Annotated in this window: 50 protein-coding genes, 3 tRNA genes and 2 pseudogenes (1 of these 55 cut by a window edge); 34 read left to right on the forward strand and 21 right to left on the reverse strand. The window is 71.3% G+C overall.

Going from position 1 to position 56497, the window contains the following annotated elements; translation table 11 throughout:
• The 7 genes and pseudogenes from ACFV6E_RS04930 to ACFV6E_RS04960 all read left to right on the forward strand — a co-directional run.
• Window positions 1-104 (forward strand): annotated as a pseudogene (locus ACFV6E_RS04930) (6-phosphogluconate dehydrogenase); the annotation flags it as partial.
• Between the two features lie 144 nt (window positions 105-248).
• Window positions 249-1373 (forward strand): DNA replication/repair protein RecF, encoded by a 1125-nt coding sequence (recF, locus tag ACFV6E_RS04935; protein ID WP_385163418.1) that lies wholly within the window; start codon window positions 249-251, stop codon window positions 1371-1373.
• Window positions 1370-1927, forward strand: coding sequence for a DUF721 domain-containing protein (locus ACFV6E_RS04940; RefSeq protein WP_385459437.1), 558 nt, complete (start codon window positions 1370-1372; stop codon window positions 1925-1927). The genes recF and ACFV6E_RS04940 overlap by 4 nt, the downstream gene beginning before the upstream one ends.
• Window positions 1928-2201: 274 nt before the next feature.
• Complete coding sequence (gene gyrB, locus ACFV6E_RS04945; RefSeq protein ID WP_385163412.1) at window positions 2202-4265, forward strand: DNA topoisomerase (ATP-hydrolyzing) subunit B; 2064 nt, start codon at window positions 2202-2204, stop codon at window positions 4263-4265.
• 46 nt (window positions 4266-4311) lie between these two features.
• A complete protein-coding gene (gene gyrA / locus ACFV6E_RS04950) occupies window positions 4312-6903 on the forward strand; it encodes a DNA gyrase subunit A (RefSeq protein ID WP_385163409.1) in 2592 nt (863 codons plus the stop codon).
• A gap of 18 nt (window positions 6904-6921) precedes the next feature.
• Window positions 6922-7635: a DUF3566 domain-containing protein gene (locus ACFV6E_RS04955; protein ID WP_385163406.1), complete on the forward strand. Its 714-nt coding sequence runs from the start codon at window positions 6922-6924 to the stop codon at window positions 7633-7635.
• A gap of 145 nt (window positions 7636-7780) precedes the next feature.
• Window positions 7781-7854, forward strand: a tRNA-Ile gene (locus tag ACFV6E_RS04960).
• 207 nt (window positions 7855-8061) lie between these two features.
• On the opposite strand, the gene ACFV6E_RS04965 is transcribed toward ACFV6E_RS04960, so the two are convergent.
• Window positions 8062-8451, reverse strand: coding sequence for a DUF6344 domain-containing protein (locus tag ACFV6E_RS04965; RefSeq protein ID WP_385163403.1), 390 nt, complete (start codon window positions 8449-8451; stop codon window positions 8062-8064).
• A 327-nt stretch (window positions 8452-8778) separates the two neighbouring features.
• Between ACFV6E_RS04965 and ACFV6E_RS04970 the strand changes: the two genes are divergently transcribed.
• Complete coding sequence (locus tag ACFV6E_RS04970; RefSeq protein ID WP_003999697.1) at window positions 8779-8907, forward strand: DLW-39 family protein; 129 nt, start codon at window positions 8779-8781, stop codon at window positions 8905-8907.
• Between the two features lie 327 nt (window positions 8908-9234).
• A complete protein-coding gene (locus ACFV6E_RS04975; protein ID WP_385459439.1) occupies window positions 9235-10632 on the forward strand; it encodes a hypothetical protein in 1398 nt (465 codons plus the stop codon).
• 18 nt (window positions 10633-10650) lie between these two features.
• Here the strand turns inward: ACFV6E_RS04975 and ACFV6E_RS04980 are convergent, their stop codons facing one another.
• Window positions 10651-12843, reverse strand: coding sequence for a protein kinase (locus tag ACFV6E_RS04980; protein ID WP_385163398.1), 2193 nt, complete (start codon window positions 12841-12843; stop codon window positions 10651-10653).
• A 251-nt stretch (window positions 12844-13094) separates the two neighbouring features.
• On the reverse strand, window positions 13095-13643 hold the full coding sequence (locus ACFV6E_RS04985; protein WP_385163396.1) for a helix-turn-helix domain-containing protein: 549 nt from the start codon (window positions 13641-13643) through the stop codon (window positions 13095-13097).
• Between the two features lie 182 nt (window positions 13644-13825).
• Here ACFV6E_RS04985 and ACFV6E_RS04990 point away from each other — a divergent pair.
• Window positions 13826-13898, forward strand: a tRNA-Ala gene (locus ACFV6E_RS04990).
• 594 nt (window positions 13899-14492) lie between these two features.
• On the opposite strand, the gene ACFV6E_RS04995 is transcribed toward ACFV6E_RS04990, so the two are convergent.
• Window positions 14493-15194, reverse strand: a complete 702-nt coding sequence (locus ACFV6E_RS04995; protein WP_385163393.1) for a DUF5324 family protein — start codon at window positions 15192-15194, stop codon at window positions 14493-14495.
• A 430-nt stretch (window positions 15195-15624) separates the two neighbouring features.
• On the opposite strand from ACFV6E_RS04995, the gene ACFV6E_RS05000 reads away from it, so the two are divergent.
• Both ACFV6E_RS05000 and ACFV6E_RS05005 read left to right on the forward strand, forming a co-directional pair.
• Window positions 15625-16158, forward strand: coding sequence for a peptidylprolyl isomerase (locus ACFV6E_RS05000; protein ID WP_385459441.1), 534 nt, complete (start codon window positions 15625-15627; stop codon window positions 16156-16158).
• A gap of 181 nt (window positions 16159-16339) precedes the next feature.
• Window positions 16340-17260 carry a rhomboid family intramembrane serine protease gene (locus tag ACFV6E_RS05005; RefSeq protein ID WP_385163387.1) on the forward strand — a complete coding sequence of 307 codons (921 nt, stop codon included), beginning with the start codon at window positions 16340-16342 and terminating at the stop codon, window positions 17258-17260.
• A gap of 237 nt (window positions 17261-17497) precedes the next feature.
• Here the strand turns inward: ACFV6E_RS05005 and crgA are convergent, their stop codons facing one another.
• Complete coding sequence (gene crgA, locus ACFV6E_RS05010) at window positions 17498-17752, reverse strand: cell division protein CrgA (RefSeq protein ID WP_385163385.1); 255 nt, start codon at window positions 17750-17752, stop codon at window positions 17498-17500.
• A 147-nt stretch (window positions 17753-17899) separates the two neighbouring features.
• On the opposite strand from crgA, the gene ACFV6E_RS05015 reads away from it, so the two are divergent.
• The 6 genes from ACFV6E_RS05015 (at window position 17900) to ACFV6E_RS05040 (ending at window position 22630) form a co-directional block, all read left to right on the forward strand.
• Window positions 17900-18679 carry a DUF881 domain-containing protein gene (locus tag ACFV6E_RS05015; protein WP_385459443.1) on the forward strand — a complete coding sequence of 260 codons (780 nt, stop codon included), beginning with the start codon at window positions 17900-17902 and terminating at the stop codon, window positions 18677-18679.
• A gap of 63 nt (window positions 18680-18742) precedes the next feature.
• Window positions 18743-19483, forward strand: coding sequence for a class E sortase (locus ACFV6E_RS05020; RefSeq protein WP_385163433.1), 741 nt, complete (start codon window positions 18743-18745; stop codon window positions 19481-19483).
• A 38-nt stretch (window positions 19484-19521) separates the two neighbouring features.
• Entirely contained in the window at window positions 19522-19719 is a 198-nt protein-coding gene (locus tag ACFV6E_RS05025) for a hypothetical protein (protein WP_385163436.1), read from the forward strand.
• Window positions 19716-20354 (forward strand): aminodeoxychorismate/anthranilate synthase component II, encoded by a 639-nt coding sequence (locus tag ACFV6E_RS05030; RefSeq protein ID WP_385163378.1) that lies wholly within the window; start codon window positions 19716-19718, stop codon window positions 20352-20354. Before ACFV6E_RS05025 ends, ACFV6E_RS05030 begins: the two co-directional genes overlap by 4 nt.
• The gene (locus tag ACFV6E_RS05035) at window positions 20351-21781 is read left to right on the forward strand and encodes a class E sortase (RefSeq protein ID WP_385163375.1); all 1431 of its coding nucleotides are present in this window, start codon (window positions 20351-20353) and stop codon (window positions 21779-21781) included. Before ACFV6E_RS05030 ends, ACFV6E_RS05035 begins: the two co-directional genes overlap by 4 nt.
• Before the next feature lie 99 nt (window positions 21782-21880).
• Window positions 21881-22630, forward strand: coding sequence for a class E sortase (locus ACFV6E_RS05040; protein WP_385459445.1), 750 nt, complete (start codon window positions 21881-21883; stop codon window positions 22628-22630).
• A 128-nt stretch (window positions 22631-22758) separates the two neighbouring features.
• Here the strand turns inward: ACFV6E_RS05040 and pknB are convergent, their stop codons facing one another.
• From pknB to ACFV6E_RS05075, 7 genes are all read right to left on the reverse strand, one after another.
• The gene (pknB, locus tag ACFV6E_RS05045; RefSeq protein WP_385163369.1) at window positions 22759-24765 is read right to left on the reverse strand and encodes a Stk1 family PASTA domain-containing Ser/Thr kinase; all 2007 of its coding nucleotides are present in this window, start codon (window positions 24763-24765) and stop codon (window positions 22759-22761) included.
• A 169-nt stretch (window positions 24766-24934) separates the two neighbouring features.
• Window positions 24935-26410 carry a peptidoglycan D,D-transpeptidase FtsI family protein gene (locus ACFV6E_RS05050; protein WP_385459447.1) on the reverse strand — a complete coding sequence of 492 codons (1476 nt, stop codon included), beginning with the start codon at window positions 26408-26410 and terminating at the stop codon, window positions 24935-24937.
• Window positions 26407-27846 (reverse strand): FtsW/RodA/SpoVE family cell cycle protein, encoded by a 1440-nt coding sequence (locus tag ACFV6E_RS05055; protein WP_385163363.1) that lies wholly within the window; start codon window positions 27844-27846, stop codon window positions 26407-26409. Before ACFV6E_RS05055 ends, ACFV6E_RS05050 begins: the two co-directional genes overlap by 4 nt.
• Before the next feature lie 26 nt (window positions 27847-27872).
• The gene (locus ACFV6E_RS05060; RefSeq protein WP_385163360.1) at window positions 27873-29399 is read right to left on the reverse strand and encodes a Stp1/IreP family PP2C-type Ser/Thr phosphatase; all 1527 of its coding nucleotides are present in this window, start codon (window positions 29397-29399) and stop codon (window positions 27873-27875) included.
• A gap of 128 nt (window positions 29400-29527) precedes the next feature.
• A complete protein-coding gene (locus tag ACFV6E_RS05065; RefSeq protein ID WP_385163358.1) occupies window positions 29528-30049 on the reverse strand; it encodes an FHA domain-containing protein in 522 nt (173 codons plus the stop codon).
• A 10-nt stretch (window positions 30050-30059) separates the two neighbouring features.
• The gene (locus ACFV6E_RS05070; RefSeq protein ID WP_385459449.1) at window positions 30060-30914 is read right to left on the reverse strand and encodes an FhaA domain-containing protein; all 855 of its coding nucleotides are present in this window, start codon (window positions 30912-30914) and stop codon (window positions 30060-30062) included.
• Window positions 30915-30928: 14 nt separating this feature from the next.
• Window positions 30929-31156 carry a hypothetical protein gene (locus tag ACFV6E_RS05075; protein ID WP_385163353.1) on the reverse strand — a complete coding sequence of 76 codons (228 nt, stop codon included), beginning with the start codon at window positions 31154-31156 and terminating at the stop codon, window positions 30929-30931.
• 453 nt (window positions 31157-31609) lie between these two features.
• Between ACFV6E_RS05075 and ACFV6E_RS05080 the strand changes: the two genes are divergently transcribed.
• From ACFV6E_RS05080 to ACFV6E_RS05095, 4 genes are all read left to right on the forward strand, one after another.
• A tRNA-Leu gene (locus ACFV6E_RS05080) sits at window positions 31610-31693 on the forward strand.
• Between the two features lie 249 nt (window positions 31694-31942).
• Window positions 31943-33376 (forward strand): DUF2252 domain-containing protein, encoded by a 1434-nt coding sequence (locus tag ACFV6E_RS05085; protein ID WP_385459451.1) that lies wholly within the window; start codon window positions 31943-31945, stop codon window positions 33374-33376.
• Window positions 33377-33492: 116 nt separating this feature from the next.
• The gene (locus tag ACFV6E_RS05090; protein ID WP_385459453.1) at window positions 33493-34557 is read left to right on the forward strand and encodes a J domain-containing protein; all 1065 of its coding nucleotides are present in this window, start codon (window positions 33493-33495) and stop codon (window positions 34555-34557) included.
• A 91-nt stretch (window positions 34558-34648) separates the two neighbouring features.
• Window positions 34649-34978: a rhodanese-like domain-containing protein gene (locus ACFV6E_RS05095; protein ID WP_385163430.1), complete on the forward strand. Its 330-nt coding sequence runs from the start codon at window positions 34649-34651 to the stop codon at window positions 34976-34978.
• 134 nt (window positions 34979-35112) lie between these two features.
• On the opposite strand, the gene ACFV6E_RS05100 is transcribed toward ACFV6E_RS05095, so the two are convergent.
• From ACFV6E_RS05100 to paaA, 6 genes are all read right to left on the reverse strand, one after another.
• Window positions 35113-36246 (reverse strand): acyl-CoA dehydrogenase family protein, encoded by a 1134-nt coding sequence (locus ACFV6E_RS05100; protein WP_385163345.1) that lies wholly within the window; start codon window positions 36244-36246, stop codon window positions 35113-35115.
• A 107-nt stretch (window positions 36247-36353) separates the two neighbouring features.
• Window positions 36354-37469, reverse strand: a complete 1116-nt coding sequence (locus tag ACFV6E_RS05105) for a 2Fe-2S iron-sulfur cluster-binding protein (protein WP_385459455.1) — start codon at window positions 37467-37469, stop codon at window positions 36354-36356.
• Window positions 37469-38074 carry a 1,2-phenylacetyl-CoA epoxidase subunit PaaD gene (paaD, locus tag ACFV6E_RS05110; RefSeq protein WP_385459457.1) on the reverse strand — a complete coding sequence of 202 codons (606 nt, stop codon included), beginning with the start codon at window positions 38072-38074 and terminating at the stop codon, window positions 37469-37471. The genes ACFV6E_RS05105 and paaD overlap by 1 nt, the downstream gene beginning before the upstream one ends.
• A complete protein-coding gene (gene paaC, locus ACFV6E_RS05115) occupies window positions 38068-38823 on the reverse strand; it encodes a 1,2-phenylacetyl-CoA epoxidase subunit PaaC (protein WP_385459459.1) in 756 nt (251 codons plus the stop codon). Before paaC ends, paaD begins: the two co-directional genes overlap by 7 nt.
• Complete coding sequence (paaB, locus tag ACFV6E_RS05120; RefSeq protein WP_385163335.1) at window positions 38820-39107, reverse strand: 1,2-phenylacetyl-CoA epoxidase subunit PaaB; 288 nt, start codon at window positions 39105-39107, stop codon at window positions 38820-38822. Before paaB ends, paaC begins: the two co-directional genes overlap by 4 nt.
• Complete coding sequence (gene paaA, locus ACFV6E_RS05125; protein ID WP_385163333.1) at window positions 39104-40183, reverse strand: 1,2-phenylacetyl-CoA epoxidase subunit PaaA; 1080 nt, start codon at window positions 40181-40183, stop codon at window positions 39104-39106. Before paaA ends, paaB begins: the two co-directional genes overlap by 4 nt.
• A 289-nt stretch (window positions 40184-40472) precedes the next feature.
• Here paaA and ACFV6E_RS05130 point away from each other — a divergent pair, with 289 nt between their 5' ends.
• From ACFV6E_RS05130 to ACFV6E_RS05140, 3 genes are read left to right on the forward strand one after another with little or no spacing between them, the layout of a single operon-like run.
• Window positions 40473-41417, forward strand: coding sequence for a DUF5819 family protein (locus tag ACFV6E_RS05130; RefSeq protein WP_385459461.1), 945 nt, complete (start codon window positions 40473-40475; stop codon window positions 41415-41417).
• Window positions 41414-42694 carry an HTTM domain-containing protein gene (locus ACFV6E_RS05135; RefSeq protein WP_385163329.1) on the forward strand — a complete coding sequence of 427 codons (1281 nt, stop codon included), beginning with the start codon at window positions 41414-41416 and terminating at the stop codon, window positions 42692-42694. The genes ACFV6E_RS05130 and ACFV6E_RS05135 overlap by 4 nt, the downstream gene beginning before the upstream one ends.
• 10 nt (window positions 42695-42704) lie before the next feature.
• The gene (locus ACFV6E_RS05140) at window positions 42705-43475 is read left to right on the forward strand and encodes a TrmH family RNA methyltransferase (protein WP_385459463.1); all 771 of its coding nucleotides are present in this window, start codon (window positions 42705-42707) and stop codon (window positions 43473-43475) included.
• 28 nt (window positions 43476-43503) lie between these two features.
• On the opposite strand, the gene paaN is transcribed toward ACFV6E_RS05140, so the two are convergent.
• Complete coding sequence (paaN, locus tag ACFV6E_RS05145; protein WP_385459465.1) at window positions 43504-45195, reverse strand: phenylacetic acid degradation protein PaaN; 1692 nt, start codon at window positions 45193-45195, stop codon at window positions 43504-43506.
• Between the two features lie 148 nt (window positions 45196-45343).
• Here paaN and ACFV6E_RS05150 point away from each other — a divergent pair, with 148 nt between their 5' ends.
• Window positions 45344-46858 carry a 3-hydroxyacyl-CoA dehydrogenase gene (locus ACFV6E_RS05150; protein WP_385163321.1) on the forward strand — a complete coding sequence of 505 codons (1515 nt, stop codon included), beginning with the start codon at window positions 45344-45346 and terminating at the stop codon, window positions 46856-46858.
• Window positions 46855-47445 carry a TetR/AcrR family transcriptional regulator gene (locus ACFV6E_RS05155; RefSeq protein ID WP_385163319.1) on the forward strand — a complete coding sequence of 197 codons (591 nt, stop codon included), beginning with the start codon at window positions 46855-46857 and terminating at the stop codon, window positions 47443-47445. The genes ACFV6E_RS05150 and ACFV6E_RS05155 overlap by 4 nt, the downstream gene beginning before the upstream one ends.
• 30 nt (window positions 47446-47475) lie before the next feature.
• Here ACFV6E_RS05155 and ACFV6E_RS05160 read toward each other — a convergent pair whose 3' ends face one another.
• On the reverse strand, window positions 47476-47976 hold the full coding sequence (locus ACFV6E_RS05160) for an Lrp/AsnC family transcriptional regulator (protein ID WP_385163316.1): 501 nt from the start codon (window positions 47974-47976) through the stop codon (window positions 47476-47478).
• Between the two features lie 174 nt (window positions 47977-48150).
• On the opposite strand from ACFV6E_RS05160, the gene pdhA reads away from it, so the two are divergent.
• The 6 genes from pdhA (at window position 48151) to ACFV6E_RS05190 (ending at window position 54835) form a co-directional block, all read left to right on the forward strand.
• Window positions 48151-49320: a pyruvate dehydrogenase (acetyl-transferring) E1 component subunit alpha gene (pdhA, locus tag ACFV6E_RS05165; RefSeq protein WP_385163312.1), complete on the forward strand. Its 1170-nt coding sequence runs from the start codon at window positions 48151-48153 to the stop codon at window positions 49318-49320.
• Window positions 49317-50321: an alpha-ketoacid dehydrogenase subunit beta gene (locus ACFV6E_RS05170; protein WP_385163309.1), complete on the forward strand. Its 1005-nt coding sequence runs from the start codon at window positions 49317-49319 to the stop codon at window positions 50319-50321. The genes pdhA and ACFV6E_RS05170 overlap by 4 nt, the downstream gene beginning before the upstream one ends.
• Window positions 50321-51907 carry a 2-oxo acid dehydrogenase subunit E2 gene (locus ACFV6E_RS05175; RefSeq protein ID WP_385459467.1) on the forward strand — a complete coding sequence of 529 codons (1587 nt, stop codon included), beginning with the start codon at window positions 50321-50323 and terminating at the stop codon, window positions 51905-51907. Before ACFV6E_RS05170 ends, ACFV6E_RS05175 begins: the two co-directional genes overlap by 1 nt.
• 143 nt (window positions 51908-52050) lie before the next feature.
• On the forward strand, window positions 52051-53058 hold the full coding sequence (locus ACFV6E_RS05180; protein WP_385163304.1) for an NTP transferase domain-containing protein: 1008 nt from the start codon (window positions 52051-52053) through the stop codon (window positions 53056-53058).
• Window positions 53055-54662, forward strand: a complete 1608-nt coding sequence (locus ACFV6E_RS05185; protein ID WP_385459469.1) for a molybdopterin molybdotransferase MoeA — start codon at window positions 53055-53057, stop codon at window positions 54660-54662. Before ACFV6E_RS05180 ends, ACFV6E_RS05185 begins: the two co-directional genes overlap by 4 nt.
• Window positions 54635-54835, forward strand: coding sequence for a hypothetical protein (locus tag ACFV6E_RS05190; RefSeq protein ID WP_385459471.1), 201 nt, complete (start codon window positions 54635-54637; stop codon window positions 54833-54835). The genes ACFV6E_RS05185 and ACFV6E_RS05190 overlap by 28 nt, the downstream gene beginning before the upstream one ends.
• Here the strand turns inward: ACFV6E_RS05190 and ACFV6E_RS05195 are convergent.
• Complete coding sequence (locus ACFV6E_RS05195) at window positions 54811-55881, reverse strand: potassium channel family protein (RefSeq protein WP_385163427.1); 1071 nt, start codon at window positions 55879-55881, stop codon at window positions 54811-54813. The genes ACFV6E_RS05190 and ACFV6E_RS05195 overlap by 25 nt on opposite strands.
• Window positions 55882-56244: 363 nt before the next feature.
• Between ACFV6E_RS05195 and ACFV6E_RS05200 the strand changes: the two are divergent.
• Window positions 56245-56497, forward strand: a pseudogene (locus ACFV6E_RS05200) (potassium channel family protein); its annotated part runs 392 nt beyond the window's last position; the annotation flags it as partial.

The following is a 56497-nucleotide window of genomic DNA, read 5'->3' on the forward strand; positions in this document are numbered from 1 at the left end:
CCCTGTTCGCCCGCTTCTCCTCCCGCCAGGAGGACTCGCCGCAGATGAAGATGATCGCCGCGCTGCGCAACCAGTTCGGCGGCCACGCCGTCGAGAAGAGTTGATCCACACCCCGGGTGTTCCGCACACCGGGTGACCCGGAGCTCTCAGCAGTCCGGGTGACCCGGTTGTCCACAGCCCGGGGAAAACCCGGGACGACCGGGGGAAAACCGAAGCACCACCACGTTGGGGGAGGTCGGCGAACGACCATGCACGTCACGCATCTGTCGCTGGCCGACTTCCGCTCGTACGCCCGGGTCGAGGTGCCGCTCGACCCGGGCGTCACCGCGTTCGTCGGCCCGAACGGCCAGGGGAAGACGAATCTGGTCGAGGCGGTCGGCTATCTCGCGACCCTCGGCAGCCACCGCGTCTCCTCGGACGCGCCCCTGGTTCGCATGGGCGCCGACCGCGCGATCATCAGGGCCAACGTCCGCCAGGGCGACCGGCAGCAGCTCGTCGAGCTGGAGCTGAACCCCGGGAAGGCCAACCGCGCCCGCATCAACAGGTCCTCGCAGGTCAGACCGCGTGACGTGCTGGGCATCGTACGTACGGTGCTCTTCGCGCCCGAGGATCTCGCGCTGGTCAAGGGCGACCCCGGGGAGCGGCGCCGCTTCCTGGACGAGCTGATCACCGCCCGCTCCCCGCGTATCGCCGGCGTCCGCTCCGACTACGACCGGGTGCTCAAGCAGCGCAACACCCTGCTGAAGTCGGCCGCGCTGGCCCGCCGGCACGGCGGCCGCACCATGGACCTCTCCACGCTCGACGTCTGGGACCAGCACCTCGCGCGCGTGGGCGCGGAACTGCTCGCCCAGCGCCTCGACCTGGTCGCCGCGCTCCAGCCGCTGGCCGACAAGGCGTACGAGCAGCTGGCCCCCGGCGGCGGCCCGATCATGCTCGAATACCGGCCCTCGTCGCCGGAGATCACCGGCCACGCGCGCGAGGAGCTGTACGAACAGCTGATGGCGGCCCTGGCCGAGGCCCGCAAGCAGGAGATCGAGCGCGGCGTCACGCTGGTGGGCCCGCACCGGGACGAGCTCCTCCTGAAGCTGGGGCAGCTGCCCGCCAAGGGGTACGCGTCGCACGGCGAGTCCTGGTCGTACGCGCTCGCGCTGCGGCTGGCCTCGTACGACCTGCTGCGGGCCGAGGGGAACGAGCCGGTGCTCGTCCTGGACGACGTCTTCGCCGAGCTGGACACCCGGCGCCGGGAGCGGCTGGCCGAGCTGGTCGCGCCGGGCGAGCAGGTGCTGGTGACGGCCGCGGTGGACGACGACGTACCGCACGTACTGACGGGGACGCGGTTCGCCGTGTCCGAGGGCTCCGTGGAGCGCGTATGACGGAAAACACATCCGGGGACGCCGGGCGGGGCGACGGGCCGAAGAAGGGCGCCGAGCCGTCCGGCGTCGACCTCGCGCGCGTGGCGCTGCGCGCCGCGAGGGAGCAGGCCCGCGCGCGTGGGGACGCCGCCCGGCAGAAGAAGCAGGCCCGGCGCGGCGGGGGCCTGCGCTCCGGGGCCCGCGCCGACGGGCGGGACCCGATGGCGCTCGGCGCCGCGATCAACCGGCTGCTGACCGAGCGCGGCTGGGAGGCACCGGCGGCGGTGGGCGGCGTGATGGGCCGCTGGCCGGAGATCGTCGGAGAGGACCTGGCCAAGCACTGTGTGCCGCAGAAGTACGACGAGGACGAGCGTGTACTGACCGTGAGCTGCGACTCGACGGCGTGGGCGACGCAGCTCCGGCTGCTGGCCCCGCAGCTCGTCGCCCGGCTGAACCAGGACCTCGGGCACGGCACGGTCCGGCTGATCAAGGTCCTCGGTCCCGGGGGCCCCGCCCGTCGTTTCGGCCCCTTGCGCGCCCCTGGGAGCACCGGTCCCGGGGACACCTACGGATGACCTGACTCGGCGGTAGCTAGGGGTTGACACCCGGAAGCGCTGAGTGCCGCTGTGAGCCTCTTGGAGCCCCGTTCCGCATATGGGGAGTCGGACGAGACCGATTGAGGGCGGCACATGCGGACTCAGGTACCGGCAAACCCCCATCACTGTCGGCGCTACCGGTAGACTGGAAGCTAATCCCGCCCCACTTGTGGGACACACCGAGCAACGCTGACTAAGGCTTACCAACGCAACACGCCGCAGCCGCTCCGGCCACCAGCCGGGAGCTTGGCTTGTGCTGTGCCAGAAAGGGCGCTTCGTGGCCGATTCCGGCAACCCCAACGAGAACATCCCGTCCACCGACGCCGGCGACAACGGCGAGGCCAAGACCTCGTACGACGCCAGCGCCATCACCGTCCTCGAGGGTCTGGACGCGGTCCGCAAGCGACCGGGCATGTACATCGGCTCGACCGGTGAGCGCGGCCTGCACCACCTCGTGTACGAGGTCGTCGACAACTCGGTCGACGAGGCGCTGGCCGGCCACGCGGACACGATCGAGGTCACGATCCTCGCCGACGGCGGCGTCCGCGTCGTCGACAACGGCCGTGGCATCCCGGTGGGCATCGTGCCCTCCGAGGGCAAGCCCGCCGTGGAGGTCGTGCTGACCGTGCTGCACGCGGGCGGCAAGTTCGGCGGCGGCGGGTATGCCGTCTCCGGCGGTCTGCACGGCGTAGGCGTCTCCGTCGTGAACGCGCTCTCCACGAAGGTCGCCGTCGAGGTCAGGACCGACGGCCACCGCTGGACGCAGGACTACAAGCTGGGTGTCCCGACGGCCCCGCTCGCCAAGCACGAGGCCATCGAGCAGACCGGTACGTCGGTCACCTTCTGGGCCGACGGCGACATCTTCGAGACCACGGACTACTCCTTCGAGACGCTCTCGCGGCGCTTCCAGGAGATGGCGTTCCTCAACAAGGGCTTGACGATCAAGCTCACCGACGAGCGTGAGTCGGCGAAGGCCGTCACCGGGGCGGACGAGGCGGGCGCCGACGAGAAGGACGAAGTCAAGACCGTCACGTACCACTACGAAGGCGGCATCGTCGACTTCGTGAAGTACCTGAACTCCCGCAAGGGAGAGGTCGTCCACCCCACCGTGATCGACATCGAGGCCGAGGACAAGGAGCGGCTGCTCTCCGTCGAGGTCGCGATGCAGTGGAACAACGGCTACAGCGAGGGCGTGTACTCCTTCGCCAACACCATCCACACCCACGAGGGCGGTACGCACGAGGAGGGCTTCCGCGCGGCGCTCACCGGTCTCATCAACCGGTACGCGCGCGACAAGAAGCTGCTGCGCGAGAAGGACGACAACCTCACGGGCGACGACATCCGCGAGGGTCTGACGGCGATCATCTCGGTCAAGCTCGGCGAGCCCCAGTTCGAGGGCCAGACCAAGACGAAGCTGGGCAACACGGAGGCCAAGACCTTCGTGCAGAAGGTGGTGCACGAGCACCTCACGGACTGGCTGGACCGCAATCCGAACGAAGCCTCGGACATCATCCGCAAGTCCATCCAGGCGGCCACCGCGCGCGTGGCGGCCCGCAAGGCCCGTGACCTGACACGGCGCAAGGGCCTTCTGGAGACGGCGTCCCTGCCGGGCAAGCTGTCCGACTGCCAGTCGAACGACCCCGACAAGTGCGAGATCTTCATCGTCGAGGGCGACTCCGCCGGCGGCTCGGCCAAGTCCGGCCGGAACCCGCAGTACCAGGCGATCCTCCCGATCCGGGGCAAGATCCTCAACGTCGAGAAGGCGCGGATCGACAAGATCCTTCAGAACCAGGAGATCCAGGCGCTGATCTCGGCCTTCGGCACCGGGGTCCACGAGGACTTCGACATCGAGAAGCTCCGCTACCACAAGATCATCCTGATGGCGGACGCCGACGTCGACGGCCAGCACATCAACACCCTGCTGCTGACCTTCCTGTTCCGCTTCATGCGGCCGCTGGTCGAGGCCGGGCACGTGTTCCTGTCGCGCCCCCCGCTCTACAAGATCAAGTGGGGCCGTGACGACTTCGAGTACGCGTACTCGGACCGCGAGCGCGACGCCCTGATCGAGCTCGGCCGGCAGAACGGCAAGCGGATCCGCGACGACTCCGTCCAGCGCTTCAAGGGTCTGGGCGAGATGAACGCCGAGGAGCTGCGCATCACGACGATGGACCAGGAGCACCGCGTCCTCGGCCAGGTCACGCTCGACGACGCCGCGCAGGCCGACGACCTCTTCTCCGTCCTCATGGGCGAGGACGTCGAGGCGCGCCGCGCGTTCATCCAGCGCAATGCCAAGGACGTCCGTTTCCTCGACATCTGAGTCGGTCTCAGCCACCTGACCGCGTCAGAAAGGATCTTCACCAGCAATGGCCGACGAGAACACCCCAGCCGTCCCCGAGGAAGAGGGCCTGACCCTGCGCGTCGAGCCCGTCGGGCTCGAGACGGAGATGCAGCGCTCCTACCTCGACTACGCGATGTCCGTCATCGTCTCGCGTGCGCTGCCGGACGTGCGGGACGGCCTCAAGCCCGTCCACCGCCGCGTCCTGTACGCCATGTACGACGGCGGCTACCGGCCCGAGAAGGGCTTCTACAAGTGCGCCCGCGTCGTCGGCGACGTCATGGGCAACTACCACCCGCACGGCGACTCCTCGATCTACGACGCGCTGGTCCGCCTGGCGCAGCCGTGGTCGATGCGGATGCCGCTGGTGGACTCCAACGGCAACTTCGGTTCCCCGGGCAACGACCCGGCGGCCGCCATGCGGTACACCGAGTGCAAGATGGCGCCGCTGTCCATGGAGATGGTCCGCGACATCGACGAGGAGACCGTCGACTTCACGGACAACTACGACGGCCGCTCCCAGGAGCCGACCGTCCTGCCGTCCCGCTTCCCGAACCTGCTGATCAACGGCTCGGCGGGCATCGCGGTCGGCATGGCGACCAACATCCCGCCGCACAACCTGCGCGAGGTCGCCGAGGGCGCGCAGTGGTACCTGGAGAACCCGGAGGCCTCCCACGAGGAGCTCCTGGACGCGCTGGTCGAGCGCATCAAGGGCCCCGACTTCCCGACCGGCGCCCTGGTGGTGGGCCGCAAGGGCATCGAGGAGGCGTACCGCACGGGGCGCGGCTCCATCACGATGCGCGCGGTCGTCGAGGTCGAGGAGATCCAGAACCGCCAGTGCCTGGTGGTCACCGAGCTGCCCTACCAGGTCAACCCGGACAACCTGGCGCAGAAGATCGCCGACCTGGTGAAGGACGGCAAGGTCGGCGGTATCGCGGACGTCCGCGACGAGACGTCGTCCCGTACGGGTCAGCGCCTGGTCATCGTGCTCAAGCGGGACGCGGTCGCCAAGGTCGTCCTGAACAACCTGTACAAGCACACCGACCTCCAGACCAACTTCGGCGCCAACATGCTGGCGCTGGTCGACGGCGTGCCGCGCACCCTCTCCCTGGACGCGTTCATCCGGCACTGGGTGGCGCACCAGATCGAGGTCATCGTCCGCCGTACGCGCTTCCGGCTGCGCAAGGCCGAGGAGCGGGCGCACATCCTGCGCGGCCTGCTGAAGGCCCTGGACGCCATCGACGAGGTCATCGCGCTGATCCGGCGCAGCGACACCGTCGAGATCGCGCGCGAGGGCCTGATGGGCCTGCTGGAGATCGACGAGATCCAGGCCAACGCCATCCTCGAGATGCAGCTGCGCCGGCTGGCCGCCCTGGAGCGTCAGAAGATCGTCTCGGAGCACGACGAGCTCCAGGCGAGGATTCGCGAGTACAACGCGATCCTCGCCTCGCCCGAGCGCCAGCGCGGCATCATCAGCGAGGAACTGGCCGCGATCGTCGACAAGTTCGGCGAGGACCGCCGCTCCGCGCTGGTGCCCTTCGACGGTGACATGTCCATCGAGGACCTGATCGCCGAAGAGGACATCGTCGTCACGATCACCCGCGGCGGCTACATCAAGCGCACCAAGACCGAGGACTACCGCTCGCAGAAGCGCGGCGGCAAGGGCGTACGCGGTACGAAGCTGAAGCAGGACGACATCGTCGACCACTTCTTCGTCTCCACCACGCACCACTGGCTGCTCTTCTTCACCAACAAGGGCCGCGTCTACCGGGCGAAGGCGTACGAACTCCCGGACGCCGGCCGGGACGCGCGCGGGCAGCACGTGGCGAACCTGCTGGCCTTCCAGCCGGACGAGGCCATCGCGGAGATCCTGGCGATCCGCGACTACGAGGCCGCGCCCTACCTGGTGCTCGCCACCAAGGGCGGTCTGGTCAAGAAGACGTCCCTGAAGGACTACGACTCCCCGCGCTCCGGCGGTGTCATCGCCATCAACCTCCGTGAGACGGAGGACGGTTCCGATGACGAACTGATCGGAGCCGAGCTGGTGTCGGCCGAGGACGATCTGCTGCTGATCAGCAAGAAGGCCCAGTCGATCAGGTTCACGGCCACGGATGAGGCCCTGCGACCGATGGGCCGTGCCACCTCGGGCGTCAAGGGCATGAGTTTCCGTGAAGGCGACCAGCTGCTCTCGATGAATGTTGTTCGACCCGGTACGTTCGTGTTCACTGCCACGGACGGCGGGTACGCCAAGCGGACCGCCGTCGACGAGTACCGAGTCCAGGGTCGCGGTGGCCTGGGAATCAAGGCCGCCAAGATCGTCGAGGACCGCGGTTCGCTCGTCGGCGCGCTGGTGGTCGAGGAGACCGACGAGATCCTCGCCATCACGCTGTCGGGTGGTGTGATTCGTACGCGAGTCAACGAGGTCAGGGAGACGGGCCGTGACACCATGGGCGTCCAACTGATCAACCTGGGCAAGCGCGATGCCGTGGTCGGTATCGCTCGTAACGCCGAGGCCGGTCGCGAAGCGGAGGAAGTCGACGGCGCGGGCGCCGACGACGAGACTTCCGACGGCGTCGCGGCCGCCGGAACGGACGAGGGCGGGCAGTCCTCGGCCGAGTAGCGCGAGGAGTGAGTCATCGTGAGCGGAGCCACGGGCGCCGGGGCCGCTGGTACGGAAACGGCCGGTGAGGATACGGACGGCGGCCGTGGCTCCGCCACGGATGCGACCGACTCCCATGACTCTCATGGATCCCAGGGGGGAACTGTGACGGACACCCGAGGTCCGCAGGCCCAGAGTTACGCGGCCGGAGCGGGCCCGGCGGCCCAGGCACCACCGGCACCGGCCGCGCAGGCCGGTTCGGCGCTGCCGGGCGAACGGCAGCCGCAGCAGCCGGCCGGGCCTTACCACCCGCCGCAGGCGTACCAGCCCGCACCGGCGGGCGTGACGCGCCGGCCGCGGACCGGCGCCCGCACCACGCCGCGCACCCGCAAGGCGCGCCTGCGCGTCGCCAAGGCCGACCCGTGGTCGGTGATGAAGGTCAGCTTCCTGCTCTCCATCGCGCTCGGCATCTGCACGATCGTGGCCTCCGCGGTGCTGTGGATGGTCATGGACGCGATGGGCGTCTTCTCGACCGTCGGCGGCACGATCTCCGAGGCCACGGGCTCGAACGAGTCCAACGGCTTTGACCTGCAGTCCTTCCTGTCGCTGCCGCACGTGCTGATGTTCACGGCGATCATCGCGGTCATCGACGTCGTCCTCGCCACGGCGCTGGCGACGCTCGGCGCCTTCATCTACAACCTCTCCGCGGGCTTCGTCGGCGGTGTCGAGCTGACCCTCGCCGAGGACGAGTAGCGGCCACCGGCCGCCGTCGTACGCGCTGAGCCCGGACGCCTGTCCGGGCTCGCCCCGCATACCGCGGATACCGATTTTGGGACTGACCGCGTCGTGCGCTAATCTTCAGAGGTCAGCGCGCGGGACACACACCGCAGAGCGCGGCGGGGCTATAGCTCAGTTGGTTAGAGCGCATCCCTGATAAGGATGAGGCCACAGGTTCAAATCCTGTTAGCCCCACAGTGCAGTACGAAGACCCCCGGTCCATATCGACCGGGGGTCTTCGGCATTCCGGGGGCCTCGCCTGTGGATGTGCCGTCCTTGCCTGTGGACGTGCGAAAGGCCCGGCGACTCGGGGAGTCGCCGGGCCTTTTCGCTGCCCTGTGTGGCTTTGTACGCAAGTTCGCCGCTACGTCAGGGTGGGAGGGTTGAGGCAAAGCCCCGGGATCAGCGCTGGAGGGGCGTGAGGACTTCCGGGTCGGCCTCGTCAGTGGTGCGGGAGTCGTCGCAAGGGGCGGCCGCCTCGGCCGACGTGTCGTCGGAGGGCGGACGGTGCCGGCAGCTCGGTGAGGAACCGTGGGCCTCGGCGCGGATGCGCTGCTTCATCGTCGGGGGGAGGGACCGGCTGTAGGACCAGGACCAGTAGGGCGTCGTCTGCGCCGGGAGACTCGCGCCGCTGTCGCGGCTGCTGTCGCTGTCGCTGCTGCTGTTGCGCGGGGTCTCGGTCTGCGGTACCGGCGAGGCCGAGGCGGTCGTGATGAGTCCCAGCGCCGTGCACAGCGCGAGGAAGGCGGTGACGATGGTGGTCCACAGCGTCATGACCTTGTTCTGGGCCATGGTCCCTCACTTTCGGGTCGGGCGATTTGCGTACTTTCCTCATGATGTGTATGTGGGCCGGGAAGTGGTGGACCGACGCCCCTCGCGCGTCGATGTTCAGATCAACACCACCCGGATGGGTGCAGGAAGCCCGAAAAGTAGGGAAGCGGACCGGAAAGTCACAGTGTGTGATGAGTGATAACCGTCCGAAAAGGAGACCGGGACCTGTCCGTACTGGGCCGAACCGGCCGGGAGTTGAGGGCCGACGCAGGTCACCGATCGGTATCGGTCGGTGTGTATAGTCGGGCGCCAGAAGTCCCCTACGTCAAGGAAAGACGAGGTCGCGCGGTGAAGAAGCTTCTCCTGGTCGCACTGGCCGCCATCGGCGGGCTCCTCGTGTACCGCCAGATCCAGGCGGATCGCGCCGAGCAGGATCTGTGGACGGAGGCGACCGACTCCGTGCCCACGGGTTCGTGAGGATCGACACCAGTCTCAGAACAGGCCCCGACCGCCTCAGCGGTCGGGGTTTTGTGTTGCCGCGGCTCTGTCGGCGGCGCGGCGGGACGTCTCCGGGACGTCTCCGGGGCGGCGCGGCAGGCCGGGTGCCGGGACGGGTGCCGGGATCTTCTAGGTAGCCATTTCGGCCGCTCGTGCGCAGAGGGCGGGCGCCGCGGGGGCGGGCGGGGCAGGATGGGCCACGACCCGGGGCTACGACGAGGGGTGGCGCGTGTGGGGCGGCGCACGGTCCTGAAGGAGCGGCAGCGGCACGGCGGGGGACGGCGGCCGGCGCCGACGGTACTGGCGGTGCTGACAGTGCTGACAACGCTGTGCGCGGCGGCGGCAGCGGGCGAGGCGGCGGCCGTGCCGGTACGGGGTCCCGGGGCCGTGCCGGTACGGGTCCCGGAGGCCGACACTCCGCGGCCGTACGCCTTCTCCGAGGACGCCGGGACGGTCGCCGGAGCCGACGGGACCACGGAGGCCGTACGGCTGGAGGCGGGCAGCGAGTACCGCAGCGCCATCAAGAAGGACGGGAAGCTCTACTACCGGCTCGATCTGGACGGCACCTCCAACGCGTACGTCTCCGCCACGGCCGTCCCCAGGGCGGGTACGGAGGTCACCTCCGCGGACGGCATCAAGGTGTCCGTGCAGAACGCCGACGGTTCCACCTGCTCGTCCGAGGCCGCGCACATCGGCCCGACCCAGAGCCCGCACCCCGTCGCGGCCTGGGCGTCCCGGGAGATCGGCCACAACACGTACGCGTGCCAGGAGGCCGGCACGTACTACCTCGTCGTCGAGCGCAGCTCCACGCCCAGCTCCCCGTCCGGCACCTGGGACCTGGAGCTGGACTACGTGTCGGAGCCGCCGCTGCGCACCGGCGGGTCGACCACCGCGCCCGAGACCTGGGACTCCGCCTCGCCCGAGGTCCTTCAGGGGGACGCCACGAGCCGCGCGGGCGGTGCGGGCTTCGGCGAGGCCGCCGCGCTCGGGCAGGGGGTCTGGAAGGCCGGGATCGAACCCGGGCAGACGCTTTTCTACAAGGTGCCCGTCGACTGGGGCCAGCAGCTCTACACGACCGCCGAGCTGGGCGGCTCCGGCAGCGGCAACGGCTACGTCGGCACGGCCCTGGCAATGGCGCTCTACAACCCCGTACGCGGTCACGTCGACGACGTGGGTTCCGGCTACGACGGCAGTCAGCGGGCCGCGTCGCTGCCCGCGCTGCCGCCCGTCGACTACGGCAACCGGTTCTCGATCAACGGCCGGACCAGCGGGATGCGATTCGCCGGCGCGTACTACCTGGTGGTGCACCTCAGTGAGCGGGTCGCCGAGAAGTTCGGCGAAGGGCCGTTCGGACTGACCCTGCGGGTCCGGGTGAGCGGCGACGCGGAGGACGGGCCCGCGTACGCGGGGGGCACGGAGCCGCGCGGGGCGTTCGAGGTGACGGCCGAGGAGCGCGCCGAGGCGGAGCAGGGGGCGACGGGTGACACGGCGCGGGCTCCGGCGGGCGGTGCGGCGGGGAGCGCGGGGGACGGTGGCGGCGGTACCGGTGGCAGTGACGAAGCCACAGGTCAGGGGGATCCCGCCATGAAGGTGGTCGCCGTGGCCGGGATCGGCTCGGGGACGGTGCTGGTGCTCACGCTGTGGGTGTGGCGGGCCGTCGCGCGACGGCGGGTGCGGTCCGTGCGGACGACGGCGGGGCACTGACGGGCAGGTTCCCGGGGGTCAGATCCGGGTCAGGGCCCAGAAGCCGACCGCGAAGCAGAGGAGCGCCAGGAGCAGGACGGGGACGGCCACTTTCGCGGGTGGTCCGGGGCGCCTGGTGCGGTGCCGCGCGCTGGCCTGCCGCGGCGGCGGCGCGATCTGCGGAGCCGGTGCGGTGTACGCGCCGGTCAGGGTGGACGCTTGCTGCGGCAGCGGGGTGGCGGGCGCTGTCGGCGTGGGCTGATGGGGGGAGGCGACGTGCGTCAGGACGAAGGCCGGCGCCTGTACGTGCGTCGGCCTGGCCGGGGGAGTCGACGGCTGGGGCTGCGGCGGGGGCAGGTGGAAACTTCCGGTGTCCGACATGGTGGGCGGCCGCGGTGCCGTGGTGTCGGGGGCTGCCTCGGTGTCCTCAGGGGCCGTGGGGTGGGGTACGTGGCTGATCTGGGACTGCGTGGAGAAGGCGTCCCTGGTGGGGCGCGGGGGGATGCCGCCGTGGAGGCCTTGCGCGGGTGGTGCCCCGGTGTGCGGGTGTCCCGTCCCGTTCTGGGCGCCGGGCGGGGCGGGAGCGGTGTCAGGACGGGGCGGGAAGGCGCCGTCGGCGGGGTACGGGGGGACGGCGCCAGTGCTGGTGCCGACGGAAGGCGGCAGCGCATCGGAACCGGGGCGTGGCGGAACGGTTCCGCTCCCGGTCGGAGGCGGTGGCGTGCCGTGGGTCCCGGGAGGCAGGTGCGCGGCGTCGGTCCCGGGCGGTGCGGACACCGGCCCCGCGTCAGGCGGTGCGGACAGCGGGCCCGCCGCGGGGAGGGGCGGTACGGGGCCCATCCCGGGCGGCGCGGACACCGGACCGGCGGGTACGGGACCGGCGGGTGCAGGTCCGGTGGGTACGGGACCGGCGGGTACGGGACCGGCGGGTGCAGGTCCGGTGGGTACGGGACCGGCGGGTGCAGGTCCGATGGATACAGGACCGGCGGGTACGGGACCGGTCGTCGGCGGGTCTGTGGGCGCGGGACCAGCAGCCGTCGGTCCTCCAGGCGCCGACCCGGTGACCGCTGAACCGGCAGCTCCTGAACCGGCAGCCTCCGAACTGGCAGCCGTCGCCCCGTCGGGCGTTCGCCCAGCGGGCGTCGGAGCGCCGACTGCACCGCCCTGGAGCGGCCCCGTCCCAAGGGCCGTTCCAAGAGCCGTACCAGGGGCCGTCCCGGGGACCGGAGGAGTCCGCCCGCTGCCGGACGGATGCGGAGCGGTCCCCGCCCCGTGCGGACCGGTCCCCGCCCCCTGCGGCGGCAACGCGCCGTCCGCACGGGGGCCGGACTGTTCGAGGCCCGGGGCGTCCTTGAGCGGCCCCCGCGGCCCGTACCCGTCCGGCAGGGGGCCGACCTGGTCGAAGACCTCGACCGGCTCGACGTCGGGTCCGGGCTCGGGCAGGAGCTCGGCGGCGGCCGCGAGCGCCTTGCGCGCCCCCGTGGCGGTGCGGAACCTGGCGTCCGGGTCCGGCTGGAGCAGCGTGGCCACGACCTGCCACAGCGGCTCGGGGATGCTCTGGGGCGCCCCCGGCGTGCCGTGGGCCGCGAAGTACTCGATGAGGGCCTTGGCGTCCGGTTTGGCGCCCTCGAGGAGGTACAGGGCGACGAGGCCGACGGCGAAAAGGTCGGAGGGGAAGTCCGGTTCGGCGCCCAGCATTTGTTCGGGTGCCAGGTAACCCGGCGTCCCCACCACGTAGTTCGTCTCCGTCAGCCGGGGCTCGCCGAGCCGCATCGCGATGCCGAAGTCGGACAGGCGCAGCCGCGGACGGGCCGCGCCGGTGGCCTCCAGCAGGACGTTGGCGGGTTTGATGTCGCGGTGCACGACGCCTTCCGCGTGCACCGCGGCGAGCCCCGAGAGGAGCTGGTCGAGCAGCGTGCAGACGAACGGGACGGGCAGCGGGCCGTAGTCGTTGACGAGATGGACCAGCGATCCGCCGGCCACCAGGTCCATGGTGAACAGGACCTTGTCGTCGTCGGCGGCCCAGCTGGCGGGCGCCAGCACATGGGGATGGTCGATGCGCAGCGCCTGCTCGCGCACGAAACGCAGCAGGGAGTGCGCGTCGCTCTGCTGGAGGACCTTGGCGGCCACGTACCGGCGCCGCCGGTGGTCCCAGGCGCGCCAGACCGCGCCGACTCCCCCACGTCCGACCGGGTCGACCAGTTCGTACCGGCCGGCGAAGACCTCACCCATGCTCGTGCCTCGCTCCCCCTTCGGCGGTCGGCCGGGCGGCCTCGTACGTGGCGCCCGGCGCGCTGGAACGCGGAGAGCGCCTGCGTACCGGGGCGCTCTCCGGTGCCCTGCTGCCCCGGCTGCCGGGCGGCTTCGTGCTGCGCCTGCCTGCTGTGTCCGCCTCTTCGAGGTGCCCGGCTGCCTGCCTCCCGGTGGCCGGAAGACCCGACAGGACGTCGTCGGCGGGGTGCCCGGCGGGGCCGGGCCGCTGCTCAGTTCTGGTGGGCCTGGTAGTGCGCCACCGCGTCGGAGGTGCGGCCCGCGCCGTACACCCGGAGGAACTCTGCCAGTTCCGGGTGGGTCGGGGCGAGGGTGTCCGCCGCTTCTATGATGTCGCCGGCGGCGGCCACCGAGCGCAGCAGCGACTGGATCTCACGGACCACGCGCTTGACCGTCGGGGCGCCCGAACTGGTCGTCGACTGCGTGGTGTTGCTGAGCACCGAGCCTCCCTGGGACTTCTTGATCTCTTCCATCCGCTCGGTCGCCTCGGCCGCGCTGACGCTGCCGTCCGCGACCTGCCCCGCCAGGTCCTGGAGGAGCTGGACGCGCTGAACCACCGCCGGATTACCGATCTTGGCGCGCTGGCCGCTCATGAGCTGCGACAGCATCGGCGCCGACAGACCCAGCACTCCGGCGAGACGTGCCTGGTTGAGACCCAGATCGTCGATGAGCCTGCGGAAGAGTGCCCCCAGTGGCTCCCCGTACCAGTTCCGCTGTAGCTCCCTGGCTCTGGCAGTTGCTTCCTGCTGTGCGGCGTCCATTGCGTCTCCCCATCGCTTCCCCAAGTACGGCGGTTCGCTGTCGCGAACCACGTCGAGCATCTTACGGAGAGTGGTCGTCCTCGGGGACCCCCAATCTTTTTGCGGAATCCCGGGGGTGACCCGGTACTCTGGTCTGCGGCGCCCGCCGGTACGAGATCCCGCCGGCCGGACGTCCCTCTTGAGGGGCCTTAGCTCAGTTGGTAGAGCGCTGTCTTTGCATGGCAGATGTCAGGGGTTCGACTCCCCTAGGCTCCACACACCGGACCGGCCGGACGCCCACCGCGGCGACTGGCCGGTTTTTGTATGCCCTCTCTTCTCCGGCGTCGGGGCGCCGTGCAGAGGTACTCGGACGCGTCGCCGGTGACCTGCGTCACGAGTGAGGCTTTGCTTTGGTTGCATTCCTTTGTGCAAACAGTTGCGGTCCGGCGCACTCCCGTGATCTCCGTGCGGATCGTCCGTGTGATGTGCGGATTCTCATGTCCGTGAAGGAGTCCATGTGGGAGGGGATGCGTACAGGGGCCGGTAACCGGGGCAATGCGCTCCGTTAAGGGGGTTGTGGTGGAGGTTGTGCGTACGGGGCATTGCAAACGTCATCGCGGGTGACTGCTGTAAACCCGGGGCGCGGGGCGGTGTTCCACGTGAAACAACGCCGTCGAATGGACGGCGTTGAGGGAAGAGACGGAAACGCCGTGGGGCAGAAGACCCGTCAAGTCTTCTGCCCCACGGCGCCGTTGAGGCCGGCCCGATGGCCGGATCAGCGATGTCCGATCAGCAGGATCCGCTCAGCGGAGATCCGATGAGCGGGATCCGCCCGGTGTCCGGATCGGCGGTATTCGCCCGCCGGCCGGATCAGCGGCGTTCGTCCTGCTCCGCTGACTCCTCCTCGGCCTGCTTGGCCTGGACCTCGGGGTCGAGTACGGACTGGCCGCCACCGTCGACCGACGTGAGACGGCTGGTCTCCGGGACCTCGGTGGCGGCGGGCGGCTCGACCAGCCAGTCCGGGTTGGCCTGCTTGTCCCACCACTTCCAGGCGGCGAAGGCGCCGCCCGCCAGGAGGCCGATGACGGCCAGTCCCTTGACCGCACGGCCGACCCTGGCCCGCCGCTCCCGCTTGCGGACCAGCTTCTGGATCTGCTGGGGTGACACCTGGCCGCGCAGCGCCGCCAGCGCGGCGACTCCTCGCGCCGCCGCCTCCTCGCGGACGGGCCCTGCCGCGGCCACGGCCTGGTCGATCCTCGGCTTCGAGTACTCGGCCGCCTGCCGGGCCGCCTTGCGCGTACGGGCGGCGGCGTCGTGGGCGGCCTGGTCGACCTTCGGCGGGACATGGGAACGGGCCTGGTCCACACGCGGTGCGAGATGGGCCGCGTACTGGACGCGCGCCTGCTCGGTCGCCTGGGACACCTTCGGCGCGAGCCGTACGCGTGCCTCGTGTGCGTAGTGCGCAGCCTTGTCCTTGGCCGTGTCGGCGTAGGGCGCCACCACTTCCGCGGCGTGCAGCACGCTGTCCTTTGCCGAGCCGGTCGCGGCGCGCACGCTGTCGATGCGGGTCACGGGTCTCCTCCTCCTCGGTGGCGTACGGTATTTCACCTTTCCGCCCTTATCGGGATCATGCCTGTCAGTGGTGCTCGGGGCATGCGTGGGCGGGCATCCGGGTCATGGCGGCCGGCCCCGGACGGGGTCCGAAGCGGAAGCCGGTCAGGGGGCGTGCAAGCGGCTGACAGGCGACGATCGGGTCCAATAGGGCATGAACAGGGGGGAACGGGAGCTTGTCGACGACAATGCCACGGATCCCCGCGGCGCGCCCCTGTCCGCGAGTACTCGACCGGTTTTCTCCAGACGTCACCTCGCACGTGTGCCCGGGAACCGTGGCGGAATGCCACGCGGCGGAGGGACCGGAACCACCGGAACGGTGGCGGCGGCAGACGCGCGTGCCGGTCCGTGCGAGGATCGGGGGGTCAGAGTAGGCAACGGAAGGCAGATCGTGGCTGAGCAGCTTTACGCCACCCTGAAGACCAACCAAGGCGACATCGAAGTCCGGCTTCTGCCGAACCACGCGCCCAAGACGGTCCGGAACTTCGTCGAGCTCGCCAAGGGCGAGCGTGAGTGGGTCAACCCGGCAACCGGTGAGAAGTCCACGGACAAGCTCTACGACGGCACGGTCTTCCACCGGGTGATCAGCGGGTTCATGATCCAGGGCGGTGACCCGCTGGGCAACGGCACCGGCGGCCCGGGCTACCAGTTCGAGGACGAGTTCCACCCGGACCTCGCCTTCGACAAGCCGTACTTGCTGGCCATGGCGAACGCCGGGCCGGGCACCAACGGCTCGCAGTTCTTCGTCACCGTCGCGCCGACGGCCTGGCTGACCCGCAAGCACACCATCTTCGGTGAGGTCACCGACGGGGCGAGCCAGAAGGTCGTGGACGCCATCGCGTCGGCCCAGACGAACCCGCGCACGGACCGTCCGGTCAGCGACGTCGTCATCGAGTCGGTCGTCATCGAGACCCGCGAGGGCTGAGCCCACCGGGTCTCCGTGACCCGCGAGGGCCGAGCCCCGACGGGTCCCGCAGGGAACCAAACGCCCCGCTCATCCGTAAGGACGGGCGGGGCGGTGCGTTGCGCACAGGGTCCGCGGAGTCCGCGCGGACCGCTGCCTGCCCGGCGCGCGGCCGTCGTACGTCAACGCTGAGGGGACCCGGATGGACCAGGCGCCAGGCAGCCCGCAGGGACCGCACGACCAGGGACCGCAGGGCGCGCAGACCCCGCCCACCTGCTACCGGCACCCCGACCGGGAGACCGGCATCCGCTGCACCCGCTGCGAGCGTCCGATCTGCCCCGACTGCATGGTCAGCGCCTCGGTGGGGTTCCAGTGCCCGGAGTGCGTGCGCGAGGGCTCCGGTACGGGGCACGCGCCGGCGGCGAGCCGGCCCCGCACCCTCGCGGGCGGCACCCTCACCGCCGACCCGCGGCTGGTCACGAAGATCCTGATCGGCGTCAATCTCGCCGTCTTCCTGGTCCAGCTGGCCGTCGGCGACCGCTTCACCGACCGCTTCGAACTCGTCGGCCGGGCGATCGTGACGCCGATGGGCCCGCTGGAGGGCGTCGCGGAGGGCCAGTGGTACCGGCTGGTGACGTCGATGTTCCTGCACCTGCCCAGCAGTTTCTTCCACATCCTGTTCAACATGCTGAGCCTGTGGTGGATCGGTGGCCCGCTGGAGGCCGCGCTCGGCCGCGCCCGCTACCTCACGCTCTACTTCGTCTCGGGTCTCGCGGGCAGCGCCCTGACCTATCTGCTCGCCGAACCGGGGCAGGCCACGCTCGGGGCGTCCGGGGCGATCTTCGGTCTCTTCGGCGCGACGGCCGTCCTGCTGCGGCGCCTCAACTACGACATGCGCCCGGTGCTCGCCCTGCTGGCGATCAACCTGATCTTCACCTTCGGCGGCTGGGGCAACATCGCGTGGCAGGCCCACATCGGCGGTCTGGTCGCGGGCGTGGTCGTGGGCTACGCGATGGTCCACGCGCCGCGGGAGCGCCGGACCGTGATCCAGTACGGAGTGAGTGCTCTGGTGCTGGTGGCCGTGGTCGTAGTCACGCTGGTGAGGACCGCGCAGCTCACCTGAGCGACCGTGAACCGGTGTGTTGTCCACAGACTGTGGTCGATCTTGTGCACGCAGTGCGGGAACAACTGTGCCCCCTGTCGCTCACCCGAGTTTCCGCAGGTGAGGCAGGGGGCGAACAGGTTTCCGCATCCCGGTAGGCCAGTCACACCGGCGTCAACCCCGGCTGGGTTATCCACAGATCGTCGTTCTTTTTCCCCACTGTGGAAAACGGCTGTGGATAACCTGCCCGAGGCCGCTCTACTTCCACTGGGTGGAGACGCCGAATCCCGCCGCGATGAAGCCGAAGCCGACAACGATGTTCCAGTTGCCCAGAGCTTCGACCGGCAGCGAGCCGTCCGTCACATAGAAGACGACGATCCAGGCGAGGCCGATGAGAAACATGGCCAGCATGACCGGTGCGACCCAGCCGCGGCTGTTCAGCTTGATGGCCGTCGTCTGCTTCGACGGCGGCGGCGTGTAGTCGGCCTTCTTGCGGATACGTGACTTCGGCACGAGGGTCTCTCCTGTCGATGCGCTGCGTGGCCGCGCAGTGAACTGGGGCGGGGCGGGCTCGGGGGCAGCGTACAAGGGGACTCTGAGCGCTCCCCCGGGCGTCCGTTAGCGTAGTGCTTCCGCGGCGCTTAAGGAGATAAGGGTACGTTGAGCAATTCTGCCGACTCCCCCGGGACCGGTTCCAGCCCCGTCCGCGCACGCCGTTTCCGGCCCGTGCGGGTGCTCACCGTGGGCGTCTTCGCCCTGGCCGGCCTGATTTTCTTCACGAGCTTCAATACGGCCAAGGGAACCAATATCCGTACGGATACCTCCTTGCTGAAGCTTTCCGACCTGATTCAGGAACGCAGCCACAAGAACGGCGAACTCGATGAATCCAACGGCTCCCTGAGGGACGACGTCGAGGCACTCGCCGAACGGGACGACGGCCGCACCGAGGCCGAGGACGACAAGCTGAAGGCGCTGGAGAAGAAGGCGGGCACGCAGAGACTCAAGGGCGAGGCCGTCACGGTCACGCTCGACGACGCCCCGCCGAACGCCACCGCCAAGCTGCCCGGCTACCCCGAGCCCCAGCCCGACTACCTGGTCATCCACCAGCAGGACCTCCAGGCCGTGGTCAACGCGCTCTGGCAGGGCGGTGCCGGGGGCATCAAGGTGATGGACCAGCGGTTGATATCCACCAGCGCCGTGCGCTGCGTCGGCAACACCCTGATCCTCCAGGGCCGCGTCTACTCGCCGCCGTACAAGATCACCGCGGTGGGAGACCCGGAGACGTTGCAGAAGGCCCTGGCGGAGTCGCCCGCGATCCAGAACTACATGGTGTACGTCAACGTCTACGGGCTCGGCTGGAAAGTCGAGGAGGACGGGACGGTGACTCTTCCCGGCTACTCGGGCACAGTGAACCTCCACTACGCGCAGCCCGTCGAGTAAGGCGCGAGCAAGCTGTCCCTGGGGGTCCCCGTGTCGGTGCGAACGGTGCGAACGGCCATCTCGGTGCGGACGGTCGTCAGGACGATCAGCGAGCTGTGCATCACCGTCGGCACCGTGATCGTGCTCTTCGTCGTCTACGTGCTGTTCTGGACGGGCGTGAAGGCCGACGACGTCATGGGCCAGCAGATCGACAAGCTGGAGGACCGGTGGTCCCGGGAGGCGATGCAGCCGACTCCCGCCCCGTCGGGATCGCCTGCGGCCGGTGACGGCACCGGCTCCGGATCGTCGCCCACGGGCCGCGCGCCGACCGGCGTCCCGGAACCCGAGCCGTACGTGAACGGCGAGCCCTTCGCGATCATGTACATCCCGCGCCTCGGTTTCACGTGGAACAAGCCCGTCCTCGAAGGCACCGGTGTCGGCACCCTGAAGAAGGGCCTCGGCCACTACACCCGCACCGGGCAGCTCGGGCAGCAGGGGAATTTCGCGGTCGCGGGCCACCGCCGCACCTACGGGGACCCGTTCAAGGACTTCCCCAGGCTGCGCAAGGGAGACGCGGTGGTGCTCACCGACGGCACGACCTGGTTCACGTACCGGATCGATACGAAGCCGTACCGGACGCTGCCCGGGGACGTCGCGGTCATCGACCCCGTACCGGAGAAGTCCGGCTACACGCGTGCGGGCCGCTATCTGACGCTGACCACGTGTGATCCGGAGTGGGGGCACAGTCACCGGCTGATCGTCTGGGCGCACCTGGATTCCACCCAGCCTGTGGAGGCCGGGAAACCGGAAGCGCTCCGCCGTTAGTCTGGTGCGGTGACGGCGTGAGTCCGGTGGTGCAGGACGTGACTCTGGGGCCGTGGTGCTACGGAAGGGACGGCATGTACGGCTGGATCTGGCGGCATCTGCCGGGGAACGCATGGGTGCGCGCGCTGATCGCGCTCGTCCTGGTCCTCGCGGTGGTCTACGTGCTGTTCCAGTACGTCTTCCCGTGGGCCGAACCGCTGCTGCCCTTCAACGATGTGACGGTGAACGACCAGTGAGCGCCCGGATCCTCGTCGTCGACAACTACGACAGCTTCGTCTTCAACCTGGTCCAGTACCTGTACCAGCTCGGCGCCGAGTGCGAGGTGGTGCGCAACGACGAGGTGTCGACCGTGCATGCCCAGGACGGCTTCGACGGGGTGCTGCTCTCACCGGGCCCCGGCGCCCCCGAGCAGGCCGGCGTCTGCATCGACATGGTCCGGCACTGCGCCGCGACCGGCGTCCCCGTCTTCGGCGTCTGCCTCGGCATGCAGTCGATGCAGGTCGCGTACGGCGGAGTGGTGGACCGCGCGCCGGAGCTGCTGCACGGCAAGACCTCCCTCGTCGAGCACGAGGGCCGCGGCGTCTTCGCGGGCCTGCCGTCCCCGTTCACGGCCACCCGCTACCACTCGCTGGCCGCCGAACCCCCGACCGTACCGGCCGAGCTCGAGGTCACGGCCCGTACGCACGACGGGATCATCATGGGCCTCAGACACCGCGAACTGCCGGTCGAGGGTGTGCAGTTCCACCCCGAGTCGGTGCTCACCGAGCACGGGCACCTGATGCTGGCCAACTGGCTGGCGGAGTGCGGCGACGCGGGCGCGGTGGCGAGGTCGGCGGGGCTCGCCCCGGTGGTGGGCAGGGCCACGGCGTGACCGCGCTGCGCCCCGAGCGCGACAGCGCCCCCTACGGCGGCGAGGCCGCCTACGGGGGTGCCGAGGCGTTCGAGGGCGGCATGCGACAGGACGGCGCCCGGGGGGACGGCGGCGCGTTCGAGGCGGCCGTCGACCGGCTCGCCGACCCGCTGACGGACCCCCTCCCGGCGCAGCGGCCCGGAGCCGCGCCCCAGGAGGACTGGTACGACCCCACCGGCTATCCCCACGGCACCCAGGACGCCCAGAGCACCCACGCCACCCAGGACACCCACGACTGGTACGGAGCCGCCCCGCAGGCCCCGCAGGCCCCGCAGACCCGGCAGACCCGGCGAGCGCCGCAGTCGTATCAGCCGGCGCAGACGCCGTCCCGGCCGGCCGACGACGAGACGGTGGCCCTGCGGGTCGACGGCGAGGCGCTGACGGCCCGCGGCGGCGACGCCCCCGGCGGCGTGCGCGGCGGCGCGCACGGCAGCGACGAGACGGTGGCGCTGCGGGTGGCGGACGTACGGCGCGGGACCGGGGCGCACCGCGGTTCCGCAGAGGCTCCTGGGACGGCCGGAGCCGCCGGGGACGCGGGAGGCGCCGCAGGCGGGTCCATATCCGCCGCTGGAGGGCGCGCGGCACGCCGCCGGGCCGCTGCCCGCCGGGGACGGCGCGGAGCCCCGCAGACGGCCGCGGAGACCCCTTCCGAAGGCTCCGCACCGGCCGCGCCCGGCTCCCGCATGGAGGCGAGACGCGCGGCGCGGGCGCAGCGGCCCGGCGCGGGCGTCCTCGTGAGCCGGGCGGTCGGTGAACTGTTCATCACCACCGGCGTCCTGATGCTGCTGTTCGTGACCTACCAGCTCTGGTGGTCCAACGTCCGGGCGCACCAGCAGGCGGGCAGCGCCGCGCACCACCTCCAGGAGGACTGGGCGAGCGGCAAGCGCAAGCCCGGGGTGTTCGAGCCGGGGCAGGGCTTCGCCATCCTGCACATCCCGAAACTGGACGTGGTCACCCCGATCGCCGAGGGCATCAGCAAGACCAAGGTCCTCGACCGCGGCATGGTCGGGCACTACGGCGAGGACAGTGTGCCGACCGCGATGCCGGACGCCAAGACGGGCAACTTCGGGATCGCCGGACACCGCAACACCCACGGCGAGCCCTTCCGGTACATCAACCGCCTCCAGCCCGGCGATCCGATCGTCGTGGAGACCCAGGACACGTACTACGTCTACGAGATGACGTCGATCCTGCCGGTGACGTCGCCGTCCAACACCAGTGTCCTGAACGCGATTCCACAGGGGTCGGGTTTCACCAAGGCGGGCCGTTACATCACACTGACCACGTGTACGCCGGAATTCACCAGCAAGTACCGGATGATCGTCTGGGGCAAGATGGTCGAGGAACGGCCGCGCAGCAAGGGCAAACCGGACGCGCTCGTCGACTAGGCACCCGTCGGGCAGGCGGGCACGGACGGGTTTCCCGGCGCTTTCGGAATCACTCCGGGCCCAAGACGCCCGGGACGTACCAGACGGGGAAGATGCACAGTGGCAGCGAGGACGGACCACGACGAGCGCGCCGACGCCGGCGACCGGGCCGAGGCCGGGGGGACCGCGCCGCGACGCCGGGGCTCCGGCCGGCTCGCGCTGGCCGTCAGCGTCTTCGGTGAACTCCTCATCACCGCGGGCCTGGTGCTCGGGCTGTTCGTCGTCTACTCGCTGTGGTGGACGAACGTCGTGGCCGACCGCGCGGCGGACAAGCAGGGCGACAAGGTCCGCGACCACTGGTCCGAGGACGGCCCCGGCAGCCTGGACACCAAGAACGGCATCGGCTTCCTGCACGTGCCGTCGATGAAGAACGGCGAGGTGCTGGTCGAGAAGGGCACCTCGACCAAGATCCTCAACGGCGGTGTCGCCGGGTACTACACGGACCCCGTGAAGTCGGCGCTCCCGCAGGACAGGACGGGCAACTTCTCGCTGGCCGCCCACCGCGACGGACACGGCGCCAAGTTCCACAACATCGACAAGGTCAGGAAGGGCGACGCGATCGTCTTCGAGACCAAGGACGACTGGTACGTCTACAAGGTCTTCTCGGTCCTGCCGGAGACCTCCAAGTACAACGTGAAGGTCCTCTCGGCGGTCCCGAAGGAGTCCGGCAGGAAGAAGGCCGGCCGCTACATCACCCTGACGACCTGCACGCCCGTCTTCACCTCCCGCTACCGCTATGTCGTCTGGGGCGAGCTGGAGCGGGTGGAGAAGGTCGACAGCGACCGCACGCCCCCGAAGGAACTGCGCTAGCCGACGCCTACGGGGCCACCGCCGGACCCCGCATACGCTCGCACGGACACAACGCCTACGCCGAAGCCCCGGCCCCCTCTGCGGGGTACCGGGGCTTCGGCGTACGCGGTGCCGGACGGCGGCGTCCGTCAGTCCTCCTCGATACGGCTCGCCACGCCGTTGGTCCCGAAGAAGTTCGTGCCGCCGTTGTTGTTGCCGCCGTTGTTGTTGCCGTTCACGCCGGTGGTGGTCAGGTTCACCGCGGAGCCCTTGTCGACCTGGTTGCCTGAGCCCGGGTCGGACGAGATGACGAAGGCGTTGTCGTCCTGCGATCCGTTGATGTTGCCGACGGACAGGCCGTTCTCCTCCAGCGCCTTCTTGGCGTCCTTCAGACGCGAGGCCACCAGGTTCGGGACGGTGACCTTCTCCGCCTCCTTGGCCTTGGCGACCTGGATGGTCACCGAGGAACCGGGGTCGACCGGCGAGTTGGCCGCGGGGACGGTCTGGATGACCTTGCCCTCCTCGACCGAGTCGCTCTCGACGTCGGTGCAGCTGCCGGTGAGCCCGCTGGCCTGGAGCTGGCTCTTGGCCTCGTCGCAGCTCTTGCCGGTGACGTCCGGGACGGTGGTCTGCTTCTTCTCCTTGGCGACGGTGAGCGTGATCGTGGAGCCCTTCTCCACTTCCTCACCCAGCCCCGGGTCCTGGTCGAGGACCGTGCCGGCGTCCTCGCTGGACTCCTGCGTCTTCGTCTCGACCTGGAACTGGTACTTGTCGCCCTCGAGCTTCTCCTTGGCATCGTCGAGGGATTCGTTGATGACGTTCGGCACCGCGACCTTGGGCGCGCCGGTCGAGATCACCAGGTTGACGGTGTCACCCTTCTCGACCTCGGTCTTGGCCTCCGGGTCCTGCGAGCAGACCTTGCCCTTGGTCTGGTTCTCGCAGGCCTTGCTGGAGAACGTCAGCTTCAGCTCGCGGTTCTCCGCCATCTCCTTGGCCTCGGACTTCGACACACCGACGAAGTTCGGGGCCTCGAAGGGCTCGTCGCCCCCGCCGTTGCCGCCGAGGGCGTACTTGCCGATCAGGATGGCGCCGACGAGGACCAGCACGCCGGCCACGATCAGCAGGATCGTGGAGGTGTTGTTCTTCTTCTGGCGGCGGCGGTCGGGGCGCTCGTCGTAGCCGTAGCCGCCGTCGTCCGAGTTCATCGGCGGCAGCATGGTGGTGGCCTGCGCGTCCGTGGACCTGAGGGCCGTGGTGGCCTGGTCGTCGCCGTAGCCGTAGCCGACGGAGCCCATGGCGGCGGTGGCCGCGACGGGCTGGCCGTCGAGGCAGGCCTCGATGTCGGCGCGCATCTCGTCGGCGGACTGGTAGCGGTAGTCCGGGTCCTTGGTGAGCGCCTTCAGCACGATCGCGTCCATCTCGGGCGTGATCTCGGGGTCGAAGACGCTCGGCGGCTGGGCCTCCTCGCGCACGTGCTGGTAGGCCACCGCGACCGGGGAGTCGCCCACGAACGGCGGGCGCACGGTCAGCAGCTCGTAGAGCAGACAGCCGGTGGAGTACAGGTCGGAGCGGGCGTCGACCTGCTCGCCCTTGGCCTGCTCCGGGGAGAGGTACTGGGCGGTGCCGATCACGGCGGCGGTCTGCGTCATCGTCATGCCGGCGTCACCCATCGCACGGGCGATGCCGAAGTCCATGACCTTGACCTGGCCGTTGCGCGTCAGCATGACGTTGGCCGGCTTGATGTCGCGGTGGACGATGCCGTTGCGGTGCGAGTACTCCAGGGCCTGGAGGATGCCGATGGTCATCTCCATGGCCCGCTCGGGCAGCAGCTTGCGCCCGGAGTGCAGCAGCTCGCGCAGCGTGGACCCGTCGACGTACTCCATCACGATGTACGGGATGGAGGTGCCGTCGATGTAGTCCTCACCCGTGTCGTACACGGCGACGATCGCGGGATGGTTGAGCGAGGCGGCCGACTGGGCCTCCCGGCGGAACCGGGCCTGGAACGACGGGTCGCGCGCGAGGTCCGCCCGCAGCGTCTTCACCGCCACCGTGCGCCCCAGCCGGGTGTCATGCGCGAGGTAGACCTCCGCCATGCCACCACGGCCGAGCACCTGGCCCAGCTCGTACCGGCCGCCGAGGCGACGCGGCTCTTCCATAGCTACCTACCAGCCCTCTCCGTCGGTCCCTACCGCACCTTGTGTGGTCCGGCGGTGTGCCGTCCGGGCATACCGTACCCGGCTCGCCTTGTGTGACCTGGCCAGAACCGTCACCCGATACAGGACCGGTATCGCAACGTGCACCGATGTGAAGGGGACGTGACGGGGGTCACTTCTTGCTGTCGATGACTGCCTTCATCACGCTCTTGGCGATGGGCGCCGCGAGGCCACCTCCCGAGATGTCGTCACGGTTGGCGCTCTCGTCCTCGACCACCACGGCGACGGCCACCGGGGAGCTGCCGTCGCTCAGCTTGGCGTAGGAGATGAACCACGCGTACGGGTTCTCGCTGTTGTCCACGCCGTGCTGGGCGGTACCCGTCTTGCCGCCGACGGTGACGCCGGAGATCTGGGCGTTGGTGCCGGTGCCCTTCTGGACGACCGTCTCCATCATCGACTGAAGGATCTGCGCGTTCTTCTCGGTGAGCGGCCGGCTCAGCGACTCGGGCTCGGTCTGCTCGATGACGTCGAGGTTGGGCGCCTGGAGCTTGTCGACCATGTACGGCTTCATCAGCTCGCCGTTGTTGGCGACGGCGGAGGCCACCATGGCCATCTGGAGCGGCGTCGCGGCGGTCTCGAACTGGCCGATCGAGCTGAGCGCGGTCTGCGGCTGGTCCATCTTCTTGGGGAAGACGGAGGCGTTGGAGCGCACCGGCACGAACTGCTCGGCGTTGAAGCCGAACTTCTCGGCCTCCTCCGTCATCTTGTCCTTGCCGAGGTCGGCGCCGATCTTGCCGAAGACGGTGTTGCAGGAGACCCGCAGCGCCTCGCGCATGGTGGCGTCCTCGCAGGGGAGGTTGCCCTCGTTGTTCAGTGGCTGCGAGGTGGTCGGCAGGTTGTACGGCAGCGGCGAATCAGTCTTGTCGTCCGCGCTGTCGTACAGGCCGTTCTCCAGCGCCGCGGCGGCGGTGACGACCTTGAAGGTGGAGCCCGGCGGGTAGGTCTCGCGCAGCGCCCGGTTGAGCATCGGGTCGTCCGGGTCGGCCTTCTTCTGGATCTTCTGCCAGGCCTTGGTGTCGGTGTCCGTGGAGTTCCCGGCGAACGTCGACGGGTCGTACGACGGCGTGGAGGCCAGCGCCAGGATCGCGCCGGTCTGCGGGTCGATCGCGGCGACGGCGCCCTTGCCCTGCTTCAGCAGCCCCTGGTACGCGGCCTTCTGCGCAGCCGAGTTCAGGGTGGTGACGACGTTGCCGCCCTGCTTCTTCTTGCCGGTGATCATGTCAAGGGTGTTGCGGAAGAACAGCCGGTCGTCGTTGCCGGTGAGTATGCCGTCCTCGATGGACTCGAGCTGGGTGGCGCCGAACGCCTGCGAGGCGTACCCGGTGACGGGCGACCACATGGCGCCGTCCTTGTAGGTGCGCTTGTACTCGAAGTCGCTGCCGGTCGTCTTCTTGTAACCGGTGATCGACTTGCCGTCGACGATGATGTCGCCGCGGGGCGTGGCGTACCGCTCGATGGCGACACGGCGGTTGAGCGTGTCGTTCTTCAGCGTGTCCGCCTTGACGTACTGAAGCCAGTTGTCACGGACCAGCAGGGCCATGACGAGCAGTCCGCAGAAGATCGCGATCCGGCGCAGGGGCTTGTTCACGGTCGGACCACCTGGGTCATCTCGGCGTCGGGGTTCGGTGCGGGGGCGGGCGCCGGGCGGCGCGCGGTGTCGCTGATCCGGATCAGCACGCCGATCAGCGCCCAGTTGGCGAGGACGGAGGAGCCTCCGTACGCCAGGAACGGCATCGTCATACCGGTCAGCGGGATCAGGCCCATCACGCCGCCGGCGACGACGAAGACCTGGAGGGCGAAGGCGCCGGACAGGCCGACGGCCAGCAGCTTGCCGAACGGGTCGCGGGCGGCGAGCGCCGTGCGCACACCGCGCTCCACGATCAGGCCGTACAGCAGCAGGATCGCCATGATGCCCGCCAGGCCCAGCTCCTCGCCGAAGGTGGCGAGGATGAAGTCGGAGTTGGCGGCGAACTTGATCAGGTCGGAGTTGCCCTGGCCGAGGCCGGTGCCGAGGGTGCCGCCCGAGCCGAAGGCCCACAGGGCCTCCATCGACTGCTCGGAGTGGCCGACGACGCCCTGCTGGCTGAGCTTGTACTCGCCCAGCGGGTTGAGCCAGGCCTGGACGCGCTGCTGCACGTGCGGTTCGAAGGAGGCGACGCCGACGGCGCCGGCCCCGGACATCAGCAGACCGAAGACGATCCAGCTCGTCCGCTCGGTGGCCACGTACAGCATGACCACGAACATGCCGAAGAACAGCAGCGACGTACCGAGGTCGGTCTCGAAGACCAGGATCAGGATCGACATGACCCAGACGACCAGGATCGGGCCCAGGTCGCGGCCGCGCGGCAGGTAGAGCCCCATGAAGCGGCGGCTGGCCAGGGCCAGCGCGTCGCGCTTGACCATCAGGTAACCGGCGAAGAACACCGCCAGGGCGATCTTCGCGAACTCACCGGGCTGGAGCGTGCCGAGACCGGGGATCTTGATCCAGATCTTGGCGCCGAAGGTCGGGGCACTCAGGCCCGGCACCAGCGGCAGGACCAGCAGCACCATCGCGGCCATCATCGAGATGTACGTGTACCGCTGGAGGACCCGGTGGTCCTTCAGGAAGATCAGCACGACGACGAACAGGGCGATGCCCAGCGTGGTGTAGAGCAGCTGGCGGGGCGCGGCCGACACGAAGTTGGGCAGCGCCTGGAGCCGCTTGGACTGGTCGAGGCGCCAGATGAGCACCAGGCCGAGCCCGTTCAGGAGCGTGGCCAGCGGCAGCAGCAGCGGGTCCGCGTACGGCGCGAACTTCCGTACGACCAAGTGGCCGACGCCCGCGAGCAGGCCGAGACCGAGGCCGTAGCTCAGCAGGCCCGGCGGCACCGAGTCGTTGATGGCGAGGCCCACGTTGGCGTAGGCGAACACCGGGATGGCGACGGCGAACACCAGCAGCGCGAGCTCGGTGTTGCGGCGGCTCGGCGTGCCGATCGAGCCGATCGTGGACGTGTGGTGCGTCGACGCGTTCGTACTACTGCTCATGGTGTGACAGGGCCCCTCACGGCTGCTTACTGCTTACCGCACAGCGAGACCAGCTTCTGCTCTTCCTCGGAGAGGCTGGGGCCGGGTGTGGGAGTGGGTGCGGTCTTGGACTTGGAGGACGAGGGCGCCGACGACGACGGGTCCGGCGTCGGTGTGGCCTTGGACGTGAGTGAGGTCTTGGTGGTTCCCGAGACGCCGCCGGCCTCACCTTCGCCGGTCTTGGCGTTGTCCTCGCTCGCGCGGCGCTGGGCGTCCTTCTTGCACGCGGACGCCTGCACGGCCAGCTCGTCGATCTTCGACTGGGCGTCGCTCAGACCGCCCTCGGCGATGGTCGCCTTGACCTGCTTCTGCTGGTACGGCGGCAGGTACTTGAGTTCGATCTCGGGGTGGTCCTTCTCCACCTTCGAGAGCGAGACCCAGGCCAGGTCCTGGCTGATGCCCCGGTACAGCGCGACGTGCTCGCCCTTGGTGCCGACGTAGTACTGCGTCTGCGTCCAGCGGTAGCCGCCGTACAGTCCGCCGCCGATGACGGCGAGCGCGAGCACGCTGTAGAAGGATCTCTTGAGCCACTTGCGGCCCTTGCGCGGCTTGACGAAGTCGTCGTCCGTGTAGTCGCCGAAGCTGCCGGTCTGCACATAGCCCGTGGTGTCGCCGCTGCCGGGCGGGCCGAACTCGCCGCCGCCCTGCCCGGGCACCTGGCGGCCGAGCCCCGCGGCACGCCCCGCGGGCGTCTGCATGGCGCCGTTGTCGTGCAGCTGCTGCTGGTTCTCGGCGACCGCGCCCACCACGACCGGGGTGTCGGAGAGCTGGGCGGCGAGGGTGTCGCCGCTGTCGATGTCGAGGACATCGGCGATGATCACCGTGATGTTGTCGGGGCCGCCGCCGCGCAGCGCGAGCTGGATCAGCTCCTGCACGGTCTCCTGGGGGCCCTGGTAGCTGGCGAGGGTGTCCTCCATCGTCTGGTGGCTGACCACCCCCGACAGGCCGTCGGAGCAGATCAAGTACCGGTCGCCGGCCCGCACTTCGCGGATGGAGAGATCGGGCTCCACGTGGTCGCCGCTGCCCAGCGCGCGCATCAGCAGGGAGCGCTGCGGGTGGGTGGTGGCCTCCTCCTCGGTGATCCGCCCCTCGTCGACGAGGCGCTGCACCCAGGTGTGGTCCTGCGTGATCTGCGTGAGCACACCGTCCCGCAGCAGGTACGCGCGCGAGTCGCCGACGTGCACCAGGCCGAGCCGCTGCCCGGTCCACAGCAGCGCGGTCAGCGTCGTCCCCATGCCCTCGAGCTGGGGGTCCTCCTCGACCATCATCCTGAGCTGGTCGTTGGCCCGCTGCACGGCGGTGCCGAGCGACGTCAGGATGTCGGAGCCGGGGACGTCGTCGTCGAGCGCGACGATGGTGGAGATCACCTCGGACGAGGCGACCTCACCGGCGGCCTGGCCGCCCATTCCGTCGGCGATCGCGAGCAGGCGCGGACCGGCGTAACCGGAGTCCTCGTTGCCCTCGCGGATCATGCCTTTGTGCGATCCGGCGGCGAAGCGCAGTGACAGACTCATGCGCACCTCGCCCGTCGGCTCCGGGTACATCCGCACGGTGCCCACCCTCCGGTCGGGAGCGCGCCGGGGTCCGTCGTGTGGACCGCCGCTGCGTGCTCGCTCCGCTCGCGCTTATTCATGACGTGGCACTACTTCCGCAGCTCGATGACGGTCTTGCCGATGCGGATCGGCGCGCCCAGCGGGACCGGTGTGGGGGTCGTGAGCCGGGCCCGGTCGAGATAGGTGCCGTTGGTGGAACCGAGGTCCTCGACGATCCACTGGCCGTCCCGGTCGGGGTAGATCCGGGCGTGCCTGCTGGACGCGTAGTCGTCGTCGAGGACGATCGTGGAGTCGTGCGCGCGGCCCAGCGTGATGGTCTGGCCCTGGAGCGCGACGGTCGTGCCCGTGAGGGTGCCCTCCGAGACGACCAGCTTCGTGGGCGCGCCGCGGCGCTGCCGCCCGCCGCCGCCGTTCGCCTGCTGGCGCTGGGGCGGGGGAGCCGCCGCCTGCCGGGCGGCCGCCTGTGCCCGCCCGTTGTCCCGGCGCGAGCCGCGCTGTGTGACACGCGTACCGAACAGGTCGCTGCGGATGACCTGCACGGCCACGATCACGAACAGCCACAGTACGGCCAGGAAACCCAGCCGCATGACCGTGAGGGTCAGCTCTGACATTGCCCCCGCTTCACCCTTCGGCTTGCCGGTAAATGATGGTGGTACTGCCCACGACGATCCGCGAGCCGTCGCGGAGCGTAGCGCGGGTGGTGTGCTGCCCGTCCACCACGATGCCGTTGGTGGACCCGAGATCCTGGATCGTCGAGGGCGTTCCGGTCCGGATCTCACAGTGCCGGCGCGAGACGCCGGGGTCGTCGATCCGCACGTCGGCTTCGGTGCTGCGGCCCAGCACGAGCGTCGGGCGGGAGATCTGATGGCGGGTGCCGTTGACCTCGATCCAGTGTCTCGTCCGGCCGCCCGGCTGCGGGGCCGCGGCGGGCCGCTGGCCCATCGGGGACCCGCCGGGCGGCGGCGTGGACGGCATGGGCGGAGCGCCCGTGGGACGGCCGGCCGGCGGATAGCCGTACCCCCCGCCGCCGGGGCGGCCCGCGGCCGGGCCCGCAGGACCTGCCGGGCCCGCCGGGGCGGACGCCGGTGCCTGCTGGTTGCTGGAGGAGGCGAGCGTACGGCTGCGCACCCGGTACAGACCGGTGTCGAGGTCGTCCGCCTTCTCCAGGTGGACCTTGATCGGTCCCATGAAGGTGTAGCGCTGCTGCTTGGCGTAGTCGCGCACCATGCCGGCGAGCTCGTCGCCGAGCTGGCCGGAGTAGGGGCTGAGCCGCTCGAAGTCCGGCGCGCTCAGCTCCACGATGAAGTCGTTGGGGACGACCGTCCGCTCGCGGTTCCAGATCGTCGCGTTGTTGTCGCACTCGCGCTGGAGCGCTCCCGCGATCTCCACGGGCTGCACCTCGGACTTGAACACCTTGGCGAAGGTGCCGTTGACCAGACCTTCGAGACGCTGCTCGAACTTCTTCAGGACTCCCATGGGGCACCTCCTCCTCAGCCGTCGTCCTGTGTGCCGCTTACGTCCGTACTCACTGCCGTGCTGCCGGTACTGCTCGTCGTGCCGCTCGCCGTCGCGCCGTCCACGTTCCTACTGCCCACCGCGGTGCCGCTTACGGCGCACTGCCGGCCGCCGTCTTCCTGGTACTGCTTACTGATCGTATCCACGCGCCGGGAAATCGGCTGGTTCCCCCTGTCGGCCCGGTCGACGGGTGTCGACGCCATCAGAAGTCCCCTCCCGAGGTCCCCTCCCGAAGTTCCCTCCGGAGCGCCTCTTCGAACTCCTCGTGCCATGGATCGTAGAGGCGGTGCGAGACCAGTGTCCCGCACCTGACTGTGCGCCTCGTCCGCCTCCCTGGGAGATGGCCAGGACCGGTACGAGGTTGATACGTGAAGCGCTTGGGGTTGGTACGCGGGCGGCCGCCCGGACGGTCCGGCGATCTCCCGGGAACGTGCCGCGCGATCGCCGGGCCCCGCGCGCGGGCCCTGGTCACGGACGGGGGCCCCGGTGATCGAAAGTGCCTGGCGGCGGGGGTGGGAGCGCCGGCGGACGGCCGCGCGGCGCCGGGGCGGGGCGGCGGCGATAAGGGATGTGATTCCACCCCGGACAGCGTGCTAATCTTCTGCATGTCGGAAGGCGCTCGCCCCACCAGGCGGGAGACGGACGACACACCCAATGCGCGGGTGGCGGAATAGGCAGACGCGCTGGATTCAGGTTCCAGTGCCCGCAAGGGCGTGGGGGTTCAACTCCCCCCTCGCGCACAGCGGACGGGCCCCCTTCCTCAGGAAGGGGGCCCGTTCTCGTTTCCCGGGCCAGTCGTGTTCTCGGGACAGGCCGGGCTCTCCGGGCAGGTCGGGGGCCGCCTTCGGTGACGTATATCACTGCCGGTCCGGCTCCCCCGCGGTCCCGAACCGGGCGGGCGGGGAGTTGTCCACAGGGTCTGACGCCCGGCGGCGAGCGGCGGTACGGTCAGCACGAGTTGATGTTCGTGCGTGGGGGAGGCGGTCGCCATGACCGAGCCGGGGACGACGGTTCCGGCGCAGCGCACCACCGGGGCACCCGCCCGGGTGCGGGGCTTCGCGGAGCGGCCCGCGGGCGGTGCGGTGCGGGACGCCAAGGCGGAGGGCAAGGCGCTGCGGCGGCGGCTGCCGCGCGGCGCGCACGCCGAGCCGGCGCCGGACGCGGACCGCCCGGACGCGGTGAGGGCGGTCGAGGAGTCCAACCGCGGCCGGATCCCCGAGCTGACCCCGATCCGCGTCGGCAGGATGGCCGCCACCCCCTTCGCCTTCCTGCGCGGCTCCGCCGGACTCATGGCGTACGACCTCGCGCGCACCCCCATGACCGGCATCGGCGCCCAGATCTGCGGCGACGCGCACGCGGGGAACTTCGGCCTGTACGGGGACGCCCGCGGCCGTCTCGTCATCGACCTGAACGACTTCGACGAGACGGTGCACGGCCCCTGGGAGTGGGACCTCAAGCGGCTCGCCACCTCGCTGGTGCTCGCCGGCCGGGAGGCGGGAGCCGACGAGGACACCTGCCGGGAGGCGGCGCACGACACCGTCGGCGCCTACCGGCGCACCATGCGCCTGCTGGCGAAGCTGCCCGCCCTGGACGCGTGGAACGCCATCGCGGACGAGGAGCTCGTCTCGCACACCGACGCGCACGACCTGCTCGGCACCCTGGAGCGGGTCTCGGAGAAGGCGCGGGCCAATACCAGCGGGCGGTTCGCGGAGAAGTCCACGGAGTCCGTGGAGGGCGGCGGGCGGCGCTTCGTCGACGCGCCGCCGGTGCTGCGGCGGGTGCCGGACGCCGAGGCCGAGGCGGTGATGGCCTCGCTCGAGGACTATCTGACGACGCTGCCGGAGGACCGCCTCCCCCTGCTCGCGCGGTACGCGGTGCACGACGTGGCCTTCCGCGTCGTCGGCACGGGCAGCGTGGGCACCCGCAGCTACGTAGTGCTGCTCCTCGACCACCGCGGCGAACCCCTCGTCCTCCAGGTCAAGGAGGCCCGTCCCTCGGCGCTGCTCCCGCATCTGGCGACGGCGGGCCACGCGGTGCCCGAGGTGGACCACGAGGGGCGCCGGGTCGTGCTCGGACAGAAGCGGATGCAGGTGGTCAGCGACTTCCTGCTGGGCTGGACGACGGTCGGCGGACGCCACTTCCAGGTGCGGCAGTTCCGCAACCGCAAGGGCAGCGTCGACCCCGCCGCCCTCGCCGCCGACCAGGTCGACGACTACGGGCGGATGACCGGCGCGCTGCTCGCCCGGGCGCACTCGCACAGCGCCGACCCGCGCCTGATCGCCGGGTACTGCGGGAAGAACGAGGAGCTGGACGAGGCGATAGCCACCTTCGCCCTCGCCTACGCGGACCGCACGGAGGCGGACCACAGCGCGCTGGTGGCCTCGGTCAGGGCCGGCCGCACGGCCGCCGAGCTCGGGGTGTGAGCGGGGCCGGTGCGGGTCCGGGGCGTGAGCGGAGCGCACGGTGCGACAGGAGGGACCGACGGGGCCGGGGCCCGCGTCTGCGGCGTGAGCGGGACGACAGGCCCTAGGCTGGACGAGTGACGACCCCGGAAGCCGAGCGCAGCCAGCCCGACAGCACCACCGATGTCCCGGACGCCCCCAGCGGTGGCGTCGGCGCGGACGCCGCCCCGGACGCCGCCCCGGACGGCGCCGCCGACAGCGTCGGTGACGCGGATGCCGGTGGTGCGGGGACGGGGCGGCCTGAGGACGCCGGTGGAACGGGGGCCGGGCAGGCCGTGGACGCCGGTGCTGCTGGTGCTGCGGCCGCCGGTGCTGCGGCTGCCGGTGGGTCCGGTGAGGACGCGCAGCCGGAAGGGGCCGGTGAGGACGCACGGCCCGAGGCGCGTCTCGAGCGGGCCGTGCGGGCGGCCGAGCAGGCGCTGATCGAGTACGAGATCGCGGTGGAGACCTTCCGGGTCGAGGTCGAGAACTTCTCCCGGCTGCACCACCAGAAGCTCGGACCGATGTACGCGCGGCTGGACGAGCTGGAGGCACAGATCGCCGAGGCGCAGGCGGCCCGTACCGGCGACCCCGAGGACGTGCGCAAGGCGGACGAGGCGCGGGCGCGGGTCATGCCGATCCCGGGGGTCGAGGATCTGCTCGGCGGCTGGATGGACGGCGACGGACTGTTCCCGGAGGCCGTGGCGATGCTCACGGACCAGCCGGTGCGGCCCCCGCAGCGGGTCCGTCCCAGCGACGAGGCCCGCCGTCTCTACCGCGAGTTGGTCCGCAAGGCCCACCCGGACCTGGCGCAGGACGACGCCGAGAGGCGGCGGCGGGACGAGTTCATCACCCGGGTCAACGCCGCCTACGCGCGCGGCGACGAGCCGCTGCTGCGCGAGCTCTCCGCGGAGTGGGCCGCCGGACCGGTGCCGGCGGAGCGCGAGCCCAGCCGGAGCGAGGAGCTCTACGCCCGCCTCGAATGGCTCGCCGAGCGCAAGGAACTGCTCACCTTCATGGTCGCCGAGCTGGAGGCCAGTGCCATCGGCTCGATGCTCAAGATCGCTCCGGACGATCCCGACCGGCTGCTCGACGAGATCGCCGAGCAATTGCTGGTCCAGGTCGGCGAGCGCGAGGCACAGTTGGCGGAGCTGATCGGTTAGAGCCCGGCGCGTGTCCGCGGTCCGGAAGGCGGGGTCCGCCTGTGCGGGGCGTCCGGTCGGGTAGCGTCGGGGCATGCAATTTGGAGCTGGTGTGCCCACCGTCGAGGTCGCGGAACTCAAGGACGGAGACTTCCTGCTGGACGTCCGCGAGGACGACGAGTGGCAGGCAGGTCACGCCGAGGGAGCGCTGCACATCCCGATCAGCGAATTCACGGCGCGTTACGGCGAGTTGACCGAGGCGGCGCCGCAGGACGGCAGGGTCCACGTGATCTGCCGCTCCGGCGGACGCTCGGCGCAGGTCACCATGTACCTGGTCCAGCAGGGCATCGACGCCGTGAACGTCGGCGGAGGCATGCAGGTCTGGGCCGCCTCGGGCCGCCCGGTCCTGGACGACAAGGGCGAGCAGGGCTTCGTGCTCTAGGTTCCGGCGGTCGGCCGCCGCGCCGGTCCGCGCGCGGGTGTGTGGCTGGTTCGCGTGTGGCCTCGGGGCCGGGATCAGCCCAGAGAGTGGGCCCGGGGCCGGGATCAGCCCATAGGGTGGGCGTGGGGCCGGGGTCAGCCCAAGGGGTGGGCGGCCAGCAGGTCTCCCAGGGCTTCCTCGTGTGCCGCCGCCGGGCCCAGCGACAGTTCGAGCTGCTTGGCCCAGGCGTGGTACCGGTGCAGCGGGTAGTCAGTGTCGGCGCCGAAGCCGCCGTGCAGGTGCTGCGCGGTCTGCACGACCCGGCGTACGCCGTCCGACGCCCAGATCTTCGCCACGGCCACGTCCGCGGAGGCCGGGAGCGCCCCGCCCGCGCCCGTGCTGATGCGCCAGGCGGCCTGCCACAGCGTGGCCTCCATGGCCCGCAGATCGATGTAGCGGTCGGCGGCCTGCACGGCGACGGCCTGGAAGGTGGCGACCGGGAACCCGAACTGCTCCCGCTTGCTCGTGTACGAGCTGGTCATCCGGAGCACGGCCTCGCCGAGACCGAGCGCCAGCGCGCACGTCCCGGTGATCAGCAGCTCCCGCAGCCGCTCCCACGCGCCGTCCGCGGCGATGACGTCATGGGCGGCGATCCGGGCGGAGGTCAGACGCAGTTCGCCCAGCCGCTCGCCGGTGGTGGAGATCTGCTCCGCGAGCCCGGCGCCCTCGTGGCCCCGGGGGACGAGGGCGAGGACCGTACGGCCGTCGGCGGTGTGCGCGGGTACGAGGACGGCGTCCGCGTCGTAGGCCCAGGGGACGGCCGTCTGGACGCCGTCCAGCAGCCACGCGTCGCCGTCCCGGTGCGCGGCCACGGCGAGTTCGGCCGGGTCGTGACCGGTGCGGCCACTCGCGGCGACGGTCAGCACGCGCTCGCCCCGGCCCGCCGCCGCCGGCACGGACGCCTTCAGCTCCGGGCTGCCGTACCTCTGCACGGCCACCGCGGCGGCGGTGCTCTCCAGCAGCGGGACCCGGGCCAGTACCTTCGCGGACTCGCGCAGCACCAGGCAGAGCGCGACGGCGTCGAGGCCCGCGCCGCCGTACTCGGTGTCCAGCAGCAGGCTCAGCAGGTCCGCGTCGGCCAGCCTGGACCACAGCGCCCGGTCGAAGTCCTCGGCGACGGCGCCCGGAGTGAGGGCCGGACTGGGCACTGCGTCCGGCGCGACCCCGGCGAACACGGCTTTCGCCGCCTCGGCCGCCCCCTGCTGCTCCTCGGTGAAGGTGAAGTCCACGGTCCCGCCCTCCCACGAGCGCTCAAATCTGACGGTTCGTCAGTGCGTCAGTGGCGGTCAAGATAGGGCAGTCGCCGAGAGATGGGAACGGGTGCGCGCCGGGCGCGTCAGCGGTCGAAGTCCAGCTCCACCTCCGTCGTGACCGGGTGGGACTGGCAGGCCAGTACGTAACCGGCTTCGGTCTCCTCCGGCTCCAGGGCGAAGTTGCGGTTCATCCGCACCTCGCCCGAGACCAGGAAGGCGCGGCAGGTCCCGCACACCCCGCCCTTGCAGGCGTAGGGCGCGTCCGACCGGTTGCGCAGCACGGCGTCCAGCAGCGCCTCGCCCTCCCGCACGGACCAGGTCCCGCCGCGTCCGTCGAGCCGGGCGGTCACGGTGGCGGCCATGGTGGCGGTCATGGCGGTGGATGCCGCTGTGGTCGCAGCCGCGGTCGTGTCGGTGGTCGTGGTGGTGTCCGTGGTCGTGGGGCTCGCGTCCACGTGGAAGATTTCCTCGTGGATACGTGACCGGGGCACCCCGAGTCCGCGCAGTGACCGCTCCGCCTGCTGCACCAGCCCGAACGGCCCGCACAGGAACCAACCCGCCACCCGGTCCACGGGCAGCAGCGCCGGAAGCAGTCCGGTGAGCCGCGTCTCGTCGAGCCGCCCGGACGGCAGCCCCGCCTGCTGCTCCTCCCGGGAGAGCACCGTCACGAGCTGGAACCGCTCGGGAAAGCGGTCCTTGAGGTCCGCGACCTCCTCCAGGAACATCGTCGACGCGGACGTCCGGTCGCTGCGGACGAGGCAGAACCGCGCCCGCGGCTCACGGGACAGCAGCGTCGCGACGATCGACAGCACCGGCGTGATGCCGCTGCCGCCGACCACCGCCGCGTACAGGCCCGGGGCCGGATCCAGTGTGAAGCGCCCCGCCGGCGTCATCACCTCGATCTCGTCGCCCGCGGCGATCTCCTTGAGCGCGTACGTCGAGAACGCGCCGCCGTCGACGAGGCGCACGCCGACCCGCAGCGTCTCGGGGCCCTCGGTCTCGTCCGCGGGGGCGGGGGAGCAGATCGAGTACGTCCGCCGTATCTCCCTGCCGTCGACGGTGCGGCGCAGGGCGAGGTGCTGGCCGGGAGTGTGGCGGAACTCCGCGCGCAGGGCGGGCGGCACGGTGAAGGTCAGGGTTACGGAGTCGTCGGTGAGCCGGTCGACCGCGGCCACCGGGAGCGCGTGGAAGCGGGCCATCACAGCTCCTTGAAGTGGTCGAACGGCTCACGGCAGGACAGGCAGCGCCGCAGCGCCTTGCAGGCGGTCGAAGAGAAACGGCTCAGCAGCTCGGTGTCGGTCGCGCCGCAGAGAGGGCAGGGGACGGGATCGGAGGGGGGTTGTGCCGGTGACAGCATCGATGCCGATGTCGATGTTGGTGCCGATGTCGGTGTTGCGGTGCGGGTCGGTCCGAGGGGGATCGGTACCGGGCCCGTCGGTCGTCCGCCGCGCGGTGGGGCTATGCCGAACTCCCGCAGCTTGCGGCGGCCCTCGTCGGAGATGTCGTCCGTCGACCAGGCCGGGCTGAGCACCTTGTGCACGGACACCTCCCGTACGCCGTGCTCGTGCAGCACCCGCTCGATGTCCACGCACATCACCTCGACGGCGGGGCACGCGGTGTACGTCGGCGTCAGCTCCACCTCGACCGAGCCGCCCTCGCGGACGTGTACCGAGCGCAGGACGCCGAGCTCTTCGAGGGTGAGCACGGGCAGCTCGGGGTCGGGCACCGACCCGGCGAGCCTGCGCAGCTCCGCTTCGAGCGCGCTCGCGGTGCCGCCCCCGGGCGACGGCGTGCGGGTCACCATGACGCGCCCGGGTGGCTGCGGTGCAGGTGCTGCATCTCGGCGAGCATCCGGCCGAACGGCTCGGTGTGCAGGCCCTGCCGTCCGGCGCCCGCCGTCCAGGCGCCGGTGCGCGGCCCCTGTGGCACGTCGAGCGTCGCCCGGTGCAGGACGCGGGTGACGGACGCCAGCCAGTCCGACTCCAGCTCCGTCCAGTCCGCGGCTTGCAGGGACAGTCCCTTTACCGGCTGGAACAGCTCGCCGGTGAACCGCCACAACGCGTCGCACGCCCGCTGCATCCGCTCGTGGCTCAGCCCCGTGCCGTCACCGAGCCGCAGTGTCCACAGCCCGGCGTGGTCCTGGTGGTAGGCGACCTCCTTGACGGCCTTCGCGGCGAGCGGCGCGAACTCGCCGTCACCGGCGGTCAGTCGTCCGTACAGCAGGCGCTGGTAGGTGGAGAAGTAGAGCTGGCGAGCGATCGTGTGGGCGAAGTCGCCGTTCGGCTGCTCCACCAACTGGACGTTCCGAAAGGAGCGCTCCTCGCGGAGGTAGGCGAGCTCGTCCTCGTCACCGGCCAGGGAGAGCAGCACCCGGGCCTGGCCCAGCAGGTCGAGCGCGATGTTGGCGAGGGCGACCTCCTCCTCCAGGACCGGGGCGTGGCCGGCCCACTCCCCCAGGCGGTGGGAGAGCACCAGCGCGTCGTCACCGAGGGCCAGGGCCGCGGAGACCGTGATTCCGGTCGGGGTCGGTTCGGTCAGGGGTGATCCGGTCACAGGTGCTTCACCCCGTCCGGGATCTCGTAGAAGGTCGGGTGCCGGTACGGCTTGTCGGCGGCGGGCTCGAAGAACGGGTCCTTCTCGTCGGGGGAGGAGGCCGTGACGGCGGCGGACGGGACGACCCAGATGGAGACGCCTTCGCCGCGCCGGGTGTACAGGTCACGCGCGTTGCGCAGGGCCAGCTCGGCGTCCGGCGCGTGCAGGCTGCCGGCGTGGGTGTGGGCCAGGCCCCGGCGCGAGCGCACGAAGACCTCCCACAGGGGCCAGTCGGTGGTGGTCATGCGCGCGCCTCTCCGTGTGCGGTGCTCGCGGTCGGGGAACCTTCCATGCCCGCGGCTTCTGTCAGGTCTGCCCTGCTCGCCTCGCCCGTCTTGCCCGCATGCCTGTCCGCGTACGCGGCGGCGGCCTCCCGTACCCAGGCGCCCTCCTCGTGGGCGCGCCTGCGCTGGGTGATCCGCTGTTCGTTGCACGGGCCGTTGCCCTTGAGGACCTCGCGGAACTCCGTCCAGTCGATCGGGCCGAAGTCATGGTGTCCCCGCTCCTCGTTCCACCGCAGCTCCGGGTCGGGGAGCGTCAGGCCGAGCGACTCCGCCTGCGGGACGCAGATGTCCACGAAGCGCTGGCGCAGCTCGTCGTTCGAGTGGCGCTTGATCTTCCAGGTCATCGACTGCGCCGAGTGCGCGGACTCGTCGTCCGGCGGGCCGAACATCATCAGGGACGGCCACCACCACCGGTTCACCGCGTCCTGCGCCATCTCGTGCTGCTCCGGTGTGCCCCGGCTCAGCGCCAGCAGCAGCTCGTACCCCTGGCGCTGGTGGAAGGACTCCTCCTTGCAGATGCGGACCATCGCGCGCGCGTACGGCCCGTAGGAGCAGCGGCACAAAGGGACCTGGTTGGTGATGGCGGCGCCGTCCACCAGCCAGCCGATGGCGCCGACGTCGGCCCAGGTGAGCGTCGGATAGTTGAAGATCGACGAGTACTTCTGGCGGCCGTTGTGCAGCTTGTCCAGCAGCTCGTCGCGGCCGGCGCCGAGGGTCTCGGCCGCGCTGTACAGATACAGCCCGTGGCCCGCCTCGTCCTGGACCTTGGCCATCAGGATCGCCTTGCGGCGCAGGGAGGGCGCCCGCGTGATCCAGTTCGCCTCCGGTTGCATACCGATGATCTCGGAGTGGGCGTGCTGCGCCATCTGGCGGATCAGCGTGGAGCGGTAGGCGTCGGGCATCCAGTCGCGTGGCTCGATGCGCTCGTCGGCCGCCACCGCGGCGTCGAAGTCGCGCTCGCGTGCCTCGTGCGCCGCGCTGTCGGCCGCCGGGGTCGCGTCCTCGCGGGCCGTGCGCTGGGCGGCTGCTGTCGCCATGCCGTCCCCCTCCACCTCTCGTGACCGGCTACCGACCGATCGTTCGGTTAGCTCGAATCCATGGTCGGGTGAGGGCCGTAAGGTGTCAACCGCTGTGGATAACCTCACGGCTTCCGATGTGGCCGCTGTGCCCGTGGGGGCTGTGCGGGGCCACCGGTCTGAGTACCGTTCCGGTTCGAACGTCGCGGCACGTGCGGTACGGCGCGGCACCCTCCGTTCACGACGCCATAGGGCCGGCTGGCGGGGAATGCGGGAAAGCGAACCGGATTCGGGAGCGGAGCGGGGCGGAATGGACGCGCACGACGAGGAATCGGCCCCCCGGCACGGGCCACCGCCGAACGAGTCCGACGGGGTCGACGGGTCCGACGGGACCCACGGAGCCGATGGGGCCGACGAGGCCGCTGGGACCGACCGAGCCGACGGAGGCGACCGAGCTGACGGAGTCGGCGGCTCCGTGGCGGAGGAGCCGGCGGTATCGGACGCGGCGGCCGTGCCCGTACCCGAGGTGCCGCCACCTGTCCCGCCCCCGCCCGCCCAGGTCGGCCCCCCTCCGTCGCCGTCCCCGGAGGCCGACCTGGGCGTGGACCGGCGTGGGCTCGCCGCGCTCTCGCTGCCCTACCGGATCGGCGCCGCGCTCGCGCTCGCCCTGGTCACGGTCGCGGCCTGTGTCCACCTGGCGATGGTCTTCCTGCACGTCGCACCCTCGAACACGGCCACCAAGCAGCACGGCCGGGCGATCGACGACTGGGTCTACCCGGAGTTCGAGCAGAACTGGAAGCTCTTCGCGCCCAACCCGCTCCAGCAGAACATCGCGGTCCAGGTCCGCGCGGAGGTCCGTACCGCGGACGGCGGACACCGCACGACCGGCTGGTACGACCTGTCCGCGCAGGACGGCGCGGACATCGACGGCAATCCGCTGCCGAGCCACACCCAGCAGAACGAACTGCGCCGGGCCTGGGACTTCTACGTCACCTCGCACGACGGGGAGAACCGCCCGGCAGGGCTGCGCGGCGACCTCTCCGAGGATTATCTGCGCCGCATCGTCACGCTGCGCCTCGACCGCGCGCGGCCGGACGGCGACGACGGCCCGGTCGAACAGATCCAGGTCCGTTCACGTACCACCAACGTGCCGCCGCCCGAGTGGAGCCAGGAGAAGGTGTCGGACAAACCGGTGTACCGGGAGCTGCCCTGGTGGCAGGTGCCGGCGGACGAAGCGGAGGAGGGCGACCGGTGAACGCGATCGCGCTGTCCGTCGCGCGCGGCATCTCCCGCGTCACCGAGGCGGCCCTCGGCCCGTACCAGAGTGCCGTGATCCGGATCGGTCTCACCGCCACCTGGCTGCTCTTCCTGCTGCGCGAGTTCCCGCACCGGCAGGAGATGTACGGGCCCGACGCGACCTGGAGCTGGGACGCGGCGCAGCAGCTCATCGCCGGCAATCACGCCTTCACCGTCCTGATGTGGTCCGACAGCCAGATCTGGTTCGAGATCGTCTACGGGGCCGCGTTGCTGTCGAGCGCCCTGCTGCTGCTCGGCTGGCGCACCCGGACGCTGTCGGTGCTCTTCATGATCGGAGTGCTCTCCCTCCAGAACCGCAGCGTCTTCATGGGGGACGGCGGCGACAACGTCATCCACCTGATGGCGATCTATCTGGTGTTCACAAGATGCGGGCAGGTGTGGTCGCTGGACGCGCGGCGGGACCGGCTCCTGCGTGAGGCACGCGCGCGCGGGGAGCGCGAAGGACCCGATCGCGTCGGCCCCGCCCTGTGGTGCGTGCTCGGGCTCATCCTCGCCATGGGGACGGCCGCGGGCCGGATCGACGGCGGTGTGTTCGGCGGCTGGCTGACGGTGCTGTGGGGTCTGTGGGCGGTGCAGGCGCTGTGGTGGGCTGCGACCCACCGGGCGCGCACCCCTCAGCCGCGCATCTTCCTGGACGTCGTGGCGAACCTGGTGCACAACGCGGCGCTGCTGGTGATCATGGCGGAGGCGTGTCTGATCTACGCCACCGCCGGCTGGTACAAGATCCAGGGTTCGCGCTGGCAGGACGGCACCGCCGTCTACTACCCGCTCCACCTGGACTACTTCTCGCCCTGGCCGTGGCTCTCCGATCTGCTGACCGCGCACGGCACGATGGTGCTCCTTGTGACGTACGGGACGGTGGCGGTGCAGGTCGCCTTCCCGTTCGCGCTCTTCAACCGGCGGGTCAAGAACGTGCTCCTCGCGGTCATGATGACCGAGCACTCCGTGATCGCCGTGGCCCTGGGGCTGCCGTTCTTCTCGCTCGCGATGATCGCCGCCGACGCGGTCTTCCTGCCGACGCCCTTCCTGCTCCGCCTGGAGAAATGGGCGGTACGCGCGCGTGGACGCGTTCTCGTCCGGCGTACCCCTGCCCTGTCCGGGCCGCCGGGGCCTCCCGGGCGGCCGACGTCCGCCGCGGGGCGGCCCGAGGAGACGCACGTGGGGACGTCAGCGGCAGAGAAGCCGGCGGCAGGGACGTCAGTGTCGGGGACATAGGCTGCGTCTCATGAATGATCCGGTGGGCGGTACGGACGATCCGGTGCGTGCCTGGCGTCGGCTCGCCGACGGCTCCGTCCTGCTCGACGGCTTCCACGCTCTCAAGCACGCGGTGCGCTTCAAGGCCCGCATCCCGGTGGCCGTCACCACCGACCGCCGTGCGGTGCTGGCCCTGGCCGACGAACTGGCGCCGGACGTCCGGGAGGCGGTCGACGGGCTGCTGGCCGAGGTCCCGGAGACGGCGCTGCGGTCCCTGGTACCGCGTCCGCATCCGACCGAGGTCGCCGCGCTCGCCGTACGCCCGTCCCGGGAGGGCCATCTCGAGGCGCTGGCGAGCCCGGCGCGGACGGCGCCCGTCGTCGTGCTCGACCAGCCCAGGAACCTGGGCAACGCGGGGGCCGTGATCCGGCTCGCCGCCGGTTTCGGGGCGACCGGGGTGATCACGACGGGGCCGCTCGACCCCTGGCATCCCACGGTGGTGCGCGGCGGGGCGGGACTGCACTTCGCGACCGCGGTGGAGCGGCTGACGATGGCCGAGCTGCCGCCGGGGCCGCTCTTCGCCCTCGATCCGGAGGGCGAGGACATCCGGGGGCTGAAGCTGCCGGACGACGCCGTGCTCGCCTTCGGCTCGGAGCGCAGCGGCCTGACCGCCGAACTGCGCGAACGCGCCGATCACCTGGTGTCCCTGCCGATGCGCCCCCAGGTCTCCAGCTACAACCTCGCGACCAGCGTGGCCATGACGCTGTACCACTGGAGTGCCTTCGGGGGCGCACCCGTCTGAAACTCCCGGAGGGGGCCCGCCCGCGGGCTCACGCCTCCTTGCGCACCTCCACCACCCGGAAGCGGTTCGCGACGAAGGCTCCGTCGCACAGCGCCGCGTTGGCCGCCGCGTTGCCGCCCGAGCCGTGGAAGTCGGAGAACGCGGCCGTCTGGTTCACGTAGACGCCGCCCGTCAGGTTCAGCGAGAGCTGGGCGCACTCCTCCAGGCAGACGTCCTGGACGGCCTGTTCGACCTCCCGGGACGTGGTGTGCGCGCCGACCGTCATCGCGCCCTTGTCGGCGATGGTGCGGCGCAGCAACTCGACGCCGGCCGCCGCCGAGTCGACGGCGACCGCGAACGAGACGGGGCCGAAGCACTCGCTCATGTAGGCGGCCTCGTCGTCGGGCTTGGCGCCGTCGAGCTTCACGATCAGCGGGGTGCGCACCACGGCGTCCGGGAAGTCGGGGTTGACGATCTCCCGGGAGGCGAGGGCGACTTCGCCGAGGCCGGTCGCCGTCTCCAGCCTGGCCTTGACGTCCGGGTTGACGATGGCGCCGAGGAGGGCATTCGCGCGGGCGTCGTCGCCGAGGAGGCCGTCGACGGCGCGCGCGAGGCCGGAGACCACCTCGTCGAAGGACTTGGGGCCCTCGTCGGTGGTGATGCCGTCGCGGGGGATCAGCAGGTTCTGCGGGGTGGTGCACATCTGGCCGCTGTACAGGGACAGTGAGAAGGCCAGGTTGGCCAGCATGCCCTTGTAGTCGTCGGTGGAGTCGACGAGCACCGTGTTGACGCCGGCCTTCTCCGTGTAGACCTGCGCCTGGCGGGCGTTGGCCTCCAGCCAGTCGCCGAACGCCGTGGAACCGGTGTAGTCGATGACGCGGATCTCGGGGCGGACGGCCAGCGTCCTGGCGATGCCCTCGGCGGGGCGCTCGGCGGCCAGCGCGACCAGGTTCGGGTCGAAGCCCGCCTCGGCGAGCACCTGGCGGGCCGCCTGGACGGTGAGCGCCAGCGGCAGCACCGCGCGCGGGTGGGGCTTCACCAGGACCGCGTTGCCCGTGGCGAGGGAGGCGAACAGGCCCGGATACCCGTTCCACGTCGGGAAGGTGTTGCAGCCGATCACCAGGGCGACGCCACGCGGCACCGGGACGAACCGCTTGGTCAGGACGAGCGGGTCGCGCTTGCCCTGGGGCTTGCTCCACTGAGCCGTGTCCGGGGTGCGGACCTGCTCCGCGTACGCGTACGCCACCGCCTCCAGGCCGCGGTCCTGGGCGTGCGGGCCGCCCGCCTGGAAGGCCATCATGAACGCCTGGCCGCTGGTGTGCATGACCGCGTGGGCGAACTCGTGCGTGCGGTCGCTGATCCGCTTGAGGATCTCCAGACAGACCACGGCCCGGACCTCCGGGCCCGCGTCGCGCCAGGCGCGCTGCCCCGCCCTCATCGCGGGCAGCAGCACGTCGAGGTCCGGGTGCGGGTAGGTCACGCCCAGCTCGACGCCGTACGGCGAGGTCTCGGCGCCGACCCAGTCGTCCGTGCCGGGCTGGTCCAGGTCGAGCCGGGTGCCCAGGAGGGCGTCGAAGGCGGCCTTGCCCTCGGCCGGGCCCAGGCTGCCGTGCTCCCCGTACGCCTTGGGGTGCTCGGGGTGCGGGGACCAGTACGCGCGCGTGCGGATGGCCTCCAGCGCCTGGTCGAGGGTGGGCCGGTGCTGCGCGACCAGGGCGGACGCGGTGGGTTCGGCGGCCATCAGGGACCAACTCCTCGTTTCCGGAGCTCTTCGTCGAGCTCGCGAGCTGGGCAGGACGGGTCGGACAGGGTTAGAGTAACCGAACGATCGGTCGGGACAAGGGGGTCCGCCGTATCTGTGGAAAACGTCGTGCGGGAGGATCGCGAGCATGACAGCACTCGACCTCGGCAGCCCCGTGGCGGTCGTCGGCACCGGCACCATGGGCCAGGGCATCGCACAGGTCGCGCTGGTCGCGGGGCACCCCGTGCGCCTCTACGACGCGGTGCCGGGACGCGCCGGGGCGGCGGCCGAAGCGATCGGGGCCCGCCTCGACCGGCTCGTCGAGAAGGACCGGCTCGGCGCCGCCGACCGGGACGCCGCGCGCGCCCGGCTGCACCCGGCGGACGAGCTCGCCGAGCTCGCGGACTGCGCCCTGGTGGTCGAGGCGGTGCTCGAACAACTCGACGTGAAACAGCGTCTGTTCCGCGACCTGGAGGACGTCGTCGGCGAGGACTGCCTGCTCGCCACGAACACCTCGTCCCTGTCCGTCACGGCCATCGGCGGCGCGCTGCGCAGCCCCGGCCGTTTCGTGGGGCTCCACTTCTTCAACCCTGCGCCGCTGCTGCCCCTGGTGGAGGTCGTCTCCGGCTTCGCGACCGACGTCACGTCGGCCACGCGCGCGTACGAGACGGCACGGGCCTGGGGCAAGACCCCGGTCGCCTGCGCCGACACCCCGGGCTTCATCGTCAACCGCATCGCGCGCCCCTTCTACGCCGAGGCCTTCGCGGTGTACGAGTCCCAGGCCGCCGACCCCGCCACGATCGACGCGGTGCTGCGCGAGTCGGGCGGTTTCCGGATGGGCGCCTTCGAGCTGACGGACCTGATCGGGCAGGACGTGAACGAATCCGTCACGCACTCCGTGTGGCAGGCGTTCTTCCAGGACGTACGGTTCACGCCCTCGCTCGCCCAGCGGCGGCTGGTCGAGTCCGGCCGGCTCGGACGCAAGACGGGCCACGGCTGGTACGCGTACGGGGACGAGGCCGAGCGGCCCGAGCCGCACACCGCGGAGCCGGCCGCGCCGCCCGCGTACGTCACCGTCGAGGGCGACCTCGGACCGGCCTCCGAACTCCTCGGCATGATCCGCGAGGCGGGCATCCAGGTCCGCGAGGAGGACGAGGACAACGGCACCCGGCTGGTGCTGCCCGGCGGCGGTCAGCTCGCCCTCGCGGACGGCCAGACGTCCGTCGAGTTCAGTGACGTCGTCTACTTCGACCTGGCCCTGGACTACCGCAGGGCGACCCGGGTGGCCCTGTCCGCCTCGCAGGACACCGCGCCCCGGACGGTCGCCGAGGCCATCGGTCTCTTCCAGGCCCTCGGCAAGGACGTCAGCGTCATCGGGGACGCCCCCGGGATGATCGTCGCCCGGACGGTGGCCCGGATCGTCGACCTCGCGCACGACGCCGTCGCCAAGGGCGTGGCCACCGAGGAGGACATCGACACCGCGATGCGCCTCGGGGTCAACTACCCGCTGGGCCCCTTCGAATGGAGCCGGCGGCTGGGCAGGACCTGGGCGCACGATCTCCTGGAGGAGCTGAACCTGCGCGAGCCGGGCGGCCGCTACGCGCCCTCGCTGGCGCTCTACCGCCACGGACACGCCGCGGACAAGCGGGAGGGCACCTCATGACCACGGCCAAGCGCGACACGTACACCCCGGAGACGCTGCTCTCCGTCGCCGTCCAGGTCTTCAACGAGCGCGGCTACGACGGCACCTCCATGGAGCACCTGTCCAGGGCGGCCGGCATCTCCAAGTCCTCGATCTACCACCACGTCGCGGGCAAGGAGGAGCTGCTGCGGCGGGCCGTGAGCCGGGCCCTGGACGGCCTCTTCGGGATCCTGGACGAGGACCGCGCGCGCGAGGGGCGCTCCGTGCGGCGCCTGGAGTACGTGGTGCGGCGCATGGTCGAGGTGCTCACCGCGGAACTGCCGTACGTGACTCTCCTGCTGCGGGTGCGGGGCAACACGGACACCGAGCGCTGGGCGCTGGAGCGGCGCCGGGACTTCGACCACCGGGTGGCCGAGCTGCTCAAGGCGGCGGCGGCCGACGGCGACGTACGGGCCGACGTGGAGGTCAGACTCGCGACCCGGCTGGTCTTCGGGATGATCAACTCGATCGTGGAGTGGTACCGCCCCGACGGGCGCGGCATGGGCGAACGCGAGGTGGCCGAGGCGGTCACGCGGCTGGTGTTCGGGGGCCTGCGGAACGAGGACTGAGGCCGTCCGCCGCGCCCCGGGGCGCGGCGGTCACTCCTGCGGTTCCAGGTCCTCCTCCTCGAAGACCAGCAGCGTGCGGGTGCTCAGGACCTCGGGAATGGCCTGGAGGCGGGTGAGCACCAGCTCGCGCAGCGCCCGGTTGTCCGGGGTGTGCACCAGGAGCAGGACGTCGAAGTCGCCGCCCACCAGGGCGATGTGGGCGGCCCCGGGCAGCAGGCGCAACTGCTCGCGCACCGTGCGCCAGGTGTTCTGCACGATCTTGAGCGTGATGTACGCCGAGGTGCCCTGCCCGGCGCGTTCGTGGTTGACGCGCGCTCCGAAGCCGCGTATCACGCCGTCCTCCATGAGGCGGTTGATACGGGCGTAGGCATTGGCCCGTGACACGTGCACCCGTTCGGCCACGGAGCGTATCGAGGCGCGGCCGTCGGCCTGGAGCATTTGCAGGATGTCCTGATCGATGGCGTCCAGCGGACGGGCCGGTGGAAGGCCGGTACCGTCGCCATGCCCCTCGGCCATTTGTTCAGGTGCCATGTCCCCCCGCCTCCTTACCATGGACGTACTGCGTCCATCTCAGGATGTGCAGGACCGTTTGTCCACAGCCTGGCGGTGCCTGTAGCCAAAATGTGCCGACGACCGAACAATCGGTAGGTGAGGGGCGTCACACGGGGCGCCCCTCTCCAGCCACTCCCCTGAGGAGGTGCCGTCATGACGGTCATGGAGCAGCGGGGCGCTTACCGGCCCACACCGCCGCCCGCCTGGCAGCCCCGCACCGACCCCGCGCCGCTGCTGCCGGACGCGCTGCCCCACCGCGTCCTCGGCACCGAGGCCGCCACAAAGGCCGACCCCGGCCTGCTGCGCCGCCTGTACGCGGAGCTGGTCCGCGGCCGCCGCTACAACGCGCAGGCCACCGCGCTCACCAAGCAGGGCCGTCTCGCCGTCTACCCCTCGACCACCGGGCAGGAGGCGGCCGAGGTAGCCGCCGCGCTCGTCCTCGAGGAGCGCGACTGGCTCTTCCCCAGCTACCGGGACACGCTCGCGGCCGTCGCCCGGGGCCTGGACCCCGTACAGGCGCTGACGCTGCTGCGCGGCGACCGGCACACCGGATACGACCCCCGTGAGCACCGCATAGCGCCCCTGTGCACCCCGCTCGCCACCCAGCTCCCGCACGCCGTGGGCCTCGCGCACGCCGCCCGGCTCAAGGGCGACGACGTGGTCGCGCTCGCCATGGTCGGCGACGGCGGCACCAGCGAGGGCGACTTCCACGAGGCGCTGAACTTCGCGGCCGTGTGGCAGGCCCCGGTGGTCTTCCTGGTGCAGAACAACGGCTTCGCCATCTCCGTCCCGCTGGCCAAGCAGACCGCGGCGCCCTCCCTGGCCCACAAGGCCGTCGGGTACGGGATGCCGGGCCGCCTGGTCGACGGCAACGACGCGGTCGCCGTGCACGAGGTGCTCGCCGAAGCCGTGCGCCGCGCGCGCGAGGGCGGCGGTCCGACCCTCGTCGAGGCCCTGACGTACCGCATCGACGCCCACACCAACGCCGACGACGCCACCCGCTACCGGCAGGACGCGGAGGTCGAGACCTGGCGCGGGCACGACCCGATCGCCCTCCTGGAGCGCGAACTGACCGAGCGCGGGCTGCTCGACGAGGACGGCATACGGGCCGCCCGCGAGGACGCCGAGGCGATGGCGGCGGACCTGCGCGAGCGCATGAACCAGGACCCTGCGCTCGACCCGATGGACCTCTTCGCGCACGTCTACGCCGAGCCGACGCCGCAACTGCTGGAGCAGCGGGCTCAGTTGCGGGCCGAGCTGGACGCGGAGGCGGACAACAGGCACGGGACGGGGCACCACGGGACGGAAGGGGCCGGGCGATGACGACGGTTGCCCTCAAACCGGCCACCATGGCGCAGGCGCTCGGGCGCGCACTGCGCGACGCCATGGCGGACGACCCGGCGGTCCATGTCATGGGCGAGGACGTGGGTACCCTCGGCGGCGTCTTCCGGGTCACCGACGGGCTCGCCGAGGAGTTCGGCGAGGACCGCTGCACGGACACGCCGCTCGCCGAGGCGGGCATCCTCGGCACGGCCGTCGGCATGGCCATGTACGGGCTGCGCCCGGTGGTGGAGATGCAGTTCGACGCGTTCGCGTACCCGGCCTTCGAGCAGCTCGTCAGCCATGTCGCGCGGATGCGCAACCGCACCCGCGGGGCGATGCCGCTGCCGATCACGATCCGGGTCCCCTACGGGGGCGGCATCGGCGGCGTCGAGCACCACAGTGACTCATCCGAGGCGTACTACATGGCGACTCCGGGGCTCCATGTCGTCACGCCCGCGACGGTCGCCGACGCCTACGGGCTGCTGCGCGCGGCCATCGCCTCGGACGACCCGGTCGTCTTCCTGGAGCCCAAGCGCCTGTACTGGTCGAAGGATTCCTGGAACCCGGAGGAGCCGCGGACCGTTGAACCCATAGGCCGGGCGGTCGTGCGCCGTCCGGGCCGAAGCGCCACGCTCGTCACGTACGGGCCGTCCGTGCCCGTCTGCCTGGAGGCGGCAGAGGCGGCGCGGGCGGAAGGGTGGGACCTGGAAGTCGTGGATCTGCGCTCCCTGGTGCCGTTCGACGACGAGACGGTGTGCGCGTCGGTCCGGCGGACCGGGCGGGCGGTCGTCGTGCACGAAGCGGGTGGCTACGGCGGACCGGGCGGAGAGATCGCCGCGCGGATCACCGAGCGGTGCTTCCACCACCTGGAAGCGCCGGTCCTGCGGGTGGCCGGGTTCGACATCCCGTACCCGCCGCCGATGCTGGAGCGGCACCACCTGCCCGGTGTGGACCGGATCCTGGACGCGGTGGCGCGGTTGCAGTGGGAGGCGGAGAGCTGATGGCCCAGGTGCTGGAATTCAGGCTGCCCGACCTCGGGGAGGGGCTCACCGAGGCGGAGATCGTCCACTGGCTCGTCCAGGTCGGCGACGTGGTCGCGGTGGACCAGCCGGTCGTCGAGGTGGAGACCGCCAAGGCGATGGTCGAGGTGCCGTGCCCCTACGCGGGCGTGGTCACCGCGCGCTTCGGTGACGAGGGCACCGAGCTGCCCGTCGGCGCACCGCTGCTGACGGTGGCGGTCGGTGCGTCCGCGGAGACCCCGGCGGCCCCGGCCTCCCCGGAGGGCGACGAGGGTTCCGGCAATGTGCTCGTGGGCTACGGCACGGGGGCGGCGCCCGCACGTCGCCGCCGGGTGCGGCCGCCGCAGCCGGCACCGGTCCGCCGGCACGGCGGCGCCGCTCCCGCGCGGCCTCACGACGGGGCCCCCGGACGGCCTCAGGACGGCGCTTCCGGGCACGGGCGCGACGACACCTCCGGTGCCTCCGGGCGGCCGTACGACGGCGTTCCCGCGCGGCCTCACGACGGCGCACCCGTGGCATCAACCTCGTCGGCTTCGACCGTGACGGCGGAGCCGTGGGAAGCGGACGGTGGCGGTGATTTCGGTGCGCCGGGTGCGGGGCCGGTGCCGGTGATCTCCCCGCTCGTGCGCCGGCTGGCCCGGCAGAACGGGCTCGACCTGCGGGAGCTGGACGGATCGGGACCGGACGGGCTGATCCTGCGGGCGGACGTCGAGTACGCGCTGCGGGCCGCGGCCGGGCGGGCGGCCACGCCCGTACAGACGCCCGTGCCCGCGCCCGTACAGGAACGTGTGCCCGCGTCCCTACCGGCCGTGCCGGCGACCGTACCGGGGTTCGACGCGGACTCCGTCTCCACGGCGGCCGGTCCGTCCGGAGCGGACGGCGGTACTCGGATTCCGCTCAAGGGCGTTCGCGGTGCCGTGGCCGACAAGCTCTCCCGCAGCCGGCGCGAGATACCCGAGGCGACCTGCTGGGTGGACGCCGACGCGACGGAGCTCATGCACGCGCGCGCGGCGATGAACGCGGTGGGCGGCCCGAAGATCTCGCTGCTGGCGCTCCTCGCCCGCATCTGCACGGCGGCCCTGGCCCGTTACCCGGAGCTGAACTCGACGGTCGACACGGAGGCCCGCGAGATCGTCCGCCTCGACCGGGTGCACCTGGGCTTCGCCGCGCAGACCGAGCGGGGACTCGTGGTGCCCGTCGTACGGGACGCCCACGCGCGCGGCGCGGAGTCGCTCGGCGCGGAGTTCGCACGGCTCACCGAAGCGGCGCGGTCCGGCACGCTGACGCCCGGGGAGCTGACCGGCGGCACCTTCACGCTGAACAACTACGGCGTCTTCGGAGTCGACGGTTCCACCCCGATCATCAACCACCCCGAGGCGGCCATGCTCGGCGTCGGCCGGATCGTGCCCAAGCCATGGGTGCACCAGGGCGAGCTGGCGGTGCGGCAGGTCGTACAGCTCTCGCTCACCTTCGACCACCGGGTCTGCGACGGCGGCACGGCGGGCGGCTTCCTGCGCCATGTCGCGGACTGCGTGGAACAGCCGGCGGTACTGCTGCGCACGCTGTAGCTGCCGGGAAGTACCCCGAAGCTGCCGGGAAGTACCCGAAGCTGCCGGGAAGTACTCCGGAGCTGCCGGGAAGCGGTACTGAGCTGCCGGGAAGCGGTACTGAGCGGCTGGAAGCAGCATCTTCGGGCGCTCATACTCGGGGGATGACCGCGTACGAGCCCGCGTACGAGCCCTCGGACGGACCCGGTGTCTCCGGTGTCTCCGGCGTCCCCGGTGTCACCGGCGCTACTGGTGTCAGCGGCGTCACCGGCGTTCCCGTCGTTCACGATGCCGTCGTTCACGATGCCGTCGTGCTGGCCGGCGGGGCCGCGCGGCGGCTGGGCGGTGCCGACAAGCCGGGGGTGCGCGTGGGCGGGCGGGCGCTGCTCGACCGGGTGCTCGCCGCGTGCGCCGATGCCGCGACCACCGTGGTGGTCGCCGAACCGCGGACCACCGCGCGGCCCGTGCGGTGGGCGCGCGAGGACCCGCCCGGCGCGGGCCCGGTCGCCGCCCTGGAGGCCGGCCTGCGGCAGACCACCGCCGAGTACGTCGTCGTCCTCTCCGCCGATCTGCCGTTCCTCGGCGACGGGACGGTGCGGCGGCTGCTGACGGCGCTGCGCCCGGAGAGCGGGTCCCGTGCCGTGGACGGCGTCCTGGTCACCGATCCCGACGGCCGGGACCAGCCGCTCGTGGCCGCCTACCGCGCGCGGGCGCTGCGCCGGGAGCTGGACGCGCTGGCCGCCGGGCACGGCGGCGCCCTGACGGGACTGCCCCTGCGGCGGCTGACCGCCGCGCTCGATCTCACCCGTATCTCCGACCCTGTCGCGTCCTTCGACTGCGACACCTGGGACGACATCGCCGCCGCTCGGTCACGCATCAGGGAGCATGGGCACGTGTTGGATGAATGGATTTCCGCAGTCAAGGACGAGCTGGGCATCGAGCTGGACGTCGACACCGGCGTTCTGCTCGATCTCGCCCGCGACGCCGCGCACGGGGTGGCCAGGCCCGCGGCGCCGCTGACGACGTTCCTGGTCGGGTACGCGGCAGCGCAGGCCGAGGGCGGGCCGGAGGCGGTGGCCGAGGCGGCCCGCAAGGCGGCGGCGCTCGCCCTCGCCTGGGCCGAGGAGGACGCCGCCGACGCCGGGCCGGGCGCCCGCCCGGACGCCGGATGACGGCCGCCCGCGGCACCCGGGCGGGCCGGCCGGACGGCGAGCTCACGACGGCCGAGGAGCTCGCCCTGGCCGAGGACCTCGCCATGGACGAGGCCATCGCCCTGGTCAGGGGGGACGGCCCGACCACTCCTGCCACCTCGACCACTCCCGCCACCCCGACCACTTCTCCCGCCCCGACGACTTCCGCAGCCCCTGCCGCCCCGACCGCCTCCACCAGCGACTCGGTGCCGGAGCCGGAGCCGGAGCCGGAGCCGGAGCCGGAGCCCGTCCTGGGGCTGGAGCCCGTCCCGGGGCCGGGGCGCGAGGAGTCGAAGAAGGAACCGCGGCCGACGCCGGGGTCCGCACCCGGTGGCGGGCAGCCACACGCACGACGAGGTGCACGGCACGGCCACCACAGAGCCGCCGCCACCCCCTGGCCCGAGGCGCGTGCCGTCGCCGCGCGCGCGGGAGGTGGCCGTGCGCGCCGCGCCCCCGTCTCCGTACCGCTCGACGCCGCCCTCGGGCTGACCCTCGCCGCGCCGCTGACGGCGCTCACGGATCTGCCCTCCTTCGACACGTCCGCGATGGACGGGTGGGCGGTGGCGGGGCCGGGCCCCTGGACCGTACGGGCGGAAGGGGTGCTCGCCGGGCATGCGGAACCGGCGGCGCTCACCGACGGCGAGGCGGTACGCATCGCCACTGGGGCGCGGATCCCGCAGGACGCCACCGCCGTACTGCGCAGCGAGCACGGGTGCCTCGACGACAGGGGGCGCCTGCACACGGCGCTCCCCGCGCCCTCAGGGCTCACGCACGGGCAGGACATCCGGCCGCGGGGCCAGGAGTGCCGCAGCGGCGATCAGCTGCTGCCGGCCGGTGCCCTGGTCACCCCGGCCGTGCTGGGGCTCGCCGCGGCGGCCGGGTACGACACGCTGGCCGCCCTGCCCCGGCCGTGCGCCGAAGTGCTGGTGCTCGGTGACGAGTTGCTGACCACGGGGCTGCCCCGGGAGGGGCTGATCCGGGACGCGCTCGGCCCGATGCTCCCGCCCTGGCTGCGCGCCCTGGGCGCGGACGTGACCGACGTGCGCCGGCTCGGCGACGACGCCGAGGCCCTGTACCGGGCGATCAGCGGTTCGGACGCCGACGTGATCGTCACGACCGGCGGTACGGCCGCGGGCCCCGTCGACCACGTGCACCCGATCCTCGGACGCCTGGGCGCCAAACTCCTCGTGGACGGGGTCGAGGCGCGCCCCGGCCACCCCATGCTGCTGGCCCGCGTCAAGGAGGGCCAGCACCTCGTCGGCCTGCCCGGCAACCCCCTCGCCGCCGTCTCCGGGCTGCTCACGCTCGCCGGTCCGCTGCTGCGCGTGCTCGCCGGGCGCGCGGCGCCGGAGCCGTACACGCTGCCGCTCGGGGAGGACGTGCACGGCCACCCGTACGACACCCGGCTGGTGCCCGTGGCGCTGCGGGCCGGACTGGCCGTGCCGCTGCACTACAACGGTCCCGCCATGCTGCGCGGCATCGCGGCGGCCGAGGCCCTGGCCGTCGTCCCGCCGGGCGGCGCCCGGTCCGGCCAGGAGCTCGAACTTCTGGACCTGCCGTGGTCGTTCACCGGAACCGGGATCTGAACCGGGACCTGGACCGGGACGCGGGCCTGGACCGGGACGCGGGCCTGGACCGGGACGCGGGCCTGGACCTGAACCGGGATCTGGACCGGGACCGGGACCGGGACCGGGACCTGAAGGGGACGGAATCCGTACCGGCCTCGGTCGGTTCTCAGGCGTCCCGCACGCCGGAGTAAGCCTGCCGGATGGTGATCAGCCGGTCGCCGGCCTGGAGCGGGGCGACGTCCGGATCGGCGTAGTCGATCAGCTTTTTGTGCCGTACGACGGCCACGACCAGGTCCGGGCACTCGCGCGGGGAACGGCCGATCTCCCGCCTGGCGACCGGGCGTTCGGCGAGATCGAGGCCGCGGCCGTAGGTCATCAGCCCTTCGAGCACGTCCGCGGCGTGCGGGCTGGCCATCGACACGCCCAGTAGCCGGCCGGCCGAACTGGAGCTGGTGACCACCATGTCGGCGCCGCTCTGCTTCAGCAGCGGCACGTTCTCGTCCTCCCGTACCGCCGCGACGATCGTGGCGCGCTTGTTGAGCTGGCGCGCGGTCAGCGTTACCAGCGTCGCGGTGTCGTCGCGCTGCGGGGCGACGATCACCTGGGCGGCCCGCTGGAGTTCGGCCCTGAGGAGAGTGTCGGAACGGGTGGCGTCCCCGAGCACCGCCACCAGCCCGTCGCTGCTCGCCGCGTCGACCGTCTTGCGCTGCGGATCGACGACGACGATCTTCTCCTTGGGGATGCCCTGGCCGCGCAGCGTCTCGATGGCGTGCCGGCCCTTGGTGCCGTAGCCGACGACCACGACGTGGTTGCGCATCCGGGAGCGCCAGCGGTGGATGCGGACCTGCTGGCGGGTGCGCTCGGTGAGGACTTCCAGGGTGGTGCCGACCAGGATGATCAGGAACAGCACGCGCAGCGGCGTCACGACCAGGATGTTGACCAGCCGGGCGGCGTCGCTGACCGGGGTGATGTCGCCGTAACCGGTGGTGGAGAGGGTGACGGTGGCGTAGTACGCGGCGTCGAGGAGGTCGACCGGGCCGTCGGAGTTGTCGTTGTAGCCGTCGCGGTCGACCCAGACCAGCAGGGTGGTGAACGCGAGGACCAGCAGCGCCATGGCCAGCCGGCGCAGCACCTGCTGGAGCGGCGGTACGCCGCCCTCCTCGGGCAGGACGATGGAGCGGCCCGCGTCCGCGTCGTCCTTGGCCTCGGAGCGCGACCGGTACCAGAGCGACCGCAGGATCGAGAACCGGCCCGTCCCGCCGAGCCCGCCCGCGCCGCTTCCCCCGCCGAAGGGTCCGCTTCCCCCGCCGAAGGGTCCCTTTCCTCCCCCGAAGGGTCCGCTCCCTCCCCCGAAGGGTCCGCTCCCTCCTCGGAGGGGCGCGTTCCCGCCGAGTGACCCGCCCGTCCCGGGTGCGTCCCGGCCCCGCGCGTCCGTCGCGGGTACGGCTGGCCGGGGCGGAGGTTGTTGCCCATCCTTCATCGCGATGCTCCCGAGGCTAGGTGTCCGACGGGCGTCCGGCGGTCGGCGCCTGCACCATGCTGACGGATCTTGTCACCCGGTGTGGGTAACGTCGGTGCGGGTGACGTTCGCCTAATTCCCTGGAGGATCGCTGTGCGTGACCACACCGTCGTCGTCGGATTCGGCACCAAGGGCCGGTCGGCCGTACAGACCGTCTGTGCCACGGGCCTGAAGAAGAACCAGGTCGTTGTGGTCGACCCGAACTCCAAGACGATCGACGCGGCGACGGCCGAGGGGTTCGCGGGGGTCGTCGGGGACGCGACCCGCAGCGATGTGCTGCTGCGCGCCGAGGTGCAGCGGGCCCGGAAGATCATCGTCGCCACGCAGCGCGACG

The sequence above is a fragment of the Streptomyces sp. NPDC059785 genome (assembly GCF_042732375.1).
GTDB lineage: Bacteria > Actinomycetota > Actinomycetes > Streptomycetales > Streptomycetaceae > Streptomyces.

Bases quoted from the DNA above. Each gene is read 5' to 3' on its own strand.
- recF (WP_385163418.1), top strand. From the start codon at position 249: ATGCACGTCACGCATCTGTCGCTGGCCGACTTCCGCTCGTACGCCCGG.
- ACFV6E_RS04940 (WP_385459437.1), top strand. From the start codon at position 1,370: ATGACGGAAAACACATCCGGGGACGCCGGGCGGGGCGACGGGCCGAAG.
- gyrA (WP_385163409.1), top strand. From the start codon at position 4,312: ATGGCCGACGAGAACACCCCAGCCGTCCCCGAGGAAGAGGGCCTGACC.
- ACFV6E_RS04965 (WP_385163403.1), bottom strand. From the start codon at position 8,451: ATGGCCCAGAACAAGGTCATGACGCTGTGGACCACCATCGTCACCGCC.
- ACFV6E_RS04980 (WP_385163398.1), bottom strand. From the start codon at position 12,843: ATGGGTGAGGTCTTCGCCGGCCGGTACGAACTGGTCGACCCGGTCGGA.
- ACFV6E_RS04985 (WP_385163396.1), bottom strand. From the start codon at position 13,643: ATGGACGCCGCACAGCAGGAAGCAACTGCCAGAGCCAGGGAGCTACAG.
- ACFV6E_RS05005 (WP_385163387.1), top strand. From the start codon at position 16,340: ATGGACCAGGCGCCAGGCAGCCCGCAGGGACCGCACGACCAGGGACCG.
- pknB (WP_385163369.1), bottom strand. From the start codon at position 24,765: ATGGAAGAGCCGCGTCGCCTCGGCGGCCGGTACGAGCTGGGCCAGGTG.
- ACFV6E_RS05055 (WP_385163363.1), bottom strand. From the start codon at position 27,846: ATGAGCAGTAGTACGAACGCGTCGACGCACCACACGTCCACGATCGGC.
- ACFV6E_RS05060 (WP_385163360.1), bottom strand. From the start codon at position 29,399: ATGAGTCTGTCACTGCGCTTCGCCGCCGGATCGCACAAAGGCATGATC.
- ACFV6E_RS05065 (WP_385163358.1), bottom strand. From the start codon at position 30,049: ATGTCAGAGCTGACCCTCACGGTCATGCGGCTGGGTTTCCTGGCCGTA.
- ACFV6E_RS05070 (WP_385459449.1), bottom strand. From the start codon at position 30,914: ATGGGAGTCCTGAAGAAGTTCGAGCAGCGTCTCGAAGGTCTGGTCAAC.
- ACFV6E_RS05075 (WP_385163353.1), bottom strand. From the start codon at position 31,156: ATGGCGTCGACACCCGTCGACCGGGCCGACAGGGGGAACCAGCCGATT.
- ACFV6E_RS05085 (WP_385459451.1), top strand. From the start codon at position 31,943: ATGACCGAGCCGGGGACGACGGTTCCGGCGCAGCGCACCACCGGGGCA.
- ACFV6E_RS05105 (WP_385459455.1), bottom strand. From the start codon at position 37,469: ATGGCCCGCTTCCACGCGCTCCCGGTGGCCGCGGTCGACCGGCTCACC.
- paaD (WP_385459457.1), bottom strand. From the start codon at position 38,074: ATGGTGACCCGCACGCCGTCGCCCGGGGGCGGCACCGCGAGCGCGCTC.
- paaB (WP_385163335.1), bottom strand. From the start codon at position 39,107: ATGACCACCACCGACTGGCCCCTGTGGGAGGTCTTCGTGCGCTCGCGC.
- paaA (WP_385163333.1), bottom strand. From the start codon at position 40,183: ATGGCGACAGCAGCCGCCCAGCGCACGGCCCGCGAGGACGCGACCCCG.
- ACFV6E_RS05130 (WP_385459461.1), top strand. From the start codon at position 40,473: ATGGACGCGCACGACGAGGAATCGGCCCCCCGGCACGGGCCACCGCCG.
- ACFV6E_RS05140 (WP_385459463.1), top strand. From the start codon at position 42,705: ATGAATGATCCGGTGGGCGGTACGGACGATCCGGTGCGTGCCTGGCGT.
- paaN (WP_385459465.1), bottom strand. From the start codon at position 45,195: ATGGCCGCCGAACCCACCGCGTCCGCCCTGGTCGCGCAGCACCGGCCC.
- ACFV6E_RS05150 (WP_385163321.1), top strand. From the start codon at position 45,344: ATGACAGCACTCGACCTCGGCAGCCCCGTGGCGGTCGTCGGCACCGGC.
- ACFV6E_RS05155 (WP_385163319.1), top strand. From the start codon at position 46,855: ATGACCACGGCCAAGCGCGACACGTACACCCCGGAGACGCTGCTCTCC.
- ACFV6E_RS05160 (WP_385163316.1), bottom strand. From the start codon at position 47,976: ATGGCACCTGAACAAATGGCCGAGGGGCATGGCGACGGTACCGGCCTT.
- pdhA (WP_385163312.1), top strand. From the start codon at position 48,151: ATGACGGTCATGGAGCAGCGGGGCGCTTACCGGCCCACACCGCCGCCC.
- ACFV6E_RS05170 (WP_385163309.1), top strand. From the start codon at position 49,317: ATGACGACGGTTGCCCTCAAACCGGCCACCATGGCGCAGGCGCTCGGG.
- ACFV6E_RS05175 (WP_385459467.1), top strand. From the start codon at position 50,321: ATGGCCCAGGTGCTGGAATTCAGGCTGCCCGACCTCGGGGAGGGGCTC.
- ACFV6E_RS05180 (WP_385163304.1), top strand. From the start codon at position 52,051: ATGACCGCGTACGAGCCCGCGTACGAGCCCTCGGACGGACCCGGTGTC.
- ACFV6E_RS05185 (WP_385459469.1), top strand. From the start codon at position 53,055: ATGACGGCCGCCCGCGGCACCCGGGCGGGCCGGCCGGACGGCGAGCTC.